Source organism: Sporosarcina sp. G11-34 (genome assembly GCF_026931025.1).
In genome coordinates this window covers 115344-173014 of the sequence record NZ_JAHNZW010000003.1, presented here as the reverse complement: position 1 = coordinate 173014, position 57671 = coordinate 115344, and the positions used below count along the sequence as shown (strand labels likewise).

Genomic DNA, 57671 nt, shown 5'->3' with positions numbered 1-57671 from the left:
GCTATTTTTGGTCTAATTATTGGTACTGCAAATGCAGCCCTTTTGTTTTACAAACTTCGAATTGCATTCCCCATTTTTTTAGTCGCTGTAGTACTTGGATTCTTTGAGTTCTTTCGTAGTTTTTTAACAAATATAAATGGACAAGGCGACTTAATAGGAATATTGTCCTTATTTATGATTACATCATTTGGATTGGGTCTTGCTTTATTTACGGAATTCGTCGTTTACCTCGTTCGAAAAAATAAGGAATCGCAAGCTTAGGGAACCAGAAAAACCGAACCTCTTTCACAGAAGTTCGGGGTTTTTCACGTTATTCATATACTGAACTTATGGATGTGACCACCAATCTAGCGAAGGCGTCTATTGGTTTATGGCGGGAGACATCCCCTAGCGCCAAGCGGGCTTGGTAGGATTCTTTATTTCAACGTATAGGGACTCTATTTTTTTTGAGCATTCTCTTTCAGTTTATTATGTTTAACAATAGCCGTCACGATGTTCAGAAGACATAATGCAGCAAACATAGCCGCAAAACCATACTGTTCATTGGTAAAACGAGTATAAGCAAAATAACCCATAAATATGATTAGTGCAATATCAATATATTTCGATACCATTCTCTTGACCTCCTACTATGTACACTTTGTATTTCAACTAGTATAACAGTTCATCTATACTACCACCACTTATGAATGAATATCTATGAATGATAAACTTCTTCAAGTTGCCCCTAAGGAAAGTAGTCAATTTCACTAAAAAACAATCTCACCCCTTAATTAAGGAGTGTGAGATTGTTCGAATTGTCTTTATTGGAACTGTTGGAATACTAAAGTAGTAGTTACGAAAATTTTTGCTGCTTGACCACGTGTCGTTGAATCATCCGGCATAAACTTTCCATCCGATCCATGCGCAATTTCAAAATCAAACAACATTGAAATCGCGTTTTGGGTTACCGCATCATAACTTCCAATATCGGAAAATGGGGCTACTTCGGCTGCAACATACGGTTGTCCCGTTACAATTGTATACGTCCGATTAATCATTAATGCTAACTGTGCCCGTGTTACTGGTTCCGAAGGCTTAAACGTTCCATCACTCGTTCCCTTTGTAATACCGAATTTATATGCGGCTGCAATTTCTGCTTGTGTGCCTTTTGAATAGTTCCTTATATCTGGGAACGGAGCCGCTACATCTGATTTCAACTTAAGTGCACGAACAATTATTGCCGCGGCTTGTACACGATTTAACTCGTCATCTGGTTTAAACGTTCCATCAGAATGTCCCGCTATAAGGCCAAGAGCTACTGACTGTTCGATGAATTGTTTGAAACGATTATTTTCTATATCCGGAAAAATTGCTGGTGGTGTTGGATTATTTCCTAATAGTGCTCGAGCGAATAATCCCGCCACTGCTTGATATCCAGCTTCACTTAGATGAATGTTTTCCGGGTTTGGAAGGTATGCATCATAGTTTTCTGCAATTTTTTCGGCTGTTGGTACAAATACCGCGCTCGTTCCAGTAATTCCCGCTTGGATTGCAGTATTTAATCCGTCCACCAATTGCTTAAACTGTGGCTGCAATGCCTCTGCGCGATGTGGAAATGGATTAAAGTAACCCATTACATATACTTGGACATCGGGGTTAAGCGCATAAATGCCAGCCATAATTTGGTGATAATTCACTCCGACTTGCTGAATTTTCGCCATAACTTGGGCAGTATCCAAAACCGGAATACCCGTATCTGGATCGAATACAATACCGCCTAACGCATCATTGGCTCCTACACTAATTGTAATTACTTCCGCTGCTTTAATTGATGCATACAGCTCCGCAGTTTCTCCATCATTTCCTTGACCATGAACTGCTTTCGTCACGTTTTCCTGAAGGTCTTTTAAAACGTCTGTTGTCTTATAGCCTGGAACCGAAAAACCTTTGTTAAATGATTTTAACGAATTCGTAGATTGCATAGTGAGTGCTAGGAAATCCGAATATGCTTGTCCGGGTAGACCGTCTGAATTAATGCCGTACGCCAACGAATCACCTAATGCCAAGTAATCTACCTGATCCGTTTCTGTTAGAGCTGTTGAACCGTTTGCTAATGATTGTAACGGTATCGCTACGAGTTGAAAAATTAGTGCAAAGACGAACAGAATTCGAAATTTCATCATCGATTTAATCATTAAAATCCTCCCTTTTTATGTTTTTCGAATTAGTTGCGCTTGTACGAGTCCACCTCCCAATTAATTGCAGTAAACACTGTTTCATATTTATGTGTATGTCTGACTGAATTATCATTTCTGTCAGACCGTGAAACCATACAAAACGCCCTTATCTTCATTCAAAAGTACTATATTCATTATAAACTATTTCTCTATTTCGCGTATAACATTTTCAGAATAAACTGAACCCTTGATCCTTGAAAATAATAAGGTTCAGGAAGTTAAGAAAAATTTATACCATTTGACCATTATTCTCCATTACGTAATAACCGGACAATTATACAAGAAACGCCGCGGCTTATCGCATAAAGATTACGATAAGCTGCGGCGTTTAGATATTGATAATTTCATGAAGTTTCGAAAAAAACTTTTCCATCTGATCATCTGTCCCGATTGTAATGCGTAAATAGTTATCAATCGGTTGTTTATCGAAATGTCTAACAAGAATGCCTTCTTTTTTTAACTCGGTATAGAGCCACTTCGCTAAATACATTGGATGTGTTGCAAATACGAAGTTGGCCTGCGAAGGTAAAACATCAAAACCAAGAAGTCGCATTTTTTCCATTACACCTTCACGGGTTGAGATAATTCGTTCGGTTGCCTTTTGAAAATGCGCTTTATCCTCAAACGCCGCCTGCGCTCCAACAAGTGCGAGACGATCGATTGTATACGAGTTAAAGGAGTCCTTCATGCGTATTAGCGCATCAATTAGCGAACTGTTCCCTAGTGCGAAACCAACACGTAGACCCGCCAACGACCGCGATTTTGAAGTTGTTTGAACAACGAGCACATTGTCATATTTCCGAACTAAGCTTGCCGCAGATTGCGCCGCAAAGTCCACATACGCCTCGTCAATAATGACAACTTGAGTTGGATTGTTCTTAATAATCGCTTCAATATGATCAATTCCGACGTATAAGCTTGTTGGCGCGTTTGGATTCGGTAGTATGACACCACCTTTAGATTGGAAGTAATCTTCCGCGTCTATGCTAAAATCATCCTTTAGAGCAATTTCTTCAAATGGAATATCAAATAATTTCGCATACACTGGATAGAAGCTATATGTCACTTCAGGAAATCGGATTGGTTCACCCGGTTCAAAAAATGCCATGAACGAAAATGCCAATACTTCATCAGATCCGTTACCGATAAATACCTCATTCGCACTCAAATTATAATAATCCCCTATTGTTTGTCTAAGATTATCTGCTGTCGGAGAAGGATATAAATGCAACTTTCCTTTTAATTCTTCTTCAATCACAGCTAACACTTTTGGACTTGGTGGATACGGATTTTCATTCGTATTTAACTTGATCAAGTCTACTTGTTCAAGTTGTTCTCCCGGCACATACGGTTCCGCCCGCTTTGCCATCTGGCTCCAAAATTTACTCACCCGGAACCACTTCGCTTTTTGAGCTTCTTTTAACTAATTCTTTTTTCACATCTTCTATGCTTACACCAGCAATTTCCATGAGCACAAGCGTATGATATGTTAAGTCCGCCAACTCACTTGTTAGTTCTTCTTTGTCTTCATTTTTTGCGCCGATAATAACTTCGCTTGACTCTTCGCCAACTTTTTTCAGCACTTTATCGATACCTTCTCGGAATAAGTACGACGTGTATGAACCTTCGATAGGATTCGAACGACGATTTTTAATCTCTACAATTAGCTCTTGAATAATTGCGCGGTTCGACGTTTCTCCCTCAGATTTCTTATTGTCAAAACAAGTTTCTTCGCCTGTATGACAAGCCGGCCCCATCGGAGTAACCTGTACTAAAATCGCATCACTGTCGCAATCTAACGATAGACTGTTGACGGTTTGACCGTTTCCTGAAGTTGCCCCTTTATTCCATAATTCTTGTCGTGACCTGCTGAAAAACCATGTTTCTTTCGTTTCAATTGTTTTTTCTAACGCTTCTTTATTCATATAAGCAAGCATGAGTACTTTCCCTGTTTTATCATCTTGAACAATCGCGGGAATTAACCCTTTTTCATCAAACGAAATCGATTCAATTTGTATAGTCATCATCAATCATTCCTTAATTGGGATATTTTCCGACTGTAAATACTTTTTAAGTTCAGTAATATTAATTTCACCGTAATGGAACACAGAAGCCGCGAGAGCCGCATCCGATTTTCCTTCTGTTAAAACCGTCACAAAATGTTCTTTCGTTCCTGCTCCCCCACTTGCCACAATAGGAATGTTAACCGCTTCCGCAATCGTTCGGAGCAACTCAACGTCATAGCCGTCCTTAACACCATCACCATCGATGCTGTTTACTACAAGTTCACCCGCGCCTAACTGTTCGCCTCGTACAGCCCACTCGATTGCATCCATTCCTGTATCTTTATTGCCGCCCCTTACAAAGATTGACCATTTTGAAGGTCCAACTTTTTGTACGTCCATCGATAAAATAATTTTGTCTGATCCAAACTTTTCGGAAGCTTGTTGAATAATCGATGGATCCTCTACTGCAATGCTATTAATCGATACTTTATCAGCGCCTGCATCCAAAACATTTTGAATATCTTGAAGCGTTCGGATTCCACCACCAACTGTGAATGGAATCGGCACTTCTTTTGCGATTTTTTCAACTGCATCCAAAAATAAACTTCTGTTTTCGGTGGATGCGGTAATATCGTAAAATACGAGCTCATCGGCACCGTCTTGTACATACTTTTTCGCTAGTTCTAGGGGATCTGCCACATCTTCGATATTTTGAAACCTTTTACCTTTTACAACTCGTCCTTTGTCGACATCTAAACATGGTATGATTCGTTTATTTCCCATTATTGTCATCCCCCATTAGTTTTTCTAAGGATAAATTGCCGTCATATAATGCTTTCCCGATAATTGCACCGTATAAATCCATCGTCTTTAATTGTTTAATATTGCCTTCAGTTGACACACCACCTGAAGCAATCACATCGATTGACGATGCTCTATTCACCGCGTCCAACTCTTCGAAATTCGGGCCTTGCATCATACCGTCTTTAAATATATCTGTATAAATAACTGTTTTCACGCCCAACTTTTCCAACTCTTTCAGAAGATCTATTGCTTGCACGTCACTCGTTTCCGTCCAACCATCTGTTGCGACGAAACCGTTTCGTGCATCAATTGATACGGCAATTTTATCGCCGTATTTTTCGACGGCTTCTTTTAAAAATACTTTGTCACTAATTGCGGCTGTTCCGATAATTACCCGACTAACACCACTTTCAATATGAGCATCAATGATTTCCATTGAACGGATGCCCCCACCAACTTGAACAGGGATTGAAACTGCCTTCGCAACCGCTTGAATGGCCTCACGATTGGATGAATTTCCCGACTTTGCGCCGTCTAAATCGATAAGGTGCAAGTACTCGGCACCTTGTCTTTGCCACTCCAACGCCATATCCGTTGGCGAATCACCATAGACAATTTCTTTGTTATAATCACCTTGAATCAGTCGAACACAGTTGCCATTACGTATATCAATTGCTGGAAAAAGAATCATGAATATATCTCCTTTTTATAGGCGCTGTTAAATTATACTGTTGATTTCCGTTCCAGGCGGACGCTTTCCGCTCCAATCAACAGTGAAATATAACAAATCCTTTTTATAAAGTACGTCCTACTAGTCCTTCTAACACGCTATGATGCTCAATATTCACCTCAAAGTCAGAGCATTCCCTTTGTCGACGGGATTCCTTTAACATTTGGGTTAATCGTACTCGCTGCATTTAATGCGCGCCCGAATGCTTTGAAAATAGATTCGATAATATGGTGGCTATTTTTTCCATACTGCAAATTGATATGTAACGTCACTTTCGCATGACTGACAAACGCTTGGAAAAATTCCTCCACCAATTCTGTATCGAAATCTCCTACCTTATCTTTTAGTCCTTCGACATTATAAACTAAAAATGGTCGACCGCTAATGTCAATTGACACCGTAGACAATGCCTCATCCATCGGAATCGAAATCGTTGCATACCGGTCAATGCCTTCTTTTGTTCCAATACTTTCATAAAATGCTTGCCCTAATACAATTCCAATATCTTCAACTGTATGATGCTGGTCGACTTCGATATCCCCATCACAACGGACTGATAAATCAAACAGACCGTGCTTTGTAAATAACGTCAACATATGATCCAAAAATCCAACACCTGTTTCAATTATTGTTTCTCCAGTTCCATCAATGGAAAAATCCATTTCAATCGATGTTTCAGCAGTTGTTCTTGAAATACTATTTTTACGCACTGTTAGTCGTCCGCCTTTCGTATTTGAATCGAATTTGCATGGGCCGATAAGCCTTCTGCATTCGCTAACGTTATGATTTCGTTAGATACATCTTGTAATGCTTGTTTTGTGTAGTGAATAATACTTGATTTCTTCATAAAATCATACACGCCAAGTGGTGATGAAAATGCTGCCGTTCCACTCGTTGGAAGTGTGTGATTCGGCCCAGCAACGTAATCTCCTAAAGCTTCTGGGGAATAGTTCCCTAAAAATATTGCCCCTGCATTTTGAATAGATTGCATGTGTTCCAACGGATTTTCAATCATCAGTTGTAAATGTTCAGGGGCAAGTTCGTTTACTAGCTGAAATGCTTCCTCCAATGATTCGACAACAATAATCCGTCCGTTATCTCGGATTGATTGTTCAATAATCGTTTTCCGGTCTAAACTCACCATTTGTTTTTCGACTTCTACTTGTAGGCTCTCAGCAAACGCACTGCTCGTCGTAATACAAAGTGCCGTTGCACGTTCATCATGTTCTGCTTGGGATAGTAAGTCGGCTGCTACAAAGCTTGGTATAGCCGTGTCATCTGCAACTACACATATTTCACTAGGTCCGGCAATCATATCAATTGCAACTTCACCGTAAACCCATTTTTTCGCACGTGCTACATACGCATTGCCCGGACCAACAATTTTCACTACTTTACGCACCGTTTCCGTGCCATACGCTAATGCGGCGATTGCTTGGGCTCCACCTACTTTATAGACGACATCCACTCCCGCTTCCGCAGCGGCTACAAGTACATGTGGGTTAATCTTCCCATCGGACTGTACCGGAGTTGTCATGACGATGTTCGAAACACCTGCAATTTTCGCTGGAATAGCATTCATTAAGACCGTTGAAGGGTATGATGCTTTTCCTCCCGGTACATAGATGCCTACTCTATTTAACGCTGTCACTTTCTGTCCAAGCAACACACCATTTTCACCATTTATAAACCACGATTGTTCTTTTTGCACTTCATGAAATGCAGTGATGTTTTGTTTCGCTTTTTGAATCGCTTCGATAAATTCAGTCGTAACAAGTGACTGGGCTTCTTCGAACTCTTCTTGTGTGACGATTAAATTTTCTAAACGCACGTCGTCAAATTGTTCAGTAAATTTAATAAGTGCTTTGTCACCGTTTTTTCGAACTTCGGCAATTATTTGAAGGACTGTACGGTCTAGTTCTTCATTGTTTTGTTCGTTAGATTGTTTATCTTCATTAGTATATTGTTCAGCTGTCAAAATTCTCAATTTCATCACTCCAATACTGCTTTTAAATCAGTAATAAATTGTTGAACTCGATTAGTCTTCGTCGCATAACTTGCCTTGTTCACAATTAGTCTTGCGCTGACATCCGCAATTTCGTCTAGGATAATTAATCCGTTTTGTTTCAATGTAGTACCTGTCTCTACAATATCGACAATGACATCAGACATGCCAATAAGCGGGGCTAGTTCAATCGAGCCATTTAACTTAATTATTTCGATACGTACCCCTTTTTCATCAAAAAAGGATTGTGTAATTGCTGGATATTTTGAAGCAACAGTTACTATTTTTTTATTACTATTGCTTTCACCGAATCCAGCGACTACAACTTTACATTTTCCAATACCTAAATCTAATAATTCATAGACATCAGGTTGTTCTTCCATAATCGTATCTTTTCCAATAATCCCGATGTCCGCTGCTCCTTTTTCTACATATGTAGGTAAATCTACAGCTTTGACGAAGATTAATTTAATGGCATTTTCTTGGTCGAAGATGACTAGCTTTCGACTTTTGCTATGATAATCGGGGAATACGATACCAGCCTTTTCAAGCAACTCCATCGCTTTTTTCGCTGTACGCCCTGATCCGATTGCTAATGTTAAATAACTCATTCATACATCTCCCTTAGCCCTTATAAGCAAATTCATCAATTCATTAATACTTGAAAAAGAACTCGTTTTCCCTTTGTAATGAAATGTCTGCTCGTTTTGCTCGATTCGGATGCTATAAATACTTTGTTGCGAATCCACTTGTTCTTTCCCTTTTGGAAAGGACAGTACACTGTAATTTCTCTCGCGTAATTCATTTGCAATCGTAATCGACTGCCCAAGACATGACATATCGTAAAGTACTTTTACATCGATTGGAATACGTGAAGATACTTCTAGGTTTGACGAAGCTTCTACAAGCGACTCAATCTCGCAAGCAAATCCAATCGCTGGCAAATTCGCGCCGAACTCGTTTCCTAACTGATCATATCTGCCACCCATTAATACAGGTTTTCCGTATTTCTCTACAAATCCTTGAAAGATGACGTCCGAGTAATACCCCATATGATTAATGAGCCCTAAATCCATAACAATATTGTTTGCTAATCCGTACACTTTTAAAATTTCATACACATTTGTCAAGTAGTTGAGTTTTTCATTCATTTTGTCCGTTAATGCAATTTTTTTCGCTCTTTCACTGACTTCTGTAGGATTTCCGTATAGAAATGGAATCATTTCAATGGCGTTTCTTAGACTGTCTTCAATCGATAACCCACGAAGAAATGCTTCGATATCTACAACGTTCTTTGCTTGAATCATCGTTTCAAGTTGTTTTAATTGAATATCGTTCAATTGGGTTTGTTCGACAAGTTCTTTGAAAAATCCTGCATGGCCGATTTCAATTTTTATATCGCCGAATCCTAAATCTCTTAATGTATGACACGCAAGAGCGATTACTTCTGCATCTGCCTCAGGTGAACTTTCACAAAAGTATTCAACACCCGCTTGCGTACTTTCAATTTCTTTTAGTTTATCGAATGGTTGGCGAAATACGTCTTGTACGTAGAAATAACGTAGTTCGGTAGATAAGTCTAAAACGTCTTCAGCCAATTTTCGTGTAATTGGAATCGTCACATCAGGCCGTAATACTAATACTTCTCCCGTGCGATCGATTATCTTAATCATTTCATTTTGATTAATGGAACTTCTTACTTTTGAATACAAGTCATATTGTTCAAATGTTGATGTTTTAATGCGTTTATATCCATATGTGAGAAAGCGTCTGTTAATCGTTTTAATAATTCGTTCCTGCTTTTCGAATTCTTTGACATTTTCGTCATTCAATTTATAATCAATATACACTTAGTAACGAACCACCTTTCAACCTTTTACTTTAACACTTTACTAGAGTGAAGTTATTTAGTACTATAATACTGAAAATGTAATATGTCAATACTATAGGGGGCTAATTTTTCATGTTTGATTTTCATATGCATAGCGACTTCTCGGCGGATTGCTCGGTTTCAATGGAAGAAATGGTTAATGGAGCCATCGACAAAGGATTAACGGAAATCTGTTTTACGGAACATATCGATTATGAATATCCCGATGATTCTATTATTTTCGACTTAGATTTGGGCGCCTACAGTAAAAAGATAACAGAATTACAGATGAAATACGAAGAACGTATTTGTATTAAAAAAGGGATTGAGATTGGTGTCCAACCCCATATTTTACATAAGTATGAGGAACTAATGAACAATCATTCGTTTGATTTTATTATTTGTTCTATGCATACAACTGAAAAAAAAGCTCTGCATTACGGTGAATTATTTAAGAATAAAACACTTGAAGAAGCATACCAAGTCTATTATGACGAATTGCTATACTGCGTTAAAAACTATAAAAAGTTTTCCGTTCTTGGTCATGTAGATCTTGTGAAGCGATATTCGTTAAAAGATTGTGAGAATAGCTTTCACGATATTTTACGCGAAATGTTCGAAGTCATTATTCCGGATGGAAAAGGAATTGAATTAAACACTTCTGGAGTCCGTTATGGAATGGCAAACGCGTTACCAAGTGAAGATATTTTAAAGCTTTATAAACAATGCGGCGGTGAAATTATTACGCTCGGATCCGATGCACATCGAGTATCTGATTTAGCCTTTCAATTTAGAGAATCACTTCAGCTACTCCAATCCATCGGGTTTAAACATATCGCTACGTTTGATAAACAACAACCGACGTTTCATGCAATAAATAGTTTGATCTGAATCAAGGATTCCCATAGATAATTATAAGTAGATAGAAAGCTTGTACCTGGATATAAAATTCCTGGGCACAAGCTTTTTCATTTTTACTTTTATTGGGTTAATGCTACCCGCTTCACTTGTTTCGCGGGATGATTTTCCGGATGTCTCCACAATCCGTGTGACTGGAACCCCGCACAATTCATTTCAAATGCATTTAAATACATTCTTTTTTTGTCATGGTTGCACCCCTACTTTCCGTGTTATGAATACATTTATTTATCAAACCAAGCTTAGCTCTAGTTTTGTTATACGTTTTTTTGTTTCAATCGCATTTATTAATTCCTGTAGTTGTGTTTGTAATCGCAATTCGCAATCTGTTTCTTTAATGGGATTATCACTATTTTCTTTATCTATCAACGAATCTACGAAGTAAATCCCTTGTGTAGAAATTCCTTTTAGATTATTAATGATTGGTTTCAAAGAAAATTCGATTGCCAGTAAATGAGCACTGCTACCGCCGACCATAAATGGCAATACAGGCTTATCCCTAAATGCATCTTCTGGTAACAAATCTAGTAGCGATTTGAGCACACCTGTAAAAGAAGCTTTGTATACAGGAGAGCCAATTATAATTCCATCCGCATTTTCTATTAGCTCGACGACCTTTTTAATCGCTGGGCTTTCGAAACGGGCGTATACTAAATCTTCAGGTGGCAAATCGGGTACTGAAATATAGTCGACAGAAAAACCTTTTTTATGTAATAAAGACTCTACAAATCTTAATACAAGATCCGTTCGCGATGTAGTTGATGGGCTACCAGATATAATTACAATTTTACTCATTTATTACCATTCCCCTCTATTTTCCTTCTATTTTTTCATAAAAAAATCCCTCTTTTCGATAGAAAAGAGGGATGAGCACATATGGGCTACTACTCTTATCTTCCAAGAAGTTACTCTTGCTGGACTTAGCACCTTCCTGCTATGCAGAGGTTGCTGAAGCTTCATCGGGCCAGTCCCTTAGCTTCTCTTGATAATTTTATGGAGTTGTTGGAATAATCATAATACGCATCCAGTACCTTTGTCAAGGATCAAAGCATATTAGATTAATAGGTTTTCTATTCCATCTATACAAACTCATTAGATGAAAATAGTAAATATGAATAAATAAGAAAGACCAATCCCCCGAATCTAGTCACTTTTAGAATGACATTGATTCGGGATATTTTTTTATATCCTTAAAGACCCTTCAGTTCTTAGCATCTTCTTTTTCTTTATGGATCATGCTGTGAATCTCGGTAGGCAAACCCCAAAGCTTAATGAAACCGACTGCTGCTGATTGGTCGAATGCATCTTCGGCTGTATATGTTGCAAGTTTTTCATTGTAAAGCGAGTTTGGTGATTTTCTCCCTTCAACGATTGCGTGACCTTTGAATAGTTTTACGCGGACTGTACCGTTTACATATTGCTGTGTGTCTTTTAGAAATGCTTCCAACGCACTTTTAAGCGGTGAGAACCAAAGTCCATCGTAAATAAGTTCTGTTAGTTTCTTAGCAACGACAGGCTTAAAGTGAGCGATGTCTTTTACAAGTGTCAGATCTTCCAACTCTTTATGTGCTTTAAGAAGAGTAATTGCACCCGGGCATTCATACACTTCTCGTGATTTAATACCGACAAGACGGTTTTCAACGTGGTCGATTCTGCCGATGCCGTGCTTCCCCGCGATATCGTTCAAGTGAAGAATGAGTTCACTTAGTTTATATTTCTTACCGTCTACACTAACGGGAACTCCTTTCTTAAATTCTATCTCAATTATTTCTGGTGTATCCGGTGCGTCTGCAATTGCAACTGTTAGGCCGTAAGCACCTTCAGGAGGTGTCGCCCACGGGTCTTCAAGAATTCCACACTCATTACTACGTCCCCAAAGGTTTTGGTCGATTGAGTATGGGCTATCAAGATTAATAGGGATAGGTATTTTTTTTTCTTTAGCATACTCAATTTCTTCTTCACGAGACCATGCCCAATCACGTACAGGTGCAATCACTTCAAGCGAAGGATTCAATGCTTTAATAGCAACTTCAAAACGAACTTGGTCGTTTCCTTTTCCTGTGCAGCCATGTGCGACAGCCGTTGCGTTTTCTTTTTCAGCAATTTCTACGAGTTTTTTAGAAATAAGTGGACGGGATAGTGCTGATACAAGCGGGTATTTATCTTCATAATAGGCATGTGCTTGCAAAGCTAGCAAAACATACTCATTTGCATACTCTTCTTTTGCATCTATTACGTAACTATTAACCGCTCCAGCTTGGATCGCTTTTTCTTGGATTTCTTTTAAGTTTTTCCCTTCACCAACGTCTAAACAACATGCAACTACCGCGTACCCCTGATCAGTTAGCCATTGAACCGCTACTGATGTATCTAGACCACCTGAATATGCTAATACTACTTTTTTGTTTGTCATAATAAATATCCCCTTCCGAATACCATGTGTATATTTATGCAATTACTAGTATTTTTATAATAACACATTGAAAGGAAACTGCAATACTTTTGTTTGTTTTTTTAAAAAATAGCGGGCAGTTGAAGAGGCATCCACAAAGCGCCGAAATTTGTCAGAAGGGCTTCTTTCTGCCGACCTAAATAAGGCACTATGAGTATAAGGCGAAGTGATAAAACAGATTGGTCGCCGAAGCCGAAACAATAAAAAAAGGTTTTTGCCGGCAATCAGCAAAAACCTTATCTTATTATTCATCGAACACCATGGGCTACCATTGCGTTTGCAACTTTTAGAAATCCTGCAATGTTTGCACCAATAATTAAATTCCCTGGACGGCCATAATCCCTAGCAGCATTCAAACAACTAATATATATATTTTTCATGATTTGTTGGAGTTTTTCATCGACTTCTTCTTCAGTCCAACTAAGTCGCATACTATTTTGTGACATTTCCATAGCTGACACCGCTACACCGCCAGCATTAGCAGCTTTTGCGGGGGCAAATAAAACTTCATTTTCAACAAATCTTACGACCGCTTCTTTCGTACAAGGCATATTCGCACCTTCACCAATTGCTTTTACCGAGTTAGCAACAAGAAGGCGAGCCGCTTTTTCGTCAATTTCATTTTGAGTTGCGCAAGGAAGCGCAATATCACATGGAATCGACCAAATTTTTGAACAATCCTCGTTAAACTCGGCTTCAGGGTGCTCCTTTAAATAGTCACGTATACGCAAGTTGTTTTCTTCTTTTAAATACTTGATCGTTTTTAAATTAATACCGTTTTCATCGTAAATATAGCCACTTGAATCACTACAAGCAATTACCTTTGCACCTAATTGCATTGCTTTTTCCATCGCATACGTCGAAACGTTTCCCGAACCAGAAACAATCACTTTACTTCCGGCAAAGCTAAGCCCTTTTTCTTTCAACATTTCTTCAACAAAATATACAGTACCGTAGCCCGTTGCTTCTTTTCGCCCAAGACTTCCCCCGTGATTCGGATCTTTTCCAGTGAAAACGCCGGCTTCATAACCGCCTTTTAAACGATTGTATTGTCCGAACATATAACCAATTTCTCTTCTACCAACGCCAATATCGCCAGCAGGTACGTCCACATCCGAACCGATGTATTTACTTAACTCAGTCATGAAACTTTGCGCAAAACGCATAATTTCCCGCTCTGATTTTCCCTTCGGATCAAAATCGGCGCCGCCTTTACCGCCACCAATCGGTTGACCCGTTAACGAGTTTTTAAATGTTTGTTCGAAAGCAAGAAACTTCATAATACTCGTATTCACGGATGGATGGAATCGTATTCCACCTTTATATGGACCTAAGTCACTATTAAATTGAACACGGTATCCCCGGTTCACATGTACTTTTCCTTGGTCATCTTCCCATGCCACACGAAATGTAATAATTCGATCCGGTTCGGTGAGACGTTCCAGTATACCGTTCGATATATATTCGGGATGCAAAGAAAATACCGGTCGAAGCGAATCAAAAATCTCTCTCGTTGCTTGCAAAAATTCCGTCTCATCCGAGTTCCTTTTTTTAATCAGCTCATATACTTCGTGGACATAATCATTCGCCAATTTTTTCGCGTCTTTAGTGACGTCATTTAAGTTTGTCAATTCGCTATCAGTCCCCTCTTGAAAATAAAAAAAGAGAATCCTATGACTCTCTCTGAATAATCGTATGCACAAATTTCAGAATAATTTTGTATAGTCTTTGTATTTTATACGAAAAAGGGAATAAATACAACACCAAAAGAACTATTTCAAAATATATTCACAACTCTGTGACGAAGGTGAAAGTTTCGTTAACAATTTCAGAAAAACCTTTGACATTTCTTTTCCCTTTGGTATGATGGGTCTTAATTCAATAATATTTTAACTATTTGGATGGAGACAAACAATATGTTTTGAAATCTTAAGAGAGCTGATGGTTGGTGAAAATCAGTGGTTTCGTCGTAATGTAGCACTCCTGAATAGATAAGTTGAACTTTAAGTAGACTTATCCGCCCCATGCACGTTACGCATGCTAACCAAGGCTAATTCACATGTTGAATTGGCAAATAAGGGTGGTACCGCGTGAGTATTCAAGCTTTTCGCCCCTTACAATTAATTTTGTAAGGGGAGGAAGGCTTTTTTCATTTTTAAAAATTAGGAGGAGAATGATTATGTTACAAGATCAGCAAATACTTAGAATCCCAGGCCCGAGCCCTATTCCACCGAGCGTCCAAAGAGCGATGAGTCAACCAATGATTGGCCACCGCGGACAAGAAACCTCACAAATGATTAAAAGTATCGGACCAAGACTAAAAAAGGTTTTCGGTACATCTCAAGAGGTTGCCATGATTACTGGAAGCGGAACGGCTGGTTTAGAAACCGCGGTTGTCAATATCGTTCAACCAGGTGATGAAGTATTAGTTATTGTTACAGGTGCGTTTGGTGAACGCTTTACTAAAATATGTGAAGCTTACAATATTAAAACCCACCAACTCGACGTCGAATGGGGTCAAGCGTTAAACCCTGCTAACGTCAAACAATTTGTACAAAATCACCCAGAAATTAAAGCCGTCTTTTCTACATATTGTGAAACGTCAACAGGCATCTTGAACCCGATAAAAGAACTTGCTGAAGCCGTTCGTGAAGTGTCAGACGCACTAATTGTCATTGACGGTGTCTCATGTGTCGGTGGCGTTGAAACGAAGATGGATGAATGGGGAATCGACCTAATGGTGACGGGTTCTCAAAAAGCATTCATGCTCCCTGCTGGACTTACTTTCGTAGCTGCAAGTGAGCGTGCATGGAACGTGATTGAAACAAATGAGCAACCCCGATTTTATTTAGATTTGAAAAAGTACCGTGATAACTTACTAAAAGATACAACACCCTTCACACCTGCCCTGTCTTTATTATTCGGACTGGAACAAGTTCTTCAGTTAATAGAAGATGAAGGTCTGGAACAAGTTTATGCAAGACATCAATTGATGATGAACATGACGCGAGCTGCATTTAAAGCGTTAGATATTCCACTATTGACGAGTGATGCATTTGCATCCCCGACCGTAACAGCTGTTCAACCGGATGACTTCGATGCGGAAGCATTTAGGAAAGTGATCAAACAACAATTCGGTCTTACTATTGCGGGTGGACAACAACATTTAAGCGGAAAAATATTCCGAATCGGCCATATGGGCTATTGCTCGCCAGCAGATATTTTACAAACGCTTGGCGCAATGGAAATCGGTTTGAAAATGATTGGAAAAGAGATTGAATTAGGTAAAGGCGTAGCAGCTGCACAACAAATCTATTTAAAAGAAGGAGCAATTGTATAAATGACTTTCAATATATTAATAAGCGACCCGCTAAGTGAAGATGGAATTTTTCCGTTAAGACAAGCAGAAGGTTTGAATATTGTCATCGATACGACTAACACACCCGAGGAACTTGCCAATAAAATTCACGAGTATGACGCACTACTCGTACGAAGCCAAACACAAGTAACACGTGACATCATTGAAAAAGGAACAAATTTGAAAATTATTGGTCGTGCGGGAGTCGGTGTAGATAACATTGATTTGGATGCAGCTACGGAACGTGGAATCATTGTCGTGAATGCACCGGATGGCAACACGAACTCCGCCGCTGAACATACAATGGCTATGCTTATGGCACTTGCTCGGAAAATTCCACAAGCGTTTAACTCGTTGAAAAATGGCCAATGGGATCGCAAATCATTCATTGGTGTGGAGTTAAAAAACAAAACACTTGGTGTCGTAGGCCTTGGTCGTATTGGTGCTGAAGTCGCGGCGCGCGCAAAAGGTCAACGGATGAGCATCATCGCTTACGATCCATTCTTAACCGAAGACAAAGCTAAAAAGTTAGGTATAACAGCAGGTACAATTGAAGAAGTCTTAAAAGCAGCCGACTTCATCACTGTACACACACCTTTAATGAAGGAAACAAAGCACTTACTCAATAAAGAAGCATTTGAAATGATGAAAGACGGCGTACAGATCGTCAATTGCGCACGTGGCGGCATCATTGATGAAGACGCTTTGTATAATGCGATTGTTGCGAAAAAAGTCGCTGGAGCCGCGCTTGACGTTTTTGAAACGGAACCGTTCCTTGATCATAAGCTTTTGACACTTCCCGAAGTCATTGCGACTCCGCATCTAGGTGCTAGTACGATTGAGGCCCAAGAAAGTGTTGCAATCGATGTCAGTAAAGATGTTGTCAACTTTTTAAATGGTGGTTCAGTCCGTAACCCTGTAAATCTTCCTTCTTTGTCTAAAGAAGCGTTAGCGAAAGTCGAACCATTCTTTGACCTAGTAGAAAAACTTGGTGTATTTCTGTCCCGTTTAACGAAAAATGTTGTCGAAGAAGTAAATATTTATTACTCAGGGGAACTTGCTGAATCTGACGTTCGTCCGTTAACACGTAATACGATGAAAGGCCTGTTGAAACGTAATCTTGGCGATCATGTAAACGACGTCAACGCTCGCTATTTAGCAGACCGTTTCGGCATTAAAGTAAATGAGCATAAGTCAACGACTTCAAAAGGATTTTCAAATTTAATCACTGTCGAAATAACGACAACGAGCGGAATAAGGCGCGTTGCTGGTACGTTACTTAACGGTTTAGGTGCTCGCATTGTGAAAGTCGATGATAATCTTGTTGACGTCTCTCCGGAAGGCCACTTGCTATTCATTAAACATATTGACCAACCGGGTGCAATCGGACATGTAGGAACATTGCTTGCAAAAGAAAATATTAATATCGCAACAATGCAAGTAGGTCGTTCAACAGTTGGTGGCAATGCAATCATGATGCTAACTGTCGATAACCATGTTGAAGAAGAAAACGTTAATAATTTAAAAAAGATTAAAGACATTCTTGACGTTATAGCAATTGATCTGTAAAAGCAAAAAGGCCTCCATTTTGGGAGGCCTTTTGTTTTTGTTATAAAATTGAAATCAGTTGGTCTAGATGATCAATTTCGTAGGTCGGTTTAATGTCTGGATGGGACTTATTGTTTTCTCGATTAATCCAAACAGAAGGTATTCCTACCCGTGACGCCCCCAAAATATCTGTCATTAAATTATCGCCTACCATAAGAGTCTCTTCTCGTTTTGCATCACATTGGGCCAAGGTATAATCAAAAATGGATTGGTCGGGTTTTCCTTTACCAAATGCGCCCGAAATAATAATATGATCAAAATAAGGTGCAATTTCGGGTGTAATTGTCAACTTTGTTTGTTGTAAACTCGGTGAGCCATTTGTCAATAAAGCCAATTTAAATTTGCCCTTTAACAGGTCAAGGATTTTAAACGTTTCTTCATATAGAAATGGACTTTTCTTACGGTTCTCAGGGAAAAGCTCTGCCAATTCTTTACCGAGTTCACTATCTTCAATTCCGAGACGCTTCAGTCCCCTTGTCCATGCTTCCTTGCGATATTCAGGAACAATTTCTTTCATCTGTTGAAAGGATTCTCCTTCGTCGTCAAACGTCCCCCATAAGCCCTCAAAGGGGTTAATGCCTATCATTTGAGTGAATTCGTATGTATCGTATGTTGCATACAACGCCCTAGCTTCAGACCTAACTGCCTCCTCAAGTTCCGAAGGGTTGAGTTCATAAGTTTCTGCTGCTTTTTCGCATGTTAACTGAAATGCAGTTGCCACACTTTTTTTGTCCCACAATAGCGTATCATCCAAATCAAAAATAATCGTTTTTATCAAAAATGATCAGCTCCTTAATGATTCTATATATATTATACCAGATTGAATACCCCGTATCTTGAGAACACGGGGTACGATGATATATGTTTGAAAAGAGAATTCCTTAGAACCCGTTTCCACTTGTCATGTTATTTTCTTAATCGTGAAGTTATCATTCAACAACAACCAATTTTGTGGGAATGCTAAACCTAATTTCCAATACATAATTCCGCGTAATTTAAATTCTTTCATCAAATCAAATTTCGCTTGAATGCTACGCGCATCTTCAAACCACACTTCATGGAATGCTCCCGTATCATCGTAATATTGGAAGAAAGGGGCTTGCGCTTGGTAGTTATATTGAATCACTGCGTTTTCTTGTAACGCGATTGCAATTGCTTGTTGTGGACTAACCGCTTTAGCCGCCGCACCGCCCTGCGGAGGAAAAGGCGTTCCCCAATCGTATCCATATAAATTTTGCCCCAAGTAAACTTTCTCCCTTGGAATCTGCGATACCGCGTACTCTACAACACTACGAACAGGGCCTATTGGACTGACCGCTTGGGGCATGCTGTACGTAAATCCCCATTCATACGTCATTAAAGCGACAAAATCCACAATTTCCCCGATTGCCGCATAGTCATGGGCTCCATATATACCTGTTGTTACATCGCTTGTTTTTGGAGCGACTGCAGTTGAAATGGTAAGACCAGCTTGGTGAAATCGGTCCCTTGCTTTTCTAAGAAAATTATTATAAAGTTCACGATCCTCGGGATATAACAATTCAAAATCAAAATGGATATCTTTAAATCCCTGATCATTTGCAATTTGAATCACATTTCCGAACAACTGATTTTGTGCCGCATCATTTGTAAATATCGCATGTGCAAGATCTGCGCTAAATTGGAAATCTTCCAAATTACTAATAACCATTGCGTTGGCGGCTCCAGCGGAACTAGCGATAGTTAATATGTCATTCGTAGATGGTTCCGTTAATGAGCCGTCACGATTCGCTTGATAACTGAACATGGCGAGATACGTAAGTGAACCCACCCTGTTTCTTACTTCTTGGACCATCACTTCAGTTACTGGCGTACGCGGCTCAACATAAAGCAAAGCCTCAGTTACAGGTTTCGTCCCCTGTGGAATATAAAGGCGTTGCCCCACTTGGAGCGTTTGGGTAGTAGATATACCGTTGATTCTTGCAAGTTCACTGGGAGTCATCCCATACAACTTAGATATGCTATAAAGGGATTCTCCCGGACGAACCAAATGATAATTTCCCGTTATCGGTATGACTAGCGCTTGCCCAATGACTAGACGAGTAGGGTCAGGTATTTCATTCACTTTAGCAATTTCCTGATATGTTATTCCATAAGCTTGTGAGATACCATACAAACTCTGTCCTCTTTGAACAACATGAATTTGCAAATTCATCATCTGCCTTTCATTGTAAAAAATACTCTCCTACTAAGCTTACTTTTATCCTTTGTTTATTATGCATACAATTAATAGCTTAATGGAATTCATAATCAAAAGGTTCAAAATATTATTCAATTCTTTTGGATTTATTAAAGATGCGTCGCATAGTATGACATTACAATTATAATTGATGGAATATTAACAATTTATAGTCTATTTTTCCGAAAAATTAATAAAGTAGACTATTTTTCAAAAAAATGCTTTTCTTTTATAAACAAACCATGTATTATCAAACTATTCAATCGTTTCAGCATTTAAATGAGCTATGTTATGATTTTCGGTTGAAAAATTACTTTTAGAGGGATGGGATATTTATGAAAATCAAAAATATGGTTCGGGCATTTCTTGGGGCAAACCTACTACTATTAGTTTCTTTTGCTTTTCTACCGGCCCTGTTGTTTAACCCCGATTTAGAGTCTTATCAAGCAATTCTCAACTATATCAATAAAGAATAATATTATATTTTCTATCAGAAGTCGAGAGATATTCCTTGGCTTCTTTTTATTTTCCATATTTTAATATAACTTAAAAGTGAATGGCTTCAATTTCTAAACCCATACTAATTAAGGTGCAAAAAACTTATTATTTAGGAGGAGTCGGGAATTGACGCAAAATCCATTTCAAGAGCACAATCAAACACATCAAAATATGCAAACAGGAAGTGTTTCACAGCAAATGAATCATGGTGGCCATGAAGTATTTGATGTGCACGAGGCACTTTCCGGAACAATCGCCGCTTTAGATCAAGCACTATTATTTCGGCCTCATGTAAAAGACCCTGAGTTACTTGATATATTAGATCGCCAATATCGTTTTAGGTTGAACGAATACAATATAACCGTTGATGCATTTACAACAGGAAAAGACCCTTCCCAACACACGGGACGCTATGAAATGAAGGAAGGCAATGACTTCGTCTACGGGCTAAAGCAGTCACCACCGAAAAAACCAATACAATCTGTTGCGGAAGTTTCAGACGAACTTATTTCCGGTTTTTTACTTGGCGCTGCGAAAGCCGGTGCATCCGCCAAAACCACGGCCGCTACGGAAACAACAAATCCTGTCGTCCGACGTGTACTAGCTGACTCTGTACCAAACTGTATTGAAATGGCTTACGAGCTTTCGATTTATCAAAATAAGCACCATTATTATCAGATGCCACAACTTGTCCAACAAGATATGCAACAAATGTTAAATGCATTTGCACCCGCACAAGGACAACCTGCAATGCCACCCAACAATAACCAGGTACAATAATCAAAACGGCCCAAAAAGACAATGAATCGTCTTTTTGGCCCGTTTTTTATTTCTATATAAGCTGAACTAAAGAAAGTGACCCCTAGTTGATTATAGTTGAAAGCGTCCGCTTGGAACGGAAATCAACGGCTCGGTAAAGCAATCATTATTGGGCTTTTCAGGTTAGAATCTTTAATTCAACATATCTAGTCTATTTTATCTCTATAGTTGTTTGCACACCTAATGATTGTAAAGCACGTAAGACTGTCGATGATGTTTTTATTGAATTTAATTCACCACCGAGGGCTAACGATGCCATGGCAAGTCCTGGTCTAATTCCCGTAATAATTGAATCTACGCCTAATAGTTTCAATACACGATAAAGTTTGTGTAAATAATCGACAACTGTCGAATCAAAATTACTAACGCCCGAAAAATCAATAATTAAGCATTGTAAATTGGCTTCTTTGATTTTCATTGGAATATCTTCAAGCAAACGTTCTCCTCTGTCCCTATCGATAGAACCGACAAGCGGAAGAACTGAAATTCCTTCTAAAATCGGAACCACTGGTGTAGTTATTTCATTTATTTCTTCTAAAAGCCGAGCATTCGATTTCTCTGTATTTTTTTTACTCGTAATATCTCTAAATACCGTCTGAATGACGACCTGACCACTATATATTATGGGATGGCAGCTTAGTTGTATTTCAACCACCGTACCATCAGCTTTTATTATTTCTTGTTTAATAAGCTTGGCAGGTTCATTGGTTTTAATAACTTTTGCAATACGTGCCTTTATTTTTGGTTTATCTGTTTCTAATAGGGTATTCGTTATTGGCGTGCCGATGATAGATTCCTTTTCGGCTCCTATAAACTTTGCGCCCGCATTATTAATATAAATAATTTCATGATTCAAATGAAGGATTGTTGGTTCAACAGAGTATTCAATTACTTGTTGGTAAAACTTATCTTGTACTGTTGTTGCCACTTCAGTTCCTATCCCCATTGTCTACACTCTCCCTTCCCCTTAGTTTATCGGAATTACTTATTTCTTACAAGCGCGTGTTTAAAATACTCCTTAATCCATTAATGATTCGGCTATTTTATTTTCATAAAAATACTAAACTTTATAAGTTTGTAATAATTTGAATTTACAGTACAATATAAATGCGAGGAGGAGAGTGTATGATCACAGTAAAAGACTCATTGCGTTTGCCTGAATTACAAAATGTAATCATTCGGTCCGGAATAAGTGGAGTAGCAAGGAAAATTCGTTGGGTACACGTTGTAGACCACGATGATATTGCGCATTTCCTTAAAGGACAAGAGTTTTTACTATCGAGTGGACAACTATGGCCAAAAGACAAAGAAGTGGAAGCAAAGTTTCTCGATTCATTACTTCGACATCAAATCTCCGGCATATTACTTGCAACCGGTCGTTACTTATTAAGTTGTCCGCCGGCCCTTTTAGAATTTGGTGAAAAGTATTCGATTCCTGTATTGGAAGTACCTTTTAAAGTCCCCTTTGTTCAAATAACCTATGCTATCCATGAGGAAATAATGGAGCGCCAATACCATAAAAGAATATTAACAAATCACGTCCCCACAAAGTTCTTTGAAATGATGCACACTGTCAAAAGTAGCCAGGAAATTTGCGATGTCCTTGCCGATTTCCTTAAATGTACCGCTGTATTTACTGACAAAACAAATTCCATCCTAGAACATGCTACTTTTGGTAAAGTAAAAAGAATTGATATTTCACCAACAATGAACCATTTAATCACTAAATTGAAAAAGGAATATACTCAAGATAAACAACATAATAAAAGAAAATTTGGAAAATATCATGCTATATATTTAAAACATTATCAATCTTATGTGCTGGCGGTTCCACTAAATATAGAAGAAACATTTTACGGTACACTTTGGCTACTTCAAGATAAAGAGCGATTTACTCAAGATCATGAGCTCGTCCTTAAACACGCTGCTCAAATACTAATCGATATCCATATCGATAAACAAGAAGCACACGTTAAACGCTGGCAAATCCAATCGGAAATGCTTGATCTTCTGCTTGAAAAACAGAAAACAGCTAAACTAGTTGTCGAAAAGAAAATCTGGGAAATTGGTTTACTACCAAAGGGGCAATGGATGGCGGGACTAATTCTAACAGGGAATAGGAACTTATCTTCCCAAACACTTTTAGAATTGGCAACTATTCGTGGGGTTTGTAACAAATGGTTCGAAGAAGAATTAGAGATTGACGGTTTCTGTGAAGTTTACGGCGATAATTTAGTACTTTTAATGACGACCTTTTTAGATAGCGCTAAATTGAAATTGCAATTAGCAAGTTTAAGAACCAACTTATTAACATTAAATGATCAAGTTTCACCCGTCTTTGTAATTGGCAGTTTCCAACGAGAGCTACTTTCATTTGTTTCAAGTTATGAGAGTGCGAAGTCTTTAGCGCCTTTAGTTCAATATAAAAACGAATCCGACGGAACCTACTTTTCCGATCAATTTCAGCGTGAAATACTTCTTTACGGAAAAATGACCCCAGCTGAAGCGCACTATCTTCTAACTAAATTATTACCAGATAAATCGCTTCGTGAAGATGGAGAAATACTTTATGAGACATTAAAATCCCTTGCTGCAAATAGCTTCAATCGCGAATATGTCGCCAAAACACTTCACATTCACAGGAACACATTACGTTATAGAATTAAAAAAATCGAAGAATTTCTCCAAGATAACTTAGCATCACCTGATTGTCAGTTTTGGATACAAACTGCCCTTAATATCCAATCGCTTGCCCACCAACATAAACCCGAATAAACAGGTGAAAACGTGTCCGCCTTTTTTTGGCAGACACGTTGGTTTAATGACTATAAATATATATGTTATACGTATGACTACATTTACAAACTGAGCGAAGGGATTCTTTATTTCAAACTAAATAGCTTGGATTAGCTAACATATTTTTGAAGTAAACAGCTTCTCCATTACTTTCACCGTCGAAAATAACAGTCGTATTAGGAGAAAATATTAACACATCACCAACTTCTCCAATATATTTATTGCCTTCCAGATTACGAACAATAATTGTTCCACTTGTTATTACTTTGACTTCGATAAAATCAAATTCCGCGGAATAGTCTTCCGAAGGTTGCAATGCAAAATACCCCATTGTTAAGGCTTCTTTTTGTGTCGTAAGTGGCACATCGACAATTTGCCCTTTAAGATTCGGAGTCCCACGTAGCGCACTCAATTCATTGAGTTTGTAAGTCCCCGCCTTAATCAATTGAATACCCGGTTTTGCACATAAATAGGTTTCATTACTTTTCGTTAGTATGCTTTCAGCCATTATAATTCCCCCTAAATATTTTAATTTATAGTATATTTCAACGCCGTGTTTATAAGTCTAAATTTACTTTCTGATAATATTATGTTCCGGCCCCATCGGGAAACCTGTAATATTTTCTACTGAACCATCCTCATGTATGACAAGGATATCGTGCTCACGGTATCCTCCCGCACCTAGTTGTCCTTCAGGAATCATGATCATTGGCTCCATTGATACGACCATACCCGGCTCTAGTATAGTCTCGATGTCTTCACGTAACTCAAGACCCGCCTCACGGCCATAGTAATGGGAAAGTACGCCGAAGGAATGTCCATAACCAAACGTCCGGTTTGGCAGTAGGTCATGCTCACGGAAAATTTCATTTAACTCGATTGCAATATCCATACACCTAACACCGGGCTTAATTAATTCAAGCCCCTTTTTATGCACTTTTACGTTAATCTCCCAAAGTTCAAGATGTCTATCTGATACTTCTTCCAAAAATAGAGTACGTTCAAGTGCCGTATAATAACCAGCAATCATCGGGAAAGTATTTAGGCTTAGAATATCACCACGCTCTAGCTTTCTTGAAGTAGCCCAGCTATGTGCACCATCTGTATTAATGCCGCCTTGGAACCAAACCCACGAGTCTCTTAGTTCCGCGTGCGGATATAGACGCGCGATTTCACGTGTCATCGCTTGTGTTCCGTGTAGTGCTACTTCGTATTCGGGAACACCTACATCAATCGCCTCAACTACTGCTGCGCCACCCACATCAGCAACTCGTGCCCCGTTTTTAATATGTTCGATTTCTTCGGCTGATTTGAACATACGCTGTGCCATCGTCGCCTTTGAAATGTCTATCAGTTCCGCATCTGGAAATGCATCTTGTATTTTTTGGCGGACTTCAAGCGTCACATGATCGTCCTCGATTCCAAGACGTCGAGTGATGTTGCCCGAGTCGCTTAGAACTTTCTTAACCGCATAAAGATAATTATCTTTTTGCCAGTCTGTATAAATGATGTTGTCACCAAAGCTTCTGCGCCATGGCATACCGCCGTCGATATTTGCGGAAACTGTGACGTGCTTATCCTGTGTTACAACTAGTCCATAATTACGACCAAATGAAGTATATAGGAAGTCACTATAATAATTGATATTGTGATAAGAAGTAAACAACACCGCATCAATATCTTTTTCTGCTAAAACTCTGCGTAGATTGTCATTACGGCGCTTCATTTCTGTCTTTGAGAATGTTCCAATCACTTTTTCTCCATTTTTCAATACCTTTGTTCTTTCTAGATCTTTAGTAACTATCATTACTATTTCCCCTTCCCAATGCCTTCTTTATTTGGAGTAACATATGAAACTTATTGGCCTTAATCTTCTTTTAAAGGTTGGTTCGCAGTCTCCTTCGTCATTAGAAGGAAGATAAATGCAACTATAGCAGCGGCCATCAAATAAAATGCTGGAGCGAACGTGTTGCCCGTTTTTGCAATTAAAAATGTTGCAATTAAAGGTGCTGTCCCGCCAAAGATAGCGTTGCCCGTATTGAACGATAAGGCGAAAGCACTGAAACGTATTGACGTAGGAAACATCTCTGTAAGAAAAGTGGCAAGTACGCCATCATTCCCCGCTAGTACAAATCCAAGCATTATTAATGCAAGTACCGCATAAGCACCTCCAACGGAAAGGAGCCAAAAAGCGGGATATGTGAATAATATAAACATAATAGAAGCTCCAATAAGTACTGGTTTTCTTCCAATTCGATCGGCAAGCATACCTACTAAGGGAAGTATTAGAACGTAAGTACCTAAAGAGACAAGCGTAATCAATATTCCCGTAGTAATACTAAAGCCTAATTCCTTCGTAAGGTAAGTTGGCATATAGCTAAGAATAGTGTAGAAGCCTACCGCATTAAGACAGATAATCCCAAAGGCTATTGTTATCTGTTTTCGGTTTTGATGAACCCCTTGGAACATATTTTGTTTAGGAGTCTTCTTCGAACTATCCATTTCCTTAAATAATGGTGTGTCCTCTAACTTAAGACGAATTAGCAAACCGATTATGCCAAGAGGTCCAGATAATAGAAAGGGTATTCTCCATCCCCAGCTGTATAAAGCCTCTTGAGTCAGGTTGAATTCGAGAAGCGATACAATTATTACCGCTAACATAAGTCCTGCCGCTGTACTTGCCGGTACCATACTAACGAGAAGACCCCGACGTGAATTCGGTGCATATTCCGAAATGAAAGATGCTGCCCCGGCATATTCTCCCGATGCTGAGAATCCTTGAATAAGGCGACAAACAAGTAATAATAATGGTGCCATTATTCCAATCGCCGCATAGCTAGGCAAGAACCCAATTGCAAAAGTTGACAGTGACATTATGCTGATTGTCATTACCAAGACACGCTTACGTCCGATTTTATCACCAAAGTGCCCCCAAATGAGTCCACCAATAGGTCGCACGATAAATGATACAGAAAACACCCCGAATGCCCCTAACAATGCCGCTGTTTCATTCCCTGGGGCAAAGAAAACTGCGGCAATAACTACCGCTAGATAACCGTAGGAAGCATAGTCAAACCATTCAATCAAATTTCCAATTGCAGCACCAACAACTGCTTTTTTGACACTGGATGATATTTCTTCCGAGGTATCCGTCTTTTCAAGTTCCGCTTCTACAACTACCAAAAAGACAACCTCCCTTCTTTGTAATTCCAGTCCTTCAATTCGAGTAACGAGTACACTCAGACGACGGTTATCAACAAATCACTAGGTTCAGCGCATAGATTGCTTTTTGGTCGATGGTAAAAGGCGATTGCTTACAATACTAATTATACCTCCAGTTGTAAACGCTTACATTCAATTCATATATTAGCTTTTTCTAACGTATTTTTTATAGCGGGACGATTGACAGAGAAAATAGAAATATCATGCTCTGTTTTTCCTGTTAAAGCTAATTGAGTTAAGATTTCACCAACAACACTTGCAAATTTGAATCCATGTCCCGCAAATCCAGCTGCAAATGAAATATGAGGATGTTCGGGGTGCTTGTCGATAATGAAGTGACCATCCGGTGTTCTAGAATAAATACAAATTGCGGCTTTCTTTAATTCTCCATTAGCTTCTGGCATAAACCTATCTAAAAATTCACGAATATGTCCTTCATCATTCTCGTTAGATCCAAAATCGCGGTTCATCGTATCTGGATCAATTTTATCGATATATTCATGTCTTCCTACTTTCACTCCACACCCATCGAACGTCGGAAACCCGTAATAGATTGCTTTAGTGTCTCCTGTAGGAACTTCAACCATAAAAGTTGGGAATGTATTTGTATTAAATAATGATTCATTGGCCTCAAACCAAGCTACAGGTTGACGAGTAGGTGTGATTGGTAAATGCAGGTTAAGACTTTCCGCTATTTTACCACTCCAAGCGCCGCCACTAAGGATTAACTTGTCAGCAGTAAATATTCCATTCTTTGTAATTACCTTAACCGAGTCTTCAAAAGCCACGATATCTACAACCGGATTGTTCACCGAAAACTCGGCACCGTGATGTTCAGCAAGCTCTCGATAAGCCCTGATACAATTTTCACTGTATAAAAACCCCGAGTTAGGCTCATAAAAAGCGATGTAGTCATCCGGAACAGTAAGTCCCGGCCAACGTTCATTCATTTCCTTTCCTCTTAAGAAATCGATTTCCAAATTATGTTCTTTCCCACTTGCAATTGCTTCGTCTATAAACGGAGATTCACCTTTCGGTCCAAAACCCATTGCACCAACGCGCGTGAATATTTTGTGGTGGGACATTTTCTCAAGCTCATCCCATAACTCCTGGGATCTTAGTGCAAGAGGAACATATTCCCTTCCTTCACCGTAAGCATGGCGAATGATTCGCGTATCACCATGGTGGCTGCCTTGTGCATGCGGCGGATCATATGCATCAATCAACAAGGTTTTGACTCCTTCTTTCGCTAAAAAATACCCCGCAGCCATTCCCATTGATCCTGCTCCAACAACGATTACTTCATAATGCTTATTCACAGTAATCCCCCCATCCGTTTGTAATATTTTAAATTCCTTAATAAAAGAAATTAGTTTCGTAACAGTTAAGACTTTTTAGCTTACTTCGACTTTTTTTATTTTCAAATACTTTTACAGCAGCTTCCGCCACTTTAATCTCGTTTTGTGAGATTTCGATACTCGCAATCTACGCGTCGTCCATTCGATGTTTTGCAACAAGGTTTCCACCTTCGTCAACAAAGGATCTTATCCATCGCTTGCTCTTTATCAGCAAACTTGAGCAGTTGAAAATTTGCATACGGAACCATTACGTATTCAGACTGTCCTCCTACCCAACCTCCCATGTCTACATAGCTCGGATTCACACCAGGACCATCTCTTAATACTAAATCTGGAAAGCTAATGTCTTAAAACTCAACTTTCCCTTCACCCGCATAGACTACTGCCCTGTTTCCAAGTTTACTTGTTTTCTTACTTCCCAATTCAACCAATTCTTTGTTACTAACCATTACCATTTCCTCCTTTAAAATATGTCTTTAAAGAATAGTACTCCTATCAATCTAGCTAAAATGACAAGGTTGGATTAGATAAGATTCTGGAAGAAGTGCTAACTTCAATCAACTAATTTAATATTCGTACGAAAGATTTGATTCCATTTCTAAAGATTAAATATTGAGTTATTTGATTGACTTAATCATAACCCCACACATCAAATCTAACAATTGGATGATAATGCTCAACTTTTTTAGTATAAATAAGGAATCACTGTGCATCGTGTACAATTGAATAAATATATTGAAACAATTTCCGATAATTAAAGAAGTGACTGAAAACATACTAATTAACTATATCGAAATTGCTTTAGTAAAATAAACACTGTATAATTTTAGAAAAGTATAAAAATAAGATTGGGTGATTAGTGTGCGTGTAGCAATATTTGATTTTGATGGAACGTTGTATGCAAAAGAAACTTTTCAATTATTAATGGACCATTTAAAAAAACACCCCGATTATCATACAAAATATAATCGTTTTTTCCGCTCTATGTTACCGCCCTATATTGGTTATAAGCTGAAAGTTTATCCTGAAAAGAAAATGAAAGACCGTTCAATGCAATTTTATCTAGATGCGTTCGATCAATTTCCCACAAAACATTTAGATATCTATTTCGAGGAAATTGCGGATAAAATGCGGAAGGATTTCAACCCTCTTGTCCTTTCGAAGATAAAGCAACATGTCGCTGACGGTGTTCATATTATGCTAGTTTCTGGTGCCTATACACCTCTTTTACACAGTGTCACAAAAGAATTGCCAATCGATACGATTATCGGAACTGATATCCCTGTGAAAAAGCAACTGATTGATAGTAAAACACCGATTTTTCACGTTCACGGTTTGAAAAAAAATGAAAAAATCCTATCTTATTTATCTGGCAAAGAAATTGACTGGTCCAATAGTTTTGCATATGGAGACAGCTATTCTGACTTATCTGTCCTTGAACTCGTTGGAAACCCCGTTGCTGTTCAACCAGATTCAAAACTAAAATCCATTGCTGAGGAACGTATGTGGCAAATTATTTAATAACGTACAAAAAAAGCGCTTCCCAATAAGGAGCGCTTTTTTAAAAATATTATTCATTTTTTTGCTTTATGCACCTTTAGCAACTTTCCTTTTACCGTTTTCGTTTTCATTTCTTGTAAAACGAGTGGGCCTTTGCCATTTAGAATATCTATATATGTTACAGTGTCTTGAATTTTAATAATACCGATATCTTCTGCCTCAATGCCCGGGATGCTAGTAATTGTACCAACGAAGTCAAAAGCACGCAGCTTTTTTTTCTTACCTCCATTAAAATACAACTTCAAAATATCTTTGTTCAAGTTTTCACTTTTATCTTTTTTCAGTTTCGGTAGCTTTTCGAGTTTTTCAGTAAAAGCATCTATCGCTTCAGCAACTAATTGTTGTGAAGGCATATCACGTCGCGGAATATTAAACCCGATAAAAGTTTCAATTTCAGCAAGGAATCGATCTTCATTTGGCGTCACAAATGATATCGCCATCCCTTTATTTCCCGCACGTCCTGTCCGGCCGACGCGATGTACATAACTTTCATTCTCCAGTGGAATGTCGTAGTTAATCACATGTGTAATGTTTTCAATATCAATTCCCCGCGCCGCGACATCCGTAGCTACTAAATAGCGGAATTCTCCACGTTTAAATTCGTCCATTACTGCAAAACGATCATCTTGCATCATGCCACCATGAAGCTTGTCCACCGTATAATGGAACTTTTCAAGTTCATCCGTAACGCGGTCTACTAGATCCTTCGTTCGACAAAAAATGATGCAACTGTCGGGATTTTCAACAACCGTAACATTGCGCAATAATTCTAATTTGCGTTGCTCCGATACGATGAATAATGAGTGGTCAATATTATCCGTTATTGTTACATCAGAATCGATGACAATATTTTTGGGTTCATTCATATACTTTTGACTTAACTTTTTAACCATATCCGGAAGAGTTGCTGAAAAAAGCATCGTTGTCCGGTTTTTCGGCAAATGATTAATAATTTTTTCTACTTGGGAAATAAACCCCATATTCAACATTTCATCTGCTTCATCCAGAACTAAATAGGTAATTCGATCAAGAACGAGTGTCCCTCTTTCAATATGGTCCATTACACGTCCCGGTGTACCAACGACTACGTGACATTTTTGTTTTAAATCTGCCTTTTGATAAGCAAATGGTTGCTTTCCATAAACCGCCACCGCTTTAATGCGCTTAAAACGCCCGATGTTTGTAATGTCTTCTTTCACTTGGTCCGCAAGTTCCCGTGTAGGCGTTAAAATAAGTGCCTGTGGTTTGTTTTCTTCCCACTCCACCATTTCACAAATTGGAATCCCGAAAGCCGCAGTCTTCCCACTTCCAGTTTGTGATTTGACAACTAAATCTTTCCGCCCAAGTGCATCTGCCATTACTTTTTCCTGAACTTCTGTCGGTTCCGTATAGCCCAAACCGTCAAGTGCTTGTATAATTTCACTGCTTAATTGATACTTTTGAAACGTCATTCCAAATCAACCTCTCGATATTTCTTCATTACAAATTTTTTTAAGTTTCGTCACCGATGGATCAAGCAATAGGTTTAATGGACCAATCGATCCAGCAATAAAGAATGAAATAATTTCACTTTCAAATAAAGCACCTTCGCTTATCAAAAATTATTCTTATTATTTTGACCGAGCTAAAAAGATTTGAGGCACATCTGCCGTATATCGAACAATTTCTCCTGTACGCGGATGAACAAAAGCTAATGCTGTCGCATGAAGGCCAATTCTTCGCAGTGGATTGCCTGTTGCACCGTACTTCTTATCGCCAACAACAGAGTTTCCTAACTCTTCCATATGAACGCGGATCTGATTTTTACGACCCGTCTCCAGGTGAACTTCAAGTAAAGAACAATCTTTATTGGATTGGATTTTTTTATAATGAGTAACTGCGTATTGCCCACCATTATCTACTGGACTAGAGTACATTTTAAATGTACTACTTTCTGTTAACCAGGATTTAATTGTGCCTGATGATTTCTTCACTTCACCTTCAACGAGTGCTGTATACATTCGTTCTTTGACTACTTCAGTCCATCCATTTTGCATATCTTGTTGAACTTTCTCACTTTTAGCGAATACCATTACACCTGATGTATCTTTATCGAGTCTATGGACAATGAAAATCCGATTTTTTGAATTACTTCTACGTACATAGTCGGTTACTTGTCGATATGCAGTCAGTTCATTTTCCCTTTTTGAAGCAACGGAAAGTAAACCTGCATTTTTATTAATAACAATAAGATCTTCGTCTTCATGTAAAATCGAGACCCCTATTAATTTCGATTTACTTTGGGCTGCTTGATTGCTTAAAATTGCAACCGTTTGGCCAGTTTGCAACGAATAATTATGTTGCTTTACCATTTGCCCGTTAACTGTAACTTGTCCACGCGTAAGTATTGACTTCACCGAGTTTCGACTACTTTTAGACATTATTTTTAATAAATAAGGAAGTAGCTCCATTGGTTCGTCAACTGTATTAACAGCGGTATTTAAAGATTCTTGTTTTCTACTCATAACTTCTAACTCCTCTATTTCACTCAAATGAGTTCTAGTAGTGAAATTATACACTACATTTCAAGAACTGTCCGTTTCAAACGAAATACCCGTCTTAAAACGTAAAGACGTTTTAAGACGGGTAGTAATGCTTTACTCATGGAAATTCACTCTGGAAGTACTGTCTTTGCAATTTGTTCATCAAGATCCTCATACTCATGAAGACCTATTGTGTCATAAAGTTCTTTTCTCGTTTGCATCATATGCAATGCATCTTTTTGTGTGCCTTTATCAAATACTTCCTTGAATATAAGTTCATAAGCTTTTGCCGCAACCCGTAAAGAAGTTACCGGATAGATAACCATTGCATACCCAAAGGATTCAAATTCATCCGCTGTAAAATAATCGGTTCTTCCAAATTCGGTCATATTCGCAAGTAAAGGTACGTCGAACTCTTTACTCACCAATTTAAATTCATCTTTCGTCGTGAGTGCTTCAGGGAACAATGCATCCGCGCCCGCCTCAACATATAGACGCATGCGATTGATTGCCGCATCCATTCCTTCAACCGATAACGCGTCCGTTCGTGCTACGACGATGAGAGACGGTGCAACTTCTTTAATAACCTTGATCTTTTGAGCCATTTCTTCCGCAGAAATCAACTTTTTTCCATTCAGATGACCACACTTCTTCGGTAAATCTTGATCTTCAATTTGAACTGCGGCAACACCAGCCTCTACCATTTCCTTGGCAGTTCTTGCAACATTCAATATACCCCCAAAACCTGTATCAATATCAACAAGAATCGGTAAATCGGTCGCACGAACGATTTCTCTTGCACGTTCCGCTACTTCTTGTGAATGAAGAATTCCAATGTCAGGAAGCCCCCTACTCGCAGTGAATGCCGCTCCCGATAAATAAAGGGAAGTAAAACCAGTATTTTTTGCGACAAGCCCTGACATCCCATCATGCGCTCCAATAATTTTCAAAATTGGTTTAGCGGTAATCATATGTTTAAATTCAGTTGCGAGTTCAATTTGCGTCCTCTGTTTCTCAATTAACCAAGTCATTAAAAATCCCCATTTCTTATAATTTTTCTTTAACCATAGATATTGAAATAAAGAATCTCCCTAAAAAAGATTGTTGAAACGGCTTCATTTCACCCTATATATCAACAGAACCCCCATGAAAATAGTGTCTTTTCAAGGGGGCATCTTTAGCCGTTTCTTATCGACTCATGTTTTTATTTAATTTTCTCTTTTTAATAAATGATGAAAGGAACGGATATCCTAGAGATACAATTGTCATAATCGTAAGCGATATTGTAATCGGTGATGCAACAATTAAACTCAGTGGATTACTATTTGACACAAGACCCATTCTAAAGTTTTGTTCCATATCCGAACCAACAATTACCGCCAGTATTAATGGTGCAACTGGGAACTGAAGAATTTTCATAACAAGACCGATTAGACCGAAAATGATAAGAATAATGAAATCTGTCATGCTGAAGTTCAACGTATATGTACCCATAAATGCTAGCAAAAGAATCATTGGATATAATGTTTTTGGGGGCGTGTCAAGAATTTTGACAAGCAATCCAACGAGTGCAATATTCAAAACAACAAGGAAAATATTTCCGATGAACATACTATTAATGAAAGTCCAAACCATGTCTGGGTGATTTTCGAATAATAGCGGACCCGGCTTCATTCCAAGCATTACAATCGCTCCGAGAATTACAGCTGTTGTACCTGAACCCGGGATTCCCATCGTCAACATTGGAATAAATGCTCCAACAGACGCCGCATTATTGGATGACTCAGGTGCCGCCAATCCTTCAATCGCTCCTTCACCAAATTCTTCAGGATGCTTAGAAATTTGCTTTTCAAATGAATAACTAATCATCGATGCAATTGCACCACCGGCACCCGGCAATACACCGACAAGGAAACCAATCGGGCCGTTACGAATCATTGGCCATTTCGAGCGCTTCCATTGTTCTTTTGTAATCCAAATTTTCCCGACACTTTTCTTCGTTCCAACGGGACGATCAATTGTTAAATAGTTATATAATACTTCACCAACAGCATATATACCGATGATAACGACTAGAAAATCGACGCCATCTGCAAGGTGAGGGTTACCACCCGTGAAACGATAAACACCTGTCTGTAAATCGATACCAACTGTACTTAGTAAAAGTCCCAGCGCCATCGCAATGAATCCCTTCACCATTGCACCTTTTGCTAATGCAACAATCGCGGAAAGTGTGAAAATCATAAGCAAGAAATATTCAGCTGGACCAAACTTCAATGCAAATTTTGCTAGTGGCTGTGCAAGTACAATGAAACCTACAACCGCCACAAGCCCACCGATAAGAGACGCAATGGCTGAGATGGCCAATGCCTGGCCTGCTTGACCTTTTTGTGCCATTGGATAACCGTCAAACGTTGCCGCGATGGCTGAACCATCACCCGGTACGTTCAAAAGAATTGAACTTCTTGATCCACCATACATTGCACCGTAATAGATTGACGCCATAAGAATAAGTGCACTTGTAGGATCCATTCCGAATGTGATAGGTATGAGTAAAGCGATTGCCGTTGCAGGCCCAAGACCCGGAAGCATTCCAACTACTGTTCCTAGAAATCCTCCCAAAGCAATCCAGAATAAGTTATTCCACTGCATTGCAACTTGAAAGCCTTCAATAATATGTTGTGTATCTATTCCCATTTTCGTGACTCCTTCCTACGGTAAACTTACTTGCAATAAAACTGCGAACGAATACCATGTTACAAATGAAAAAACAACAGCAATAATAATATTGTAAACCCACTTTTTTCTACCGTTTAATAAGAACATTAATCCACCTAAGAAAATTATTGTAGAGTATAAGAAACCTATTCTTTCAAATAAGAACGTATAAATAAGCATAAGGACTATAGTAACAAGTAGGTAAAGCGGTGCTTTTCCTTCTTTCATTATGTGAAACTCTTTAAATTCTTCTTTTCGAAGACGCCATTCTTGAAAGAAATAAACTATGCTCGAAACAATTAGAAGTGCGGCAATTATGATTGGAAAATATATTGGACCGTTTGGATCACCGAGTCTAGATTTCGGTAAATTCAAGGTCGAAACTAAATAGATAAAACCGACAATCATAAAGAATAATGGTGTTGCAAACCTTAGCATCTTTTTTCTCCTTTCCTACTAGCACTCAACTAGCTCAACCAATTAAAAAGGATGGGTTCATATAATGAACCCTCCTGTCTAATTAATACAAATTAATCAATCAATCCAGAGTCTTTAATTAGCACTTCATAATTAGTTTCTTGTTCCTCCAAAAATGCCTTTGTTTCTTTACTATCTTTGTAAAATAATTCCCACTCATTATTTTCCATTATCTTTTTCCAAGCGTCTGTTTCGACTAATTTACTTATTACCCCATCCCAATAAGCAATTTGTTCTTCCGTCATATTAGGTGGTCCGACGATTCCTCTCCAGTGAGGAAATACCATGTCGACGCCTTGTTCTTTCCATGTAGCTACATCTTCCAATCCTTTAATACGTTCTTCGGAAGAAACCGCAACAATTTTGAATTTACCAGCCTCATGTTGGTCTATAAACTCTGAAACTGAAGAAGTTCCGACGTCAACATGTCCACCAAGTAAACTTGTCACTACGTCACCGCCACCTTCATATACAAGAAAGTTCAACTTCGTAATATCGACGCCGTATGTTTTAGCAGCTTGGACAAATGACAGATGGTCATTATTTCCAAGTCCCGGAGCAATTCCGATTTTGATAGAAGCAGGATCTTTTTTCAACTGTTCCATTAACGCTTGCCCATCTTCATATGGTGAATCATTGGGAACCGCGATTGAAATCCATTCAGTCGTTAAAATGGCAAGAGGAGTTAGATCCTTAAACGTCATATCACTTTTACCTAGTAGATTGTTCGTTAATATAAGACTTGAGTCAATTGCTAAACTGTGTGCATCTTTACTTTGCAAGTATTTCCAACCAACTTCCCCGTTACCGCCGGGTTTGTTAACAACATTAATGTTTTGATCGACAAGTTTTTCATCCGTCAAAATTTTCTGGATTGCTCTCGATGTCGCGTCATATCCACCACCTGGTGATGCTGGTGCAATTAGCTCAATATTTTTCGAAGGGAATTCCTTATCGCTTCCCGAACCTCCAGCAGAACACGCCGATAAAACAAGCACTATTGATAAAGTCAATAGCATAAGTATCTTTTTCAAATCTCTCCCACTCCTTAAATGTGTTTTCTAAGTTATAAGATAATAGTACATTATTATTTTCTTATGTAACCGTTTACAATTTAAAGAAATATAAAAACCTTAGTTACATTTTGTTCATTTAGTCCAAAATAAAAGAGCATTCTCATAGAGAACACTCAAAGGTGGAAATATTTTCTTTCAGGCCTTCCGACAATGCCATATTCAAGCTCGGCTTTCATCTTCCCCGTCGATACTAAATGCTCCATATATCTTCGGGCGGTTGTCCGGGAAGCCCCAAGCAAATCGCCCATTTCCTCGGCGGTCGTCCCATCGGGTAAATCCTTTACAACTTCAAGAACTTTAGCGAGCGTCAGTTCATTGATCCCTTTTGGGAGCGCCTCTTTAGACATTTTTTCTGTTTTGGTATTTCTAAAAAAAACGTCGATCATTGTCTGATCTACATATTCAGTTGATTTGATTAATTTCTTTTGATCTTTATACAGCCCGATAACATTTTCCAATTTTTCTAATTGAACCGGTTTAATTAAATAATAAAAAACGCCTGCCTTCATGCTTCGTTCAAGCAAACTAGTATCACGGGCAGCTGTAATCATTATGAAATCTAAATGCTCATATGTTTTTTTTAACTCAATTACCAAATCAATTCCTAACTGGTCGGGCATATAGACATCGACAAGTACAAGGTCGACTTGATGGGTTTCGATAAAACCCCAACTTTCCTTCGCACGAAGTGCTTTTCCAACAACTTTAACGCCTTCGATGTTCTCCAGAAATTGCTTGTGGATTTCAGCAATTCTAAAGTCATCCTCTACAATTAATACATTAATCATTCCTAACTTCCTTCCTATCGTTCTTCTTTCGGAATATAAACCGAAAAAGTAGTTCCCGAAACACCGCTTGTCACTTCTATATCCCCACCCAAACTTTGAACAATCTTCTGAACATTTGCCAAACCAAATCCATGATTCGATTTCTTTTTCGTCGTAAATCCTTGGTTAAATACGTCGTAAACTGAGTCCGTTTGAATACCACGCCCATTGTCGGTAACTTCTATAATAATATCTTCACCTATATCAAGTGCAAAAAAATTGATTTCGCCATTACTTTCAGTAGCTACCGCTTCAAATGCATTATCAATAAGATTTCCAATGATAACCGTTAACTCTCCTGTTCGAATAAATGACGGTAGTTTTTGGAGACTACTATTTTCATCTAAAATAAATGATAATTTCAATTCCGAGGCTTTACCCATTTTCCCTAAAATAATTGCTTGCACATTCGGATCTTTTATATGCTCAAAAACAAGACGATTTGTATGCTCACTTACCTCAATTTCTTCTTGAATCATTTGGATAGCTTCGTCAAAATTGCCTAATTGAAGAAGACCCGAAATAACATATAGCTTATTCGTAAATTCATGTGTTTGTGCCCGTAAATTATCGGAGTATTTACTAACCTCAAAAAGTTTGTTTACTATTCTGTTCATTTCTGTACGGTCTTTAAATGTAATTACCGCACCTTTATGATCAATTCCTTCCCTTAATGGAACCGTATTCATAATGAGGACTTTATCTTTCACATTCAACTCAAATGTGGATCGGACTTCATTTTTCACTAGCAGTTCATCAGTTATAAAGCTCGGAATTACCGATTGAATTGGTTCGAAAATATGGCTACTAGCCAAACCTAATATCTCTTTAGCCGCTGTATTCATCAACGTAATATTCCCAGAAGCATCAATCGCAATAATTCCTTCACTTATCGATGAAATAATAGCATTTCTCATACTATATAATGAAGCTATTTCCTGTGGTTCTAATCCTAACGTATCTTTCCGAATACTTTTGGCTAACCAAACGCTTGATAATATGGCGATAATAAAGATAACTATGGAGATGCTAAGAAGTTTTTTCGCTCGTTCAAATATAGCATTATGTAAACCTTCAACTAAAAATCCAACTTTAACAGTTCCAATAATTTGGCTGTCAAAATAGTATATAGGAGCTACCCCTATTACAGCCAAATCCATTACTTCCGACGACATGGTTGACGCATATCCCCCAAAAACAATCGAAGTATACTCGTCTTTGAATGGAACGACCTCACCTATTTTGCTTTCATCCGGATGGGTTATTATTTGCCCATCCTTATTTTTCACAATGATAAAAGAAGCTCCTACTTGAGATCCATAATAATCAATAACCTGTTTTAATACGTCACTTTTCTCAGGGTTGATGACTGAGGCTTGTACAGTGTCCATATGGGATATTAACTTTGCCGTTTGCAAACTATTCTCTTTCGTTCTTTCAAAAGTCCGGACGTAGTCTGTGTAAATAAACAAACTTAACATAAGTACTATAATAAGAAATATCAAAGATACGACCATGACAAGAATTTTCCTTTGTAATGATCCCGTAAACATGTAATCACCATTCCTAGATCTTTTTCGAATCCTATGTTTCTCTATTATAGCAAGTTCCCATCAATTTTATCGTATTTTTTGAAATTGTCATACTTCAACAGGATGCAAATAGGAATTAGATATGTCGAATGAAAGAATACTACCAAAAATGCCGGGTGCCCGGGGATGCCTTCTGCGGAAAGAGGGCCAATTCAACGTATATATTAATCAATTTACTTCATACGAATAGAACTCTTAACATATAAAAAAAGGTCAGCGATTTTCCGCATGACCTTTCCACTACTATGGATTAACTAATTAGACCTCGTCTTTATCCAATTGTGCTCTTGAAAAACCGCGACCTAATATTTCAGACGCATTTATAAATATGACAAAAGACGTCGGTTCTTTTTTTTGAACGACCTTTTTAAAATAAATCGCTTCCGCTTGTTCTACGACACATAAAATCATTGTTTTTTCTTCATTGGAATAGCCGCCCAGTGTTTTAACTTTTGTCGATCCCCTATTAATTTGATCTTTAATAATTGCTTGGATTTCTTCTTCTTTGTCTGTAATAATGAGAATCAATTTTGTAGGGGACGTTTGTAACTGGACAAAATCGATCACTTTACTTGTCACGTAAATGGCTATCATCGCATACAGAGCAAGTTCGAAATTGAAAACGAACGCAGATGTGATGACAACAAGTCCATCGACAAGAAGCTGCGAGAACCCGCTTGATAGTCCCGTAAACTTCTTTAACACTTGTGCAATCATTGCTGTACCGCCTGTTGACCCGTTTCCGCGGTATACAATGCCTAATCCCACACCAAGCATAATGCCACCATAAATCGCACTTAACAGCGGATTATCTATGGCCAATTTCAGATCCGCTGTTAACCAAATAACAAACGGAACAAAAGTCGTCCCGACAAGCGTTTTCATGCTAAAATCTCTACCAATTACAACGACTCCTACAATTAGTAAAGGAATGTTAATGGCCCACTGAACATAAGCAGGATTCAATTGAAAAAGTTCGTATAAAATCGTACTTATTCCCGACACACCGCCTGCCGCAAGCTTTGCCGGTAGTAAAAAGATATTAAACGCCAGTCCGACGAGAGCCGCCCCAACTAGTACTTGTACATATTCAAAAGCGACCGAATTTTTAAATTTACGGACTGCCATATTTCATTAACCCCTTTCGATAACGCTTTATCCATTCTAACAATAAACTTAGAATAGTCCTAGACAGAAAAAGCATCGTTACAACCTAGTAAAGGTCGCAACAATGCTTTAGGGCCCCTATTACACTACATTGAGAACGACTTCCCCGATGCCTTCAAACACAGCTTCGTATGTACCTTTCTTCAAAATCTCAGGCATGATAAACGTACCAGACGAAATAATCATTCCTTTTTCAAGTATTAAGCCGTTCGTTGCAAGTTCGTCTATTAACCACTTTACCGAATGAAGTGGATTACCAAGCACTTCACTTGAAGATCCAGAAGCTATTTGTTTTCCATTCAACGTCAATGTACCTTTAATCGTTCCCAATTGCTCAAAAGTAAGGCCTTCCACCGGCGTTCCAATGACCACTTTTCCCGCAACTGCGCTATCGGCAATGACATGCCCCAATTGGAGCTTTGGAAACCAGTCCGCAAAACGGGAATCGGGAATTTCCAATCCGGGTGCAATTGTCGTCTTTTCTAAAATTGTTTGGAAACTGTCTTCTTTTGATAGATTTTCTTTTACTATGAAGACAAGTTCCAATTCAATAAGTGATGACAGCATGTCTTCAAGTTTTATGGATCCCCCGGAAATACTTGTTTCGGTAAAAGCCCCATATAACGGTGTTGTTGATTGGAATAAGTTTTGTGTCTCCCTGCTCGTTAAACTGATTTTATATCCTTTAAGAGGATCATTTTTTTCAGTTCCTTTTTTATCTGTAACAATTTTTTGTATACGATAACCGGTAGCGTTGTCGATTGACACATCAAAATCTTCTTTGTATATCGGTTGCTTATTCTCATACGTTTCATATAATCTATCAGCGAGTTCTTCAAATAATTTGTTTGTCATTATAGCAGCTCCCTAATCTAAGTATTATAACTATTCTAACTCAGTTTCAGAATACTTCAATGTGTTTGACAAAACTCATTAGCTATACTATAATTAAAGAATTAACTATTAAGGTAGCAGGCAAGACTTGATATTCTGGCATTCTACGTAATGTTTTTGAGAACACTTATTCACACTGGCGCGACTATAGGGTCGTAAGGACGTAAAAGTAGGTAGGGTTTACGTTGCTTAAGTTAGAAGACACCCAGTGGAACAATGACCGCGGTACGGAAAGTTCGTTACTTTCTTAAGGAAATGATTCTCCCGATTGTTCGGGATGGAAAATTACAATCAAAACTTTTGTTACTTTAATAAAATATCAAAGGGCTACTCTCATTACGAGAGTAGCCCTTTTCCAATTTGTTATGAGATATTGTAAAATGTTTTTGCTTTTTCTAGAAACGGTAAATCCTCAGTAAGCAAATCTTCTTCGTGATAAATCGCCTCAACTGGACAAGCTGCCACACAAGCACCACAGTCTATGCACGTATCAGGGTCAATAAAATATTGATCTTCACCAAGTTCTATACAATCAACTGGACAAACCATGACGCAATCCGCAGCTTGTTCAGTAATACATGCCGATGTAATAACAAATGCCATAACGAGTGCCTCCCTTCTTTAATTTGTTTCTAAATATAATTCTAATATACTTCGACCCTTTTGAACAGTCCAAAAAAACAAGTACTAAGTTCAGACACAATTCAAATTATGAATTGTGCATAACTTAGTACTTAGAAGTTTATCTATTAAAATAATCCGTTACTGCCCCAATTGACGAACATGACACGTTATGCGCATATTTCCCTAGCACACCACGAGTGTGTAATGGGCGCGCTACCCATCCTTCACGACGTTTCGCAAATTCTTCTTCGGAAACATCGACTGAAATTTCTTGTGTTGCCGAACTAACCGTCACGATATCGCCTTCTTGCAAGAAAGCAATCGGTCCGCCGACTTGTGCTTCTGGCGCAATATGTCCAACGACTAAACCGTGTGTCCCTCCAGAGAAACGACCGTCTGTCAGTAATGCAACTTTCTCTCCCAATCCTTTACCTACAAGAATTCCAGAAATAGAAAGCATTTCCGGCATACCCGGTCCACCCTTAGGTCCAACGTGACGAATAACTAACACGTCACCTTCATTAATTTCGTTTTTCATCACTGCTGCTGTTGCTTCTTCTTCCGTATCATACACACGTGCTGGTCCAGTATGCGTTGTTACAGATACGCCCGACATTTTTGATACAGCTCCGCTTGGTGCTAAATTTCCTTTTAGTATAACAAGTGGCCCATCTTCACTGAACGCTTTATCAAAAGGCATAATGATTTTTTGTCCTTCTGCTAAATCAGGTGCTTCCGCCAAGTTTTCTGCAATTGTTTTCCCTGTAACTGTTAAGCAGTCCCCGTGTAGGTAACCCGCTTCTAACAACATCTTCATAACCGCTTGGACGCCACCGATGCGGTGTAAATCTTCCATTACATATTTACCACTTGGTCGCAAGTCTGCAAGATGCGGTGTTTTCTTTTGAATACGATCAAAGTCTTCCAACGTCAGATCGATTTCAATTGCATGTGCCATTGCAAGTAAATGAAGTACTGCGTTCGTAGAACCACCGAGTACCATTACGACGGTCATCGCATTTTCAAATGCTTCTTTTGTCATAATATCTTTTGGATAAATACTTTGTTCCATCAAGTTGTAAACAGCTGCGCCTGCCGCTTCACAGTCCGCTAGCTTATCTGCTGAAACTGCCGGGTTTGATGAACTTCCTGGTAAACTCATTCCCATTGCTTCAATGGCGGAAGACATTGTATTCGCAGTGTACATACCACCACAAGATCCTGCACCAGGACATGCATTACATTCGATTTTCCGTAACTCTTCTTCGTCAATTTGACCGTTATTCAATTGACCAACACCTTCAAATACAGATACAAGGTCAATGCTTTCACCGTGAAGTTTTCCGGCTGCGATTGTGCCGCCGTAAACAAAAACGGAAGGTACGTCTGAATTTGCAATGGCAATCATACAGCCTGGCATGTTTTTATCACAACCACCAATTGCGACAAGCCCATCTAAACTTTCGCCACCTACAACTGTTTCAATTGAATCAGCTATTACATCACGGCTTGGTAAAGAATAGCGCATGCCTTCTGTTCCCATTGAAATACCGTCAGCAATTGTAATCGTGTTAAAAATCATTCCAACTGCGCCAGCATCCGTTGCACCCTTTTTCGAAGCAATTGCTAGTTTATCAATATGTATATTACAAGGTGTTACTTCACTCCAAGTACTTGCGATACCTACCATTGGTTTTTCGAAATCTTCATCAGTTACACCAACCGCACGTAACATTGCCCGGTTTGGCGCCCTCATCGTTCCTTCACTAAACACTTTACTATTAATTCTTAAATCTTTTTTCATTAAAAATCCACCTCTTCCATTCTCTTATTATACGATTAACTATTTTAAAGTTCAATGTTTTCTATCAGCTTACCGATTTAATCACACATTTATTTCGAATTAATGATAAAATAGAGTACTATTTACAAGTTGGGAGGCATATATAATTTTAAAACGATTAGTTGTGACCGGATATAAACAACATGAGCTTGGAATCTTCGACGACACGCATCCCGGAATTCGATACATAAAAAAAGCATTAACAAGCCGACTTGTTCCTTTACTCGAAGATGGACTAGAGTGGGTTATTATAAGCGGTCAACTCGGTGTTGAAACTTGGGCGGCTGAAGTAGTACTTGAACTTAAAAAAACGTATCCCCAGTTAAAATACGCTGTCCTTACACCCTTCCTTGAACAAGAAAAGAATTGGAATGAAACAAGACAAGAGACATATCGCTCAATTATTGCGCAAGCAGATTATCATAATTCTCTTACCCAAACGCCATATGAAGCACCTTGGCAGTTTGTCGAAAAAAATAAGTTCTTCATGCGCAATTCTGACGGGATCCTTATACTGTACGATGAAGAAAATGAAGGTTCTCCCAAATTTATTAAACGGGCCGCCGATCGCTACGCTGAACGTTCTGAATACCAAGTACTTACGATTACACCAGATGATTTACAAGCGATTGCTGAAGATGAACAAATGAACGAATGGTTCTAATTAAAGATAGATCCCATCATAATTCATGATGGGATCTATCTTTAATTTACTTTTTTTCATCCGTACTTCCATTATTTTTTTTACCCACATCGTTTTGCCCAATTACTTTTAAATCATCAACGCTTCTGTCATAACCGTAAACATATTCTTCACGATCTTTTTGATTATCTTTGTTCTTACTTTTATCATTAACCAAGAAATATCTCCTCCTTTAACAATAGCTTGTTCAAATGAGCGGAAATTAGTCCCATTGATTGTCAGATCAAGTTGATGTACAATATAAATACAGGCTGCGTTGTTCGTACAGATATTAAGTTTCAACCTTTATGCTGTAACAGGGAGTTTTAATTGAGACGCTAATGGCATGCCCCGTTCTTTAAACAACGGGGACAGACAAGATCGTTTCTGCAAACACCCACTTGGAGAAGTGGTGGTTTGAAACTTTCGTATGGAGTACGGCAAAGGCGGCTTATACAATTATAATTTATGACCAGTTTCCTTCGGGAGGCTGGTTTTTTTATTGGAATAAAATAGCTATATTTATTGTTGATGAGTAGGTTGTTATTTTTCAAACACCTGGTGTAGGACATCGTTCGGTTTACTGTTATTGAGATTTTTATAAATACAACTCGCTGGTTTGTCTCGCAACGTTTCAGCGAAAGCATTCGCCATTTCGGCTTCGCCCGACACGTGAATTTCTTTCCAGCCTCGTTCTTTCTTCAATCGCTCTACAACTTTTCCCATGTCTTTAAAAAACCTATTTAAGTTTTCTTTCAGCCTAGGCTCCAATCTGTCTATGTGGATGTTTCCAATTGCCGGGTGATTGTCGTCTGTCACTTTTTTCTTTTCGCCCCACACTTCAAGATTCGGATCGAAGTTATAAATAAGTTCATCTTTTACGGACCCCATTGCAGTATCTAAAATTCGTACTTCACCAAAACTCGGTAAGACAACGCCTGCTTCGGGATATGCTTTGTACATATATTCCATCTCTTCAAGTACAGGATGATTTTCCCAGTGAAAGCTTGTTTTCACTGGAACTTGCACATAATGCACCGACCATAATTCGGGATCTGTCGATGCAAAAATAACGACTCCTTTACTCAAATCATTTTGATTGCCCTCAATTTCTTTTACTACTTTATCATTTATTTTTTTGAACGCTTTTAGCTCACTTTCATCTCCCGAAGCTGATAAATATTCACCAATCCGTTTAAATCCATTTTTCAAATGCAGCCTCCAGCCACCATTAAGCTGATTTGGGTCTCCCGGATGAGTATTCAAATACACACTTAACACACAGCGGTCCTCACATTGAAATTCTTTTAACGTTTGAAGTTCATTAATTAAAGTCATAAGTCCTTTGCCTCCTTCAGTTTTACATCCCCATTAGCTTACCCTTTACCCGTCAAGTCTAAAACGTATTTTTTAAGTTGAATGTTTGTATACATTTACGGATTTTTTATAATTATTCTAGACTAAAATAAAATTCTTGAGCCATATTAAGACGAGTTCTAAAATGAGAGGAGTTTTAAACTTGGGAAGAGACAATCATAAAGGTGCTAGCAATAATTCGGCTTCCTTACCGCAAACGCCAAAAAATCAAAAAATCAAACCTGGTGCTATGAAAGAAGAAATTTCACTTGAACTGGCAGAACTTGGGAACCTGAAACCTAAACAAGAACCAATGACCCAAAATCAGCGGGACAAAAGCGAAAGGGAAAAGCATTAACCATCAAAAGTACAAGCAACAAAAAAGGTCTAGCATTTGTCGCTAGACCTTTTTCTCTTCCATTAATTAACCATCTTCTTTTTCATTTGTTTTCAAAATAGTTTCCTGGTGTCTTGGGCTTTTCATTAATTTATTAATATAAGAAGTCGCATCGTTATATCGTCTTTCTATTTTCTCCGACAAATAATTTGTCCGTTCGAAAAGTGAAAATCTAAAATGATCGAGTTTGCTTAACACTTTTTCCGACAATACTTCCTGTATATCTAATCGATTTGCCAAATCATTTTGCATTTTTTCATGTTCGGCGAGTTGAACAGACATCTGTTGTTGCACATCATGCTGTTCATCCACCTTCAAAAAAACCTCTTTATTGGTGGACTCGTAATTTTTCAACCTGATTTTTAAATGCTCTTGCTGTGAATTCAATTTGTGAAGTTTATTTGATTGGGTATAGACTTTTTCCGTTTGTTTCTCAAGTAATTCGCCTTTAATATGAAGCGAATTTTCGAGGTTTCGTAAAGATTCTTGTAAAACTTCATTATTCCTCTGCTGTTCCTTCACCGCTTCCAACAATAAATCTTTTTTAAATAACTGCTGATTCGGTGCCGGGATGTTTACATTGTTTTTAAATACTTCCGGATGCTTTTCATTATTAATAAATAACGCCAATTTTACTCCCCCTAATTGCACGTATTCCAATATCTTATGCAATACACTCGGGGTTTTGTGAATACTTATTTCCACTCATACGGAGTTTCTTGGTAAACATAATAGTTTAGCCAATTCGAAAACAATAAATGGGTATGTGAGCGCCACGTATTCAGTGGTTCTTTGGTTACATCGTCATTTGGAAAATAGTTTTCCGGTACATCTATTTCTATACCTTTTTCCAGATCGCGACCGTATTCTTCAGCCAGAGTATCTGCATCATACTCAAAATGCCCCGTAACCATAATATTTTTTTCGTCGTTCGAAATCACAATGAATGCACCCGCATCATCTGATTTTGCAAGCAGTGTTAATCGCGGATCCTTTTCGATTTCATCTTTTGCAATTGAAGTGTACCGAGAATGAGGGGCATTAAATTCATCGTTGAAACCGCGAACGAGCTTGATTGTCGGGTCTGATACCTTATGAGAATAAATACCGAAGCATTTCTTCGGCAATTCATATTTTTCGATTCCATAATGATGGTAGAGCGCCGCTTGTGCTCCCCAACAAATATTTAAAGTGGAAGTGACATTTTCCTTGGACCACTCCATAATTTCTGTTAGTTCTTCCCAATAGGTTACTTCTTCAAATTGTAAATGTTCAATTGGGGCACCTGTAACAATCATTCCATCGAAGCGTCGATTTTTAACTTCTTCAAACGTGTTATAAAATTCGTCCAAATGTGATTTACTAACGTTTTTCGACTTATGTGTCGCCATGTTCATAAATGTAACATTTACTTGTAAGGGGGTATTACCTAATAATCTTAATAACTGTAACTCCGTTCTTTCTTTTTCAGGCATTAAGTTGATTATTAAAATATTTAACGGTCGAATATCTTGCTCAATTGCACGATTTTCATCCATGACAAATATTTTTTCCTCTTGTAATCGTTGTCGTACAGGTAGCTTTTCAGGTATATTAATCGGCATTTATTTTCTCTCCCCTTCTTATGTATTGTGCTATCATAAGCTCAACGTTGATAGACAAAAAAAGTCCTCTTTTCTTATGATAAGAAAAGAGGATTGATTCTAGGCTCTTTATTCTTATCTTTCAAGACAAAAGTCTTGGTGGAGTTAGCACCTTTCTGACAATGTCAGAGGTTGCTGAAGCTTCATCGGGCCATTTCCCTTAGCTTCTCTTGATAAGGAATATTCAATTTTCAATCAATTAACCTTAATTATACTATTGAATTTATTAATGTCAATTGCCTTAGGTTCTTTCAAAACAGTTCGTTTAATAAATATCCCTATCCCAGAAACGTTGTTTTGCGACTGCTTTTACAAATGTCTTTCCAAAGTCAGATTCGCTCGTTGTAAACACGACTCCTGGACCTTCTTTTGCATTCGAGGCTTCAAAATACGGTTTACCACTTGTCGCAAACCCAATTGGCTTGAAATGCTTGAACGCCTCGTTAATAAAGTAAGTCATATCACTACTAAACTTCGCAGGGTTCCCCACTTTTCCACCAACGACGTACAATGCATCGTGGAGAACTGGATCCGTTGTAAGAAATGTTTCATTCACATCCACTTGAAAATTATCTTTACTTCTTACCGTCCCTAATTTTTCACTAATAATATCAACCGTAATCCCCGCATTGATAAATGTTTTAACCGCTTTTACTACTTCCGCCCCATTAAATCCATTGCCAATTAATATGCCAACCTTCAATGAATAAGGAACACTTCTCGTATTTTCTTGACTGAGCGCGGGCGATGAAGCCGTTACCTTCGACTGAGTTCCCGTTGGTTTCTTTACACCAATTCCATCTGCAATAATCGTGGCCATTTCTTTATCGACATGAACGAACATATCGACAACTTGTTGTCTTACAGATTTACTTTCCACTTTGCCCACTTCAAATATGAACGCATTTATAATATGCTGTTTCTCAGGTGCCGACATGCTGTTCCAAAAAAGTCTTGCCTGGGAAAAATGATCTTTGAAAGAATCACTACGTGCTTGAATAATACGTCCCTCTACTTTTTCTTCGTAGTGGACGAATCCACCTTCTTTAGCCGTCGACGTAGACGGAGTATTACCCGCGAGCGAGTTTTTATGGTAACTTACTTGCCCGATGTCGATACGCTGACGACTATACCCGTTTCGCTGATTGTTATGAAATGGGCAAACCGCTCGATTAATCGGTATTTCCGTAAAGTTCGGTCCACCTAGCCGGATTAGTTGCGTATCAATATAAGAAAACAGTCTACCTTGAAGCAATGGATCATTTGTAAAATCTATGCCAGGAATAACGTTCCCCGGATGAAAAGCGACTTGTTCTGTTTCAGCAAAGACATTATCGACATTTTGATTCAACGTCATCTTTCCAATAATTTTAACCGGCACAATCTCTTCTGGCCAAAGTTTTGTCGCATCGAGTACGTCAAAATCGAACATAAATTCATCTTCTGTTTCAATCATTTGAACACCTAATTCCCACTCTGGAAAATTCCCTTTTTCGATAGATTCCCATAAGTCACGTCTTTGAAAGTCAGGATCTTTCCCTGAGACTTTCTGTGCTTCATCCCAGACGAGCGAATGCACACCGAGTGCAGGCTTCCAGTGAAACTTAACAAATCTTGCCTTGCCATCTTCGTTGACGAAACGGAATGTGTGTACACCAAACCCTTCCATCATCCGCCAACTTCTCGGAATTGTACGGTCTGACATTTGCCACATAACCATATGGGCCGATTCCTGATTGTTAGCGACGAAATCCCAAAACGTATCATGCGCTGACGCAGCTTGCGGCATTTCATTATGCGGCTCAGGCTGGACTGCATGGATAAGGTCTGGAAATTTAATGGCATCTTGGATGAAGAAGACTGGAATATTGTTGCCTACAAGATCGTAGTTCCCTTCCTCCGTATAAAATTTAACAGCGAATCCTCGCACATCCCTAACAGTATCTGCAGAACCTTTGCTACCGGCAACATTGGAGAACCTCAGGAACAATGGGGTTTTCTTCCCTGGCTCTTGCAGGAATCCTGCTTTCGTAAATTCTTTCATAGATTCATACAATTCGAATTCACCATGCGCTCCGTACCCCCTCGCATGTACAACCCGCTCTGGAATTCGTTCATGGTCAAAATGAGTCACCTTCTCACGAAAATGAAAATCCTCCATTAACGTCGGCCCACGAACGCCGGCCTTTAAGGAGTTCTCATCTTCAGAAACCTTCACCCCTTGATTGGTAGTCATTTTCGTTCCCTTATTGTTAACGCGAAACATTTCCAATTGTTCATCTTTTTTATTCTTTGAAGACTTCTCCATTGTATCCCCTTCCCTTTATATTGAACTTATGAATGTGAACACGAATCCACCCCTGGCGTCTGCTAAGGTAGCCGGGGCAATACGACAGAAAAGGAATGCAGTTCAATTGCTGGAGGCATCCCTAGCGCCAAGCGAATTTATTAGAATTCTTGATTTCAGGATATATAGTCTTAATAAAAAATTGATACCAAGACAAAATCCTACCCACATTATCTATATGCATAGCTAGTCGGGAATGAGACTTCATATTATTATTTCCCTGTAAAAATGTGAATATTTACACACAGAAACTTTTTCGTGCTATAATTAAAAGATGTTCAATTAATCAGAAAGTAGTTGATGTTTTTTATGAAACTGATAAACCATGACACGAAATCTTTATATGTAGAAGATATCTTGATCGCCTACCAACTTTTAAAAGACGTCGTCGTACACACACCTTTACAAAAAAATGAACGCTTATCGGAAAAGTACGGATGCCATGTTTATATTAAAAGGGAAGATTTACAACATGTTCGTTCGTTTAAATTAAGAGGTGCTTACTATAAAATCAAAACGATTGAAAAGGAAGCACATGAAAAAGGAATTGTTTGTGCAAGCGCTGGAAACCACGCGCAAGGCGTTGCTTACGCTTGTGCTCAATTAGAAATCGACGCAAAAATATTCATGCCGAAAACGACACCTAAACAAAAAATTGACCAAGTAAAAATGTTTGGTCGCTCGCATGTGGAAGTTATTTTAGTTGGAGATACATTTGATGATTCTTTCGCAAGTGCAAGTGCTTATGCGGACTCAGAGGATCGGATTTTCATTCATCCTTTTGATGATCTTGATATTATTGCCGGTCAAGGGACTGTTGCGATTGAAATTATGAATGACATTGAAGAACCCATCGACTATGTCTTCTCAAGTATCGGTGGAGGCGGACTCGCTTCTGGCTTATCCACTTATATTAAAAACGTATCTCCTCTTACACATATGATTGGTGTCGAACCTGCGGGGGCCGCAAGCATGAAGGCCGCATTTGAAAATGAAGGCGTCATCTCACTGGATACGATTGATAAGTTTGTTGACGGGGCCGCTGTAGGCTGTACGGGCAATCTTACGTATGAAATTTGCAAGAAGTATCTTGATGATATTGTTAGTGTTCCAGAAGGGAAAGTATGTACGACAATACTAGACCTCTATAACCAATACGCCATTATCGCAGAACCTGCAGGCGCGCTACCCATCGCAGCTTTAGATTTTTACAAAGATGAAATCAAAGGGAAATCCGTCGTATGTGTAATTAGCGGGGGAAATAATGATATCGGAAGAATGCAGGAAATTAAAGAAAAGTCATTGATTTACGAGGGCCTACTTCATTATTTCATTGTGAATTTCCCACAAAGAGCGGGTGCACTTCGTCAATTTTTGGACAACGTACTCGGGCCCCACGATGATATTACAACGTTTGAATATACAAGAAAAAACAACAAGGAATATGGACCGGGACTTGTTGGTATTGAAATAAAAAAGATGGATGATTATGATGGACTGATTGAACGAATGGAGAAAAGTGGATTTTCATTTACTGAAGTAAAAAGCGGCAGCTCATTATTCGACCTGCTTATATAATAGAAAGCATTTAAAAAGGCTAGCTTCTTTTGAAGTTAGCCTTTTCGCTGTCTCATTATGATTCGGATTATTCCCCAATATAGAAGGCCTCCCGTCATATATGCAAGTACATCGAACCGATCTGACACACTATAAGACACGTATAGTGGCGTTACGTACTCCCAAAACAAACCGCAAACAAATGTAAAAAGTAGTATTCGCATGAACCGGATAAGTAATAGCTTACGCTGATCCCCTAGCATCGCCAATACATTGACCACCGCAACAATGAGCATGCCTGCAAGTACATCGTTGAAATGGTTCTGAATGAAGGACCAACCTAAAACGTTCTTTAAATACAATCGATTAACTATGTAAAGTAATAGTACAGCGCCCCCTATTAAAAGGCTGACCCGGGCAATTTTACTTCTTCTAAAAGTCGATAAAACCTCATCCCTCATTTGGTCGACCTTCAACAATACGACATAATAATAATGCCTAGGATTACCGCCCCAACAACACCCCAAAACGTAATTCCCATACCACTTTTCTTGCTATTAATAAACGTATGTCCACAGTTCGGACAAAACTCGGCTTGTCTAGAAACATCGTTTCCACAAGATGGACAAGGTCTTAAACCCATATGATTACCTCCTTCAATTTTCGTACGTTGAAAATACAATCTATATGAATCAATTTCACAATTTATTGCTTCATCCAATTCTACGAATGATTATGTAAAAAAATGTGGAATTGTTCGTTAGCTTTAATGGAATTTCCGTTGATTGGAGCGGAAGACGGCGACTCCGGCGGGAATAGCTTGAGCAGAAGACCCCGCAGGAGCGGAGCGACGAGGAGGCTGAAGCCAAGCCCGCGGAAAGCGTCCGTCTGTAGCGCAAATCAACATTGTTCGGATTTCAAGTTATATTGTTGATTATGAAATTGACTCATCTACATATATATACGGATTAGATACAATAAAGTTTCAAAGAAAAATGTGCACCCAATCTATTACTAGATTGATGTGCACATCTTTTATAAAGGGTTCTGAGCTTTTAGCTTACGAACAATTTTCAGTCTGAAAGTCCGTTAATAAACTCCTCAATTTGTTCAGGTGTTTTACGGTCTTTACTCACAAATCGACCTGCTTCTACACCATCATGAAAGGCAACAAAGCTTGGGATTCCAAAAATATTAAGCTCCCCACATAAATCGATGAACTCATCCCGATCTACATAAATAAATTCGTATTCGGGATAATCAACTTCAATTCTTGGTAGAAGTGGCTCGATGACTGTGCAATCGGGACACCAATCTGCAGAAAACATGAAAATTGTACGTTCCCCACTTTTTAGTTGCTCATATTGTTCCATTGATTGTAACTTTTCCATTCTAATTCCCCCTCGTATTTAAGTAAGGATAACTCGTTTGTATGTTATTTAATTTCGACAACCCAACCGAATGGATCTTCTACTTTTCCAGTTTGAATACCTGTCAATTTTGCATAGATTTTTTCGGATAACTTGCCGATTTCTCCATTGTTAACGACTAATTTTTCATCTTTCCAACTTAGTTCGCCAATTGGTGAAATAACCGCAGCTGTGCCTGTTCCGAATGCTTCTTCCAACAAGCCATTTCTTTGAGCTGTGCGAATTTCCTCCATTGATACTTTTCTTTCTATTACTGGAATATCCCAATGATTTAATAACTCAATTACTGATTTCCTTGTAATTCCTTCTAAAATGCTACCATTTAAAGCAGGCGTGATAACTTCTCCATTTATTTTAAAGAAGACGTTCATAGCCCCTACCTCTTCTATATATTTCCGTTCAATTCCATCTAACCAAAGCACTTGTGCATAGCCTTTTTGTCCCGCTATTTCTTGTGCTTTTAAACCTGAAGCGTAGTTCCCTGCTGTTTTTGCAGTGCCAGTGCCGCCTGATACTGCGCGCACGTAGTCATTTTCCACTAAAATTTTAACGGGTTCAATGCCACCCTTATAATATGAACCGACAGGAGATAAAATAATCATGAATTGGTATTTCGTTGAAGGAGAAACGCCTAAATACGCCTCGGTTGCAATCACAAACGGCCTTATGTAAAGTGATGTTCCTTCAGCAGTTGGAATCCAATCTTGGTCAATTTCGATTAGTTTCTTTAACGCTTCAAGCGCTAATTCCTCATTGACTTTTGGCATACTAATTCGATCACTTGAAGCATTTAAGCGTTTCATGTTTTGTTCTGGACGAAACAATCGTACAGTGCCATCTTCCGAGCGATACGCTTTCAGTCCTTCAAAAACAGTTTGACCGTAATGGAATACAATTGCAGCCGGATCCAATGTGAGTGGACGGTACGGTTCGATTCTATGATCTGCCCAACCTTCGCCTTCTGTATAATTAGCGATAAACATATGATCCGTAAATACTCGACCAAACTCTAATTGGTCTGATAATGGTTTTTCTTTTTTTGATTCTGTCAATTCTACGTGGATGTTGAGTTCTGTCATGACGTTGATATCCCCTTAAACAAATTTTTGATTGTCACCTTAATTTCAAAAGTCGAAATATAATGATCTTTAACCCATATTATACAACTTTAAAAAAGGAAGTACAGTTTATTTTTGAAGAATAGTATACAGTACACCTTTAACTTTACGCGTCGTTAAGATCAGTTGCACGCTTTTTGAATTTAATGAAATGAAGATTCATCAAAAACAAACTCAGTATCATTAAAGGTAAACCGATTGCAATGCCGATATGTAATGGCTCATCTAGGAATAAAATCCCCAATGCAATGGAGACAAAAGGAACGATAAACGTGACCATAAGCGCAAGAAATGGCCCACTTATAGAGACGATTAAATAGAATATGACGTAGCCAAGTCCCGAACTTAAACAACCGAGTACGAGAAGTGGTAAAAACACGTCCAATGTTCCTAGATGCAAAAACGCCCGTGGTTCCATAATCAAACTGATTGGAGCATTTAAAGCAGTAGCAACTGCAAGCGTCCAAAAACCTAAGTGAAGCGGTGGAATATCGGAAAAATGTTTATTAATTAAAAGCGAATTAAGCGCGTAGCACGAAGTCACACCGAACATTAGCAGTGCATTGAATATGGAAAACTTACTTCCTATCGCTTGTCCAGAAAAAATTAAAAGAGTAAATACGGCAACAAAACCGACAATTAAACTATAAAACTGATTTCGTAAAGGCTTCACCTTAAAAAGAATTACGGAAAAAAGAACCGCGAATAATGGCGTCGTTGCGTTTAAAATTCCGCTTAACCCCGAATCGATGCCTTGGAGTGCCCAACCCATGAAATTCCACGGGATGGCTCCCGCTAACGCGACTGAAAACAGAAAAATAAAACTTACTTTAAAATTCAACCGATCTTTAGACAGCCACAACAATGGCAAAAGAGCCACTAAACCAAAAAAACTACGTAAAAAAACAATGGTAGTCGGTGAGAAATAGTCAAGCAGCCCCTTTGTCCATAAAAATGAGGAACCCCATAAAACACTAAGAACTAATAAATATAAAATTGGTCGCATCGCATCTTCACCATCCCTATCAAATCAAGTTAGTGGATATCTATGACACTATGCCTTCAGAGGACAATCCAACTACTCCACGAATATAGCACAGCCATGAGATGTAAACAAAGCACAAGAACTGCCCCGATACCTAAAAACATGGAAAAGTATCTGGGCATCGAGGTAGTATCGGTTCGGCTAAAAACCGGGTGTTATTACGGTAAAAACATAATTGTTGAGCTGATTTCTTCAATATGATTCTTATCCGCCCAAAGAATAAAGTAATTATAATTAATTCCTTCAATAATAATTGGGCTTGGATATTTTACAATATAAGCTGCTTGATTATTCATTTCAGTAGCTTGATCGGAAGAAGGTAAAATGGTGCAAGATTGTTCATATAGAGTTGAATTCTTAATTACTTGAGGCTGTGAACCATAAGGCATTGATTTTTGGAAAGCTTCGGCGTGGCATACTTCTTCAATATTATCAGAGCCTAAAAGGGCTGATACTCGAAAAAAACCATCGCTTCCTTCATATTTTTCATCGGTGACCTTTTTCCAATCCGCCGGATATTGAAAATTAACATCTAAAATTTCACTCGTAAACTCCCGCTTAGCTAGATCTAACACAGCTGTTGGTGCCCATTCCAAAGACATTATACTTTCTCCCCCAAGTAGTTGGATTGGAACAGGATGATTTAAATCGATTATCCACATTTCTTGTGCAAATTCATGTTCAGCGCATCCTGATAAGTAAGCGATTTTGCTTCCATCGGATGACCAAGTAACGGGTGTTTGAAAACAATTGGAGATTGCCCATATCCGATCATTTTCTCCCAGACGTTCCACAGTTCTGATTTGTGAAAAATACCCCGCGTCTTCAAATGCAGTAGCACTGTATGCAATTTGTAACGAATCTGGAGACCATTTCGGGAAATAGTTTTTGGATAGCGGACCCCCTTCTACCTCAACTACATGCCCTGTTGAAACGTCGACAGTTTGAATAATAGATACACTTGCACCTGGGGTTGTGTACAAAGCGAATTTCCCATCGGGTGAAAGTTCGGCATTATGAAGAGGACCTGTTGTATTTTTCGTAATTTGCACTTTATCACTCCCAGTCATCTGACAGCGATAAAGCTGGCTTATACCAGATGGATCTACTGCTTGAAACAACAATTCAGTTCCACTTGGAAACCAGCTGACTGTAGTGGCGCCGGGCTGCTCAACAGATTGTGCTGTGTGTAACGTAGCGTTATACAACATAATGATGCCGCGGGCGGTATAAGCTACTGTTGAACTGTCTGGAGACCAATCTAAATGGAAATCCCCACCTGCATCCAACTGATCAATGCCGGCTATTAAACCGTCTTCAACATAAACGACATAAATCACTTCATCTTTCCCTACAAATGCGATTCGACTACTATCCGGTGACCAAACCGGGCTAGAAAATGAATCACCCAATCCATTCGTTAGTTGCCTTTTTTCTCCATTCCCCAGATTATATACCCATATATCGTACTGCCCACCCCGGTTCGATGTATACGCAATGAATCCCCGTTTTTCAAAAGACCCGGAAGGAATCGTTAACTTCATTCCTGTATGAATTGTTGAGGTTGAAAGCCGATTCGCTTCCTGAATCCGTTCCGCGCTAACATTGTAACGCTTCGCAATTTGATCTAACGTATCTTCAGACTGAATAAGGTAATGCGGGACGCCTTGAGGAACTTTTACTAACTGCCCTATTTGTAGCATATACGGCGGCTTTAACTGGTTTGCTTCAATAATTACGGATGACGGGACGCCGTACAGTTGGGAAATCCGGTAGACCGAATCTGCGGATTCCACGCGGTACGTATTTACACCGGGTGGAATTGACAATTGTTGGCCTGCAAAAATCGTATACGGAGGTACTAGATTATTAGATGCAATAATCGATTCCACAGGAAGCCCCCATCGCTTCGCAA

General features: G+C 38.7%; 54 protein-coding genes, 1 other RNA gene, 2 riboswitches and 1 other annotated feature (2 of these 58 cut by a window edge). Of the genes, 12 read left to right on the top strand and 43 right to left on the bottom strand.

Features of this window, described 5'->3' with window-relative positions; genetic code table 11:
• On the top strand, positions 1 to 261 hold the 3' portion of the coding sequence (locus KSU66_RS05050; protein ID WP_269050329.1) for a hypothetical protein. 120 nt of this gene lie to the left of the window's left edge; the window shows 261 of its 381 coding nt (coding positions 121-381); its start codon lies beyond the left edge, outside the window; its stop codon occupies positions 259 to 261.
• Between the two features lie 176 nt (positions 262 to 437).
• Here the strand turns inward: KSU66_RS05050 and KSU66_RS05045 are convergent, their stop codons facing one another.
• The 10 genes from KSU66_RS05045 to hisZ form a co-directional block, all read right to left on the bottom strand.
• Positions 438 to 614, bottom strand: coding sequence for a hypothetical protein (locus KSU66_RS05045; RefSeq protein WP_269050328.1), 177 nt, complete (start codon positions 612 to 614; stop codon positions 438 to 440).
• A gap of 189 nt (positions 615 to 803) precedes the next feature.
• Positions 804 to 2177 carry an S-layer homology domain-containing protein gene (locus tag KSU66_RS05040; protein ID WP_269050327.1) on the bottom strand — a complete coding sequence of 458 codons (1374 nt, stop codon included), beginning with the start codon at positions 2175 to 2177 and terminating at the stop codon, positions 804 to 806.
• 370 nt (positions 2178 to 2547) lie between these two features.
• Complete coding sequence (gene hisC / locus KSU66_RS05035) at positions 2548 to 3609, bottom strand: histidinol-phosphate transaminase (RefSeq protein ID WP_269050326.1); 1062 nt, start codon at positions 3607 to 3609, stop codon at positions 2548 to 2550.
• On the bottom strand, positions 3602 to 4243 hold the full coding sequence (hisIE, locus tag KSU66_RS05030) for a bifunctional phosphoribosyl-AMP cyclohydrolase/phosphoribosyl-ATP diphosphatase HisIE (RefSeq protein ID WP_443028937.1): 642 nt from the start codon (positions 4241 to 4243) through the stop codon (positions 3602 to 3604). The genes hisC and hisIE overlap by 8 nt, the downstream gene beginning before the upstream one ends.
• Before the next feature lie 6 nt (positions 4244 to 4249).
• Complete coding sequence (gene hisF / locus KSU66_RS05025) at positions 4250 to 5008, bottom strand: imidazole glycerol phosphate synthase subunit HisF (RefSeq protein WP_269050324.1); 759 nt, start codon at positions 5006 to 5008, stop codon at positions 4250 to 4252.
• Positions 4998 to 5720, bottom strand: coding sequence for a 1-(5-phosphoribosyl)-5-[(5-phosphoribosylamino)methylideneamino]imidazole-4-carboxamide isomerase (gene hisA / locus KSU66_RS05020; protein ID WP_269050323.1), 723 nt, complete (start codon positions 5718 to 5720; stop codon positions 4998 to 5000). Before hisA ends, hisF begins: the two co-directional genes overlap by 11 nt.
• Before the next feature lie 164 nt (positions 5721 to 5884).
• The gene (hisB, locus tag KSU66_RS05015) at positions 5885 to 6469 is read right to left on the bottom strand and encodes an imidazoleglycerol-phosphate dehydratase HisB (RefSeq protein WP_269050322.1); all 585 of its coding nucleotides are present in this window, start codon (positions 6467 to 6469) and stop codon (positions 5885 to 5887) included.
• Positions 6470 to 6471: 2 nt separating this feature from the next.
• Positions 6472 to 7746 (bottom strand): histidinol dehydrogenase, encoded by a 1275-nt coding sequence (gene hisD, locus KSU66_RS05010; protein ID WP_269050321.1) that lies wholly within the window; start codon positions 7744 to 7746, stop codon positions 6472 to 6474.
• A 5-nt stretch (positions 7747 to 7751) separates the two neighbouring features.
• Positions 7752 to 8375, bottom strand: a complete 624-nt coding sequence (gene hisG / locus KSU66_RS05005; protein WP_269050320.1) for an ATP phosphoribosyltransferase — start codon at positions 8373 to 8375, stop codon at positions 7752 to 7754.
• Complete coding sequence (gene hisZ, locus KSU66_RS05000; protein ID WP_269050319.1) at positions 8376 to 9614, bottom strand: ATP phosphoribosyltransferase regulatory subunit; 1239 nt, start codon at positions 9612 to 9614, stop codon at positions 8376 to 8378.
• Between the two features lie 113 nt (positions 9615 to 9727).
• Here hisZ and KSU66_RS04995 point away from each other — a divergent pair, with 113 nt between their 5' ends.
• The gene (locus KSU66_RS04995) at positions 9728 to 10525 is read left to right on the top strand and encodes a histidinol-phosphatase HisJ family protein (protein WP_269050318.1); all 798 of its coding nucleotides are present in this window, start codon (positions 9728 to 9730) and stop codon (positions 10523 to 10525) included.
• Between the two features lie 258 nt (positions 10526 to 10783).
• On the opposite strand, the gene ssuE is transcribed toward KSU66_RS04995, so the two are convergent.
• The 3 genes from ssuE to gdhA all read right to left on the bottom strand — a co-directional run bounded on the left by ssuE (position 10784) and on the right by gdhA (position 14635).
• Entirely contained in the window at positions 10784 to 11347 is a 564-nt protein-coding gene (gene ssuE / locus KSU66_RS04990) for an NADPH-dependent FMN reductase (RefSeq protein ID WP_269050317.1), read from the bottom strand.
• A 92-nt stretch (positions 11348 to 11439) separates the two neighbouring features.
• Positions 11440 to 11544, bottom strand: a riboswitch (SAM riboswitch).
• Between the two features lie 209 nt (positions 11545 to 11753).
• Positions 11754 to 12965 carry an argininosuccinate synthase gene (locus KSU66_RS04985; RefSeq protein WP_269050316.1) on the bottom strand — a complete coding sequence of 404 codons (1212 nt, stop codon included), beginning with the start codon at positions 12963 to 12965 and terminating at the stop codon, positions 11754 to 11756.
• Positions 12966 to 13252: 287 nt separating this feature from the next.
• On the bottom strand, positions 13253 to 14635 hold the full coding sequence (gene gdhA / locus KSU66_RS04980) for an NADP-specific glutamate dehydrogenase (protein ID WP_269050315.1): 1383 nt from the start codon (positions 14633 to 14635) through the stop codon (positions 13253 to 13255).
• A gap of 258 nt (positions 14636 to 14893) precedes the next feature.
• Positions 14894 to 15122 (top strand) — a binding site (T-box leader).
• A 61-nt stretch (positions 15123 to 15183) separates the two neighbouring features.
• On the opposite strand from gdhA, the gene KSU66_RS04975 reads away from it, so the two are divergent.
• Positions 15184 to 16344 (top strand): pyridoxal-phosphate-dependent aminotransferase family protein, encoded by a 1161-nt coding sequence (locus tag KSU66_RS04975; RefSeq protein ID WP_269050314.1) that lies wholly within the window; start codon positions 15184 to 15186, stop codon positions 16342 to 16344.
• Complete coding sequence (gene serA / locus KSU66_RS04970; protein WP_269050313.1) at positions 16345 to 17931, top strand: phosphoglycerate dehydrogenase; 1587 nt, start codon at positions 16345 to 16347, stop codon at positions 17929 to 17931.
• 40 nt (positions 17932 to 17971) lie between these two features.
• Here the strand turns inward: serA and KSU66_RS04965 are convergent, their stop codons facing one another.
• Positions 17972 to 18748: an HAD family hydrolase gene (locus tag KSU66_RS04965; RefSeq protein ID WP_269050312.1), complete on the bottom strand. Its 777-nt coding sequence runs from the start codon at positions 18746 to 18748 to the stop codon at positions 17972 to 17974.
• Between the two features lie 123 nt (positions 18749 to 18871).
• Positions 18872 to 20158 (bottom strand): LysM peptidoglycan-binding domain-containing protein, encoded by a 1287-nt coding sequence (locus KSU66_RS04960; RefSeq protein ID WP_269050563.1) that lies wholly within the window; start codon positions 20156 to 20158, stop codon positions 18872 to 18874.
• Positions 20159 to 20523: 365 nt separating this feature from the next.
• On the opposite strand from KSU66_RS04960, the gene KSU66_RS04955 reads away from it, so the two are divergent.
• Both KSU66_RS04955 and KSU66_RS04950 read left to right on the top strand, forming a co-directional pair.
• Positions 20524 to 20664: a hypothetical protein gene (locus KSU66_RS04955; RefSeq protein ID WP_269050311.1), complete on the top strand. Its 141-nt coding sequence runs from the start codon at positions 20524 to 20526 to the stop codon at positions 20662 to 20664.
• Between the two features lie 148 nt (positions 20665 to 20812).
• A complete protein-coding gene (locus tag KSU66_RS04950; RefSeq protein WP_269050310.1) occupies positions 20813 to 21466 on the top strand; it encodes a spore coat protein in 654 nt (217 codons plus the stop codon).
• A gap of 190 nt (positions 21467 to 21656) precedes the next feature.
• On the opposite strand, the gene KSU66_RS04945 is transcribed toward KSU66_RS04950, so the two are convergent.
• Positions 21657 to 22451, bottom strand: a complete 795-nt coding sequence (locus tag KSU66_RS04945; protein ID WP_269050309.1) for a PAS domain S-box protein — start codon at positions 22449 to 22451, stop codon at positions 21657 to 21659.
• Positions 22452 to 22630: 179 nt separating this feature from the next.
• On the opposite strand from KSU66_RS04945, the gene KSU66_RS04940 reads away from it, so the two are divergent.
• The gene (locus KSU66_RS04940) at positions 22631 to 24280 is read left to right on the top strand and encodes a PucR family transcriptional regulator (RefSeq protein WP_269050308.1); all 1650 of its coding nucleotides are present in this window, start codon (positions 22631 to 22633) and stop codon (positions 24278 to 24280) included.
• Positions 24281 to 24392: 112 nt separating this feature from the next.
• Here the strand turns inward: KSU66_RS04940 and KSU66_RS04935 are convergent, their stop codons facing one another.
• The 4 genes from KSU66_RS04935 to solA all read right to left on the bottom strand — a co-directional run bounded on the left by KSU66_RS04935 (position 24393) and on the right by solA (position 28842).
• Complete coding sequence (locus KSU66_RS04935; RefSeq protein WP_269050307.1) at positions 24393 to 24809, bottom strand: hypothetical protein; 417 nt, start codon at positions 24807 to 24809, stop codon at positions 24393 to 24395.
• A gap of 63 nt (positions 24810 to 24872) precedes the next feature.
• Positions 24873 to 26108, bottom strand: a complete 1236-nt coding sequence (locus KSU66_RS04930; protein ID WP_269050306.1) for a M24 family metallopeptidase — start codon at positions 26106 to 26108, stop codon at positions 24873 to 24875.
• Positions 26109 to 26167: 59 nt separating this feature from the next.
• The gene (locus tag KSU66_RS04925) at positions 26168 to 27484 is read right to left on the bottom strand and encodes an MFS transporter (protein WP_269050305.1); all 1317 of its coding nucleotides are present in this window, start codon (positions 27482 to 27484) and stop codon (positions 26168 to 26170) included.
• 176 nt (positions 27485 to 27660) lie between these two features.
• Positions 27661 to 28842, bottom strand: a complete 1182-nt coding sequence (solA, locus tag KSU66_RS04920) for an N-methyl-L-tryptophan oxidase (protein WP_269050304.1) — start codon at positions 28840 to 28842, stop codon at positions 27661 to 27663.
• Positions 28843 to 29742: 900 nt separating this feature from the next.
• On the opposite strand from solA, the gene KSU66_RS04915 reads away from it, so the two are divergent.
• Positions 29743 to 30402: an HAD family hydrolase gene (locus KSU66_RS04915; protein WP_269050303.1), complete on the top strand. Its 660-nt coding sequence runs from the start codon at positions 29743 to 29745 to the stop codon at positions 30400 to 30402.
• Between the two features lie 53 nt (positions 30403 to 30455).
• On the opposite strand, the gene KSU66_RS04910 is transcribed toward KSU66_RS04915, so the two are convergent.
• From KSU66_RS04910 to ilvD, 12 genes are all read right to left on the bottom strand, one after another.
• Positions 30456 to 31892, bottom strand: a complete 1437-nt coding sequence (locus tag KSU66_RS04910) for a DEAD/DEAH box helicase (protein WP_269050302.1) — start codon at positions 31890 to 31892, stop codon at positions 30456 to 30458.
• A 159-nt stretch (positions 31893 to 32051) separates the two neighbouring features.
• Positions 32052 to 32945 carry an RluA family pseudouridine synthase gene (locus KSU66_RS04905; protein WP_269050301.1) on the bottom strand — a complete coding sequence of 298 codons (894 nt, stop codon included), beginning with the start codon at positions 32943 to 32945 and terminating at the stop codon, positions 32052 to 32054.
• A gap of 146 nt (positions 32946 to 33091) precedes the next feature.
• Positions 33092 to 33994, bottom strand: coding sequence for a methylisocitrate lyase (prpB, locus tag KSU66_RS04900; RefSeq protein ID WP_269050300.1), 903 nt, complete (start codon positions 33992 to 33994; stop codon positions 33092 to 33094).
• 157 nt (positions 33995 to 34151) lie between these two features.
• Complete coding sequence (locus KSU66_RS04895; RefSeq protein WP_269050299.1) at positions 34152 to 35660, bottom strand: tripartite tricarboxylate transporter permease; 1509 nt, start codon at positions 35658 to 35660, stop codon at positions 34152 to 34154.
• 15 nt (positions 35661 to 35675) lie between these two features.
• Complete coding sequence (locus KSU66_RS04890; RefSeq protein WP_269050298.1) at positions 35676 to 36119, bottom strand: tripartite tricarboxylate transporter TctB family protein; 444 nt, start codon at positions 36117 to 36119, stop codon at positions 35676 to 35678.
• A gap of 92 nt (positions 36120 to 36211) precedes the next feature.
• Entirely contained in the window at positions 36212 to 37192 is a 981-nt protein-coding gene (locus KSU66_RS04885) for a Bug family tripartite tricarboxylate transporter substrate binding protein (RefSeq protein WP_269050297.1), read from the bottom strand.
• 155 nt (positions 37193 to 37347) lie between these two features.
• Complete coding sequence (locus tag KSU66_RS04880) at positions 37348 to 38022, bottom strand: response regulator (protein ID WP_269050296.1); 675 nt, start codon at positions 38020 to 38022, stop codon at positions 37348 to 37350.
• 14 nt (positions 38023 to 38036) lie between these two features.
• The gene (locus KSU66_RS04875) at positions 38037 to 39542 is read right to left on the bottom strand and encodes a sensor histidine kinase (RefSeq protein ID WP_269050562.1); all 1506 of its coding nucleotides are present in this window, start codon (positions 39540 to 39542) and stop codon (positions 38037 to 38039) included.
• A 369-nt stretch (positions 39543 to 39911) separates the two neighbouring features.
• On the bottom strand, positions 39912 to 40781 hold the full coding sequence (locus KSU66_RS04870) for a YitT family protein (RefSeq protein WP_269050295.1): 870 nt from the start codon (positions 40779 to 40781) through the stop codon (positions 39912 to 39914).
• 120 nt (positions 40782 to 40901) lie between these two features.
• Positions 40902 to 41675, bottom strand: a complete 774-nt coding sequence (locus KSU66_RS04865) for a 2-keto-4-pentenoate hydratase (RefSeq protein WP_269050294.1) — start codon at positions 41673 to 41675, stop codon at positions 40902 to 40904.
• Between the two features lie 402 nt (positions 41676 to 42077).
• Positions 42078 to 42317, bottom strand: coding sequence for an indolepyruvate ferredoxin oxidoreductase subunit alpha (locus KSU66_RS04860; RefSeq protein ID WP_269050293.1), 240 nt, complete (start codon positions 42315 to 42317; stop codon positions 42078 to 42080).
• A gap of 139 nt (positions 42318 to 42456) precedes the next feature.
• On the bottom strand, positions 42457 to 44142 hold the full coding sequence (gene ilvD / locus KSU66_RS04855) for a dihydroxy-acid dehydratase (RefSeq protein ID WP_269050292.1): 1686 nt from the start codon (positions 44140 to 44142) through the stop codon (positions 42457 to 42459).
• Positions 44143 to 44287: 145 nt separating this feature from the next.
• On the opposite strand from ilvD, the gene KSU66_RS04850 reads away from it, so the two are divergent.
• Complete coding sequence (locus tag KSU66_RS04850) at positions 44288 to 44845, top strand: DUF1273 domain-containing protein (RefSeq protein WP_269050561.1); 558 nt, start codon at positions 44288 to 44290, stop codon at positions 44843 to 44845.
• A gap of 46 nt (positions 44846 to 44891) precedes the next feature.
• On the opposite strand, the gene KSU66_RS04845 is transcribed toward KSU66_RS04850, so the two are convergent.
• Positions 44892 to 45041: a hypothetical protein gene (locus KSU66_RS04845; protein WP_269050291.1), complete on the bottom strand. Its 150-nt coding sequence runs from the start codon at positions 45039 to 45041 to the stop codon at positions 44892 to 44894.
• 88 nt (positions 45042 to 45129) lie between these two features.
• On the opposite strand from KSU66_RS04845, the gene ssrS reads away from it, so the two are divergent.
• A non-coding RNA gene (gene ssrS / locus KSU66_RS04840) (6S RNA) lies at positions 45130 to 45320 on the top strand.
• Between the two features lie 86 nt (positions 45321 to 45406).
• Here ssrS and KSU66_RS04835 read toward each other — a convergent pair.
• Positions 45407 to 46201: a VLRF1 family aeRF1-type release factor gene (locus tag KSU66_RS04835; protein ID WP_269050290.1), complete on the bottom strand. Its 795-nt coding sequence runs from the start codon at positions 46199 to 46201 to the stop codon at positions 45407 to 45409.
• A 181-nt stretch (positions 46202 to 46382) separates the two neighbouring features.
• Between KSU66_RS04835 and KSU66_RS04830 the strand changes: the two genes are divergently transcribed.
• Positions 46383 to 46577 carry a hypothetical protein gene (locus KSU66_RS04830; RefSeq protein WP_269050289.1) on the top strand — a complete coding sequence of 65 codons (195 nt, stop codon included), beginning with the start codon at positions 46383 to 46385 and terminating at the stop codon, positions 46575 to 46577.
• Between the two features lie 66 nt (positions 46578 to 46643).
• Here KSU66_RS04830 and KSU66_RS04825 read toward each other — a convergent pair whose 3' ends face one another.
• The 3 genes from KSU66_RS04825 to KSU66_RS04815 form a co-directional block, all read right to left on the bottom strand.
• The gene (locus KSU66_RS04825) at positions 46644 to 47246 is read right to left on the bottom strand and encodes a hypothetical protein (RefSeq protein WP_269050288.1); all 603 of its coding nucleotides are present in this window, start codon (positions 47244 to 47246) and stop codon (positions 46644 to 46646) included.
• 65 nt (positions 47247 to 47311) lie between these two features.
• Positions 47312 to 48220: a homoserine O-acetyltransferase MetA gene (gene metA / locus KSU66_RS04820; RefSeq protein ID WP_269050287.1), complete on the bottom strand. Its 909-nt coding sequence runs from the start codon at positions 48218 to 48220 to the stop codon at positions 47312 to 47314.
• A gap of 111 nt (positions 48221 to 48331) precedes the next feature.
• Positions 48332 to 48439: riboswitch (SAM riboswitch) on the bottom strand.
• Positions 48440 to 48524: 85 nt separating this feature from the next.
• Positions 48525 to 50567 carry a catalase gene (locus KSU66_RS04815; protein ID WP_269050286.1) on the bottom strand — a complete coding sequence of 681 codons (2043 nt, stop codon included), beginning with the start codon at positions 50565 to 50567 and terminating at the stop codon, positions 48525 to 48527.
• A 348-nt stretch (positions 50568 to 50915) separates the two neighbouring features.
• Between KSU66_RS04815 and ilvA the strand changes: the two genes are divergently transcribed.
• Complete coding sequence (gene ilvA, locus KSU66_RS04810; protein ID WP_269050285.1) at positions 50916 to 52184, top strand: threonine ammonia-lyase IlvA; 1269 nt, start codon at positions 50916 to 50918, stop codon at positions 52182 to 52184.
• 35 nt (positions 52185 to 52219) lie between these two features.
• Here ilvA and KSU66_RS04805 read toward each other — a convergent pair whose 3' ends face one another.
• From KSU66_RS04805 to KSU66_RS04780, 6 genes are all read right to left on the bottom strand, one after another.
• Entirely contained in the window at positions 52220 to 52624 is a 405-nt protein-coding gene (locus KSU66_RS04805; RefSeq protein ID WP_269050284.1) for a hypothetical protein, read from the bottom strand.
• An 11-nt stretch (positions 52625 to 52635) separates the two neighbouring features.
• Positions 52636 to 52806 carry a zinc ribbon domain-containing protein gene (locus KSU66_RS04800; protein WP_269050283.1) on the bottom strand — a complete coding sequence of 57 codons (171 nt, stop codon included), beginning with the start codon at positions 52804 to 52806 and terminating at the stop codon, positions 52636 to 52638.
• Positions 52807 to 53236: 430 nt separating this feature from the next.
• Positions 53237 to 53554: a thioredoxin family protein gene (locus tag KSU66_RS04795; protein WP_269050282.1), complete on the bottom strand. Its 318-nt coding sequence runs from the start codon at positions 53552 to 53554 to the stop codon at positions 53237 to 53239.
• Positions 53555 to 53598: 44 nt separating this feature from the next.
• On the bottom strand, positions 53599 to 54672 hold the full coding sequence (locus tag KSU66_RS04790) for a branched-chain amino acid aminotransferase (protein WP_269050281.1): 1074 nt from the start codon (positions 54670 to 54672) through the stop codon (positions 53599 to 53601).
• A 145-nt stretch (positions 54673 to 54817) separates the two neighbouring features.
• A complete protein-coding gene (locus KSU66_RS04785) occupies positions 54818 to 55717 on the bottom strand; it encodes a DMT family transporter (RefSeq protein ID WP_269050280.1) in 900 nt (299 codons plus the stop codon).
• Between the two features lie 197 nt (positions 55718 to 55914).
• Positions 55915 to 57671: the 3' portion of a LysM peptidoglycan-binding domain-containing protein gene (locus KSU66_RS04780; protein ID WP_269050279.1), read on the bottom strand. 55 nt of this gene lie beyond the right edge of the window; the window shows 1757 of its 1812 coding nt (coding positions 56-1812); the start codon falls outside the window, past its right edge — the gene reads right to left on this strand; it ends in the stop codon at positions 55915 to 55917.

Coding starts and splice junctions, on each gene's coding strand:
- KSU66_RS05045 (WP_269050328.1), bottom strand. CDS start 614: ATGGTATCGAAATATATTGATATTGCACTAATCATATTTATGGGTTAT.
- KSU66_RS05040 (WP_269050327.1), bottom strand. CDS start 2,177: ATGATTAAATCGATGATGAAATTTCGAATTCTGTTCGTCTTTGCACTA.
- hisIE (WP_443028937.1), bottom strand. CDS start 4,243: ATGACTATACAAATTGAATCGATTTCGTTTGATGAAAAAGGGTTAATT.
- hisF (WP_269050324.1), bottom strand. CDS start 5,008: ATGGGAAATAAACGAATCATACCATGTTTAGATGTCGACAAAGGACGA.
- hisA (WP_269050323.1), bottom strand. CDS start 5,720: ATGATTCTTTTTCCAGCAATTGATATACGTAATGGCAACTGTGTTCGA.
- hisG (WP_269050320.1), bottom strand. CDS start 8,375: ATGAGTTATTTAACATTAGCAATCGGATCAGGGCGTACAGCGAAAAAA.
- KSU66_RS04995 (WP_269050318.1), top strand. CDS start 9,728: ATGTTTGATTTTCATATGCATAGCGACTTCTCGGCGGATTGCTCGGTT.
- ssuE (WP_269050317.1), bottom strand. CDS start 11,347: ATGAGTAAAATTGTAATTATATCTGGTAGCCCATCAACTACATCGCGA.
- KSU66_RS04985 (WP_269050316.1), bottom strand. CDS start 12,965: ATGACAAACAAAAAAGTAGTATTAGCATATTCAGGTGGTCTAGATACA.
- KSU66_RS04975 (WP_269050314.1), top strand. CDS start 15,184: ATGTTACAAGATCAGCAAATACTTAGAATCCCAGGCCCGAGCCCTATT.
- serA (WP_269050313.1), top strand. CDS start 16,345: ATGACTTTCAATATATTAATAAGCGACCCGCTAAGTGAAGATGGAATT.
- KSU66_RS04955 (WP_269050311.1), top strand. CDS start 20,524: ATGAAAATCAAAAATATGGTTCGGGCATTTCTTGGGGCAAACCTACTA.
- KSU66_RS04945 (WP_269050309.1), bottom strand. CDS start 22,451: ATGGGGATAGGAACTGAAGTGGCAACAACAGTACAAGATAAGTTTTAC.
- KSU66_RS04940 (WP_269050308.1), top strand. CDS start 22,631: ATGATCACAGTAAAAGACTCATTGCGTTTGCCTGAATTACAAAATGTA.
- KSU66_RS04935 (WP_269050307.1), bottom strand. CDS start 24,809: ATGGCTGAAAGCATACTAACGAAAAGTAATGAAACCTATTTATGTGCA.
- KSU66_RS04930 (WP_269050306.1), bottom strand. CDS start 26,108: ATGATAGTTACTAAAGATCTAGAAAGAACAAAGGTATTGAAAAATGGA.
- KSU66_RS04910 (WP_269050302.1), bottom strand. CDS start 31,892: ATGACGTTTCAAAAGTATCAATTAAGCAGTGAAATTATACAAGCACTT.
- KSU66_RS04905 (WP_269050301.1), bottom strand. CDS start 32,945: ATGAGTAGAAAACAAGAATCTTTAAATACCGCTGTTAATACAGTTGAC.
- prpB (WP_269050300.1), bottom strand. CDS start 33,994: ATGACTTGGTTAATTGAGAAACAGAGGACGCAAATTGAACTCGCAACT.
- KSU66_RS04895 (WP_269050299.1), bottom strand. CDS start 35,660: ATGGGAATAGATACACAACATATTATTGAAGGCTTTCAAGTTGCAATG.
- KSU66_RS04890 (WP_269050298.1), bottom strand. CDS start 36,119: ATGCTAAGGTTTGCAACACCATTATTCTTTATGATTGTCGGTTTTATC.
- KSU66_RS04880 (WP_269050296.1), bottom strand. CDS start 38,022: ATGATTAATGTATTAATTGTAGAGGATGACTTTAGAATTGCTGAAATC.
- KSU66_RS04875 (WP_269050562.1), bottom strand. CDS start 39,542: ATGTTAAGTTTGTTTATTTACACAGACTACGTCCGGACTTTTGAAAGA.
- KSU66_RS04870 (WP_269050295.1), bottom strand. CDS start 40,781: ATGGCAGTCCGTAAATTTAAAAATTCGGTCGCTTTTGAATATGTACAA.
- KSU66_RS04865 (WP_269050294.1), bottom strand. CDS start 41,675: ATGACAAACAAATTATTTGAAGAACTCGCTGATAGATTATATGAAACG.
- KSU66_RS04860 (WP_269050293.1), bottom strand. CDS start 42,317: ATGGCATTTGTTATTACATCGGCATGTATTACTGAACAAGCTGCGGAT.
- ilvD (WP_269050292.1), bottom strand. CDS start 44,142: ATGAAAAAAGATTTAAGAATTAATAGTAAAGTGTTTAGTGAAGGAACG.
- KSU66_RS04835 (WP_269050290.1), bottom strand. CDS start 46,201: ATGACTTTAATTAATGAACTTCAAACGTTAAAAGAATTTCAATGTGAG.
- metA (WP_269050287.1), bottom strand. CDS start 48,220: ATGCCGATTAATATACCTGAAAAGCTACCTGTACGACAACGATTACAA.
- KSU66_RS04815 (WP_269050286.1), bottom strand. CDS start 50,567: ATGGAGAAGTCTTCAAAGAATAAAAAAGATGAACAATTGGAAATGTTT.
- ilvA (WP_269050285.1), top strand. CDS start 50,916: ATGAAACTGATAAACCATGACACGAAATCTTTATATGTAGAAGATATC.
- KSU66_RS04805 (WP_269050284.1), bottom strand. CDS start 52,624: ATGAGGGATGAGGTTTTATCGACTTTTAGAAGAAGTAAAATTGCCCGG.
- KSU66_RS04800 (WP_269050283.1), bottom strand. CDS start 52,806: ATGGGTTTAAGACCTTGTCCATCTTGTGGAAACGATGTTTCTAGACAA.
- KSU66_RS04795 (WP_269050282.1), bottom strand. CDS start 53,554: ATGGAAAAGTTACAATCAATGGAACAATATGAGCAACTAAAAAGTGGG.
- KSU66_RS04790 (WP_269050281.1), bottom strand. CDS start 54,672: ATGACAGAACTCAACATCCACGTAGAATTGACAGAATCAAAAAAAGAA.
- KSU66_RS04785 (WP_269050280.1), bottom strand. CDS start 55,717: ATGCGACCAATTTTATATTTATTAGTTCTTAGTGTTTTATGGGGTTCC.